We start from the raw sequence: 56360 nt of genomic DNA, 5'->3' as shown, positions 1-56360 counted from the left end.
ACCTGGGTCGCCCAGAACGACGCCACCTACCACCTCGGCGACACCCTGCCGGAGGTCCGGCAGCAGTGGGAGACCCTGCGCGCCGCCGCCAAGAAGGAGCCCCTGGGCGGCAAGGCCGGACCGGCCGAGCTCATCGGCTTCTTCCAGAACGCCCCGTACTACGACTCCATGTGGGCCCCGGTCGCCGAGGCCTGGAGCGCGTACGCCGCGGGTGACCCGCAGCCGCTGATCGAGTCGGCCGCCGCGGACCTCACGGACACCGCCGGCAACATCGCCTCGGAGAACGGCAACGCCGTCTACACCGCGGTCGAGTGCGCCGACGCGCCGTGGCCGACCAGCTGGAAGAAGTGGGACCGGGACAACTCCCGCCTCCACGAGCGGTACCCGTTCATGACCTGGGCCAACGCGTGGATGAACCTGCCCTGCGCGACCTGGTCCGCCCCGCGCCAGCGCCCGACCGACGTGAAGACGAACAAGGGCCTGCCGCCCGTGCTCATCGTCCAGTCCGAGCGCGACGCCGCCACGCCGTACGCCGGCGCGGTCGAACTGCACAAGCGCTTCAAGGACTCGCGCCTGATCACGGAGAAGGGCGCCGGCTCGCACGGCGTCACCGGCCTGCTCAACCCGTGCGTCAACAGCAAGGTCGAGGCCTACCTGCTGACCGGCAAGCTGGACGCCACGGACCAGACGTGCGCACCGCACGCCACCCCGAAGCCGTAACAGCCCGCGCGAAGCGATGAGAAGAGGGGCGGCCGTCCGACGGCCGCCCCTCTTCCCCGTCCGTCAGCTCCGGGCCTTCAGCCAGGCGTCCTCCGCCGCGTAGTCGAACAGGTCCACGCCGTACTTCGCGAGCCCCGTGAAGGCCTCCCGCCACTCCCGGTCGCCCAGGTGCCCCGTCAGCCACTCCACCGTCTCCGGCAGCGTCTCGGCGTACGACACCACCGGCCGGTACCCCAACTCCCGCTCGGCCGCCGACATGTCGTAGACGATCGGATGCGGCCCGCTCCACGGAGTGGCCCCCACCGTGCCGTCCGGCTCCCCGTCCAACAGCACCGTCTCCATCGTCACCCCCATCACCGCGTCGATCGCCGCCCCGATCTCCGCCACCGTCGGCGCCTCCGGGTCGCCGCCGTTGAGCACCCGGCTGCCAGGCTTCGCCGCCGCGAGCCGGACGAGCTCCCCGAGGTTGTCGACGTGGACCGGATGGAACCGCGAGGCGCCGCCGTACGCGAGGACGCGCACCGGCCGCCCGTCGAGCACCCGCTTCACGAACCACAGCTCGCGCGGACCCGGGCTGTACGGACCGTGGATCGCGCCCGCGCGCAGCAGCGTCGTCGGCAGCGCGTCGCCCGCCGCCAGCAGCTCCCGCTCCAGGGCGATCTTCCGCGTGCCGTACGTCGTGTCGCCGGGCGCGACCGTCGGCCACTCCTCCGGCGTCGGCACCGGGAAGGCGGGGAAGCCGTCCGGCCGGTCCTGCGTGTCGAAGCTGCGGCCCCGCGCGTCCTCGTAGACGGCGCCGCTCGACACCACCACCGCCGAACCGATCCGGTCGGCGAGACCGGTCAGCTGCCTGCCGTGCGCGGCGTCGTACGCGACGATGTCGACCAGCACGTCACAGCCGTCGCCGAGCCCCGCGGCGAGCGCCCCCTCCTCGGTCCGGTCGAGCCGCACCGAGCGGACCTCGTCCGGCCACCTCGCGTCCCTGACACCGCCCCGCGAGGCGGCCGTCACCTCCCAGCCGTCCGCGACGAGCGCCCGCACGGCCGCCCGTCCCACCTGTCCCGACCCACCCAGTACGAACGCGTGTCCCTTGGTCATGATCGCGACGCTACGCGTGCCGGAAGCACCGGCCCAGGGGATTGCGCCGTGCGCGGATCCGCCGTCAGCGTTCCCGGCGGCGGAACTTTCGCGCGGGGACGTCGTTCCCCGCCTCCGCCGCCTTCACCACGGCCGCGTACTCGTCCACGTACTCCTGCCCGGACAGCCGCAGGATCTCGTACATGATCTCGTCGGTCACCGCGCGGACCACCGCCCGCTCGCCCGCCGACCCCGCGAAACGGGAGAAGTCCAGCGGCGCCCCGAAACGGATCGTGACCCGGCGGATCCGCGGCACGACCTTCCCCGGCGGCTGGATCTCGAAGGTGCCGACCATCGCACACGGCACCACCGGCACCCCGGCGGTCAGCGCCATCACCGCCACCCCCACCTTGCCTTTGTAGAGCCGCCCGTCGTGCGACCGCGTCCCCTCGGGATAGATGCCCAGCAGCTCGCCCTTGTCCAGGACGCCGAGCCCCTCGCGGATCGCTGCCTGCCCGGCCTCCTTCCCCGACCGGTCCACCGGGATCTGGCCGGCGGCCCGGAAGAAGGCGGCCGTGAGCCGGCCCTTGAGGCCCGGCCCCGTGAAGTACTCCTGTTTCGCGAGGAAGGTGATCCGCCGGTCGAGCACGACCGGCATCAGGAAGTGGTCGGAGAAGGAGAGGTGATTGCCAGCGACGATCGCCGCTCCCTCCGCCGGGACATGCTCAAGGCCCTCGATCCTCGGCCGGAAGAGCAGCCTGAGGAGCGGCCCCAGCAGTACGTGTTTCATCAGGTGGTAGAACACCCGCGACCCCCGTTCGTCGTCCGTCATGCCCGTTGTATCGGCGCGCGGGCCCGTGGTCCACTGGTGGGGGAGCGTCACGATGACGGACGGAAGCGGAACGAGACGTCCCGGCCGTGTCCTCACCGCGCTCCTCTGCGCGCTGACGGCGGCCGGTCTGTACGGCTGCTCCGACCCCGGCCCGCGGGAACCTAGCCCGACCCCCACGCCCGCCACCACGAGCCCCGCACCCACCGGCCGGTCTCCGCTCACAGGACTCCCCGCCCGGCCCGCCCCCGTCCTCGCCGTCAAGATCGACAACGTGGCCGCGGCCCGCCCCCAGACCGGTCTCGGCGCCGCCGACCTCGTCTACGTCGAACAGGTCGAGGGCGGCGTGACCCGGCTCCTCGCCGTGTACTCCTCCGGACTCCCCGAGCTCGCCGGCCCCGTCCGCAGCGCCCGCGAGTCCGACATCACCCTCCTCGCCGCCTTCGGCCGGCCGGTTCTCGCCTACTCGGGCGCGCAGTCCGCCCTGAACCCCCTGCTGGCCGCCGCACCCCTGCACCTCGTCACCGAGACCACCACCCCCGGAGCCTTCCGGCGCTCCCCCGACCGGGCCGCACCGCACAACCTCTACCTTCGCCCGGAACGCGCCCTCGCCACCGACCCGGGCGCCGGGAACGCCCGTGACGTCGGCTTCCGCTTCGGACCCGCCCCGGCCGACGGCGGCACCCGCACCGAGTCCTCGACCGTCCGCTTCCCGGCCGCCCGCTACACCTTCACCTGGTCCGCCGCCGACCGCGCCTGGCGGGTGGCGATGGACGGCCGCGAGACCCGCGCGACGGACACCGGGCCCCTCACCCCCGAGACGGTCGTCGTCCAGCGCGTCACCATCCGCCCGTCCGCCTTCCAGGACCGGTACGGAGCGGTCTCCCCGTACACCGAGACCACCGGCAGCGGCACCGCGCTCGTCCTGCGCGACGGCCGCGCGTACGAGGCCCGCTGGTCCCGGCCCTCGCCGACGGCGGGCACCGCCTTCACCACCCCGGACGGGTCGCCCCTCGCCTTCGCGCCCGGACAGACCTGGATCGTCCTCGCCCCGCGCGGGTAGCGGGCGCGAATCCGGGTAGACGCGAACTCACGCGGACCGCAGGAGGAAGCCGCGGGGGGACGCCGGGAGGAGGCCCGCCATGGGCACCGAGATCTGGGGGTACAGCGAGACCTCCGGCCATGTGCCGGGCACCGCGCTCATCGGCTACAAGGTGGAGGCGAGCGACGGCTCCATCGGCAAGGTGGACGCGCACACGGAGGACGTCGACCGGTCCTACCTCGTCGTCGACACCGGCCCGTGGATCCTCGGCCGCAAGGTGCTGCTCCCCGCGGGGACCGTCGGCCGGATCGACCGCGAGAACGAGACGGTGCACGTCACGTGCACCAAGGAACAGGTCAAGGAGTCCCCCGACTTCGAGAGCGGCCAGGACGACCACGACATCACGTTCATCCGGCTCATCGAGCAGTACTACTCGAACCGCCACATGTAGCGCCCGGAGAGCCGGCTGGGAAGCCGGTAAAGCGCCGCGTCGTGTCAGGGCTGCGTCGCGCCAGGCCTGCCCGGTGGGCGTCGGCGACGCGGAGCGGCGCCCGGCACCGAGCTGTCCGCCGCAGCCATCCCGATCGTGGCCACCACGAGGATCACCAGACCGAACCAGAGCCAGCCGCTGCTGCCGAGCGCCACCGTGTAGGCCGTCGTCAGCACCAGCGCCGCGCCGGTGAGCGCCGCCATCGTCTTCGTGGGACCGGACATCGGTCCGCCTCCTCCCGACCGGGGCCGCGGAAGCCGTCGGGGGCGTCGTGCCCCCTGGTCCCCATCGTGACCCCGGAAGGGGGGCGCGCGCTACTCCCAGGACGCGCCCTTCCTCAGCGGCTCCGGGCCCGGAGCGAGGCCAGGTACGCGTTGTACGCCTCCAGCTCCTTGTCCCCGTTCCGGTCGGCGGCCCGGTCCATGCGGACCGCCTGCCGCTGGTCGGAGTGGTACCACTGGTAGACCAGCGCGATCAGCACGAGCACGGACGGGACCTCGCTGAACGCCCAGGCGATGCCGCCCGCCGCGTTCTGGTCGGCGAGGGCGTCGATCCCCAGCGAGGCGGGCGGGTTCATGTACGTCCCGACCATCGGCTCGCTGGCCATCATCAGCGCGATGCCGAAGAACGCGTGGAACGGCATGCCCGCGAACAGCTCCAGCATCCGCATCACGTACCCCGGCCGGTGCGGACCCGGGTCCACGCCCATGATCGGCCAGAAGAAGACCAGGCCGACCATCAGGAAGTGCACCATCATCCCGAGATGCCCGGGCTTCGAGCCCATCAGGAAGTCGAAGAGCGGCGTGAAGTACAGCGCGTACAGGCTCGCGATGAACATCGGGATCGTGAAGCCCGGGTGCGTGATCACCTTCATGTACCGGCTGTGCAGCAGCTTCAGGAGCAGCTCGCGCGGCCCCGTCGAGCCCCGGCCCGCCACCGGCAGCGCCCGCAGCGCCAGCGTCACCGGCGCGCCGAGCAGCAGCAGGATCGGCGACAGCATGGAGATCACCATGTGCTGCACCATGTGCACGCTGAACATGACCATGCCGTAGTCGTTCAGCTTGGTGCACATCACCAGGGCGATGGACAGGACGCCGACGGTGAAGAACACCGTCCGGCTCACCGGCCACGCGTCTCCGCGCCGCCGCAGCCGCACCACACCCCAGCCGTAGAGACCGAGCCCCGCGAGGCAGCCGACCAGGAAGAAGAGGTCGGGAGAGAACTCCAGGCCCCGCCCCAGCGTGAACGGCGGCAGATCCATGGTCATGCCGTGCCCGCTGTGATCCATCTGAGTACTCCTGGAGCCCGATTCGCGCTTGTTGTCCGCACCAGACTAGAACCGCCCCCGGCCGCGACTGCGACCGGGGGCGGGTGTCACGTCCGGAAGGGGGTCAGAGCACGCACTCGGCCTCGGCGTAGCGGTCCCCGGGGACCGTCTTGAGGGACTCGACGGCCTGCGCCAGCGGCACCATGACGATGTCCGTGCCGCGCAGCGCGGTCAGCATGCCGAACTCGCCGCGGTGTGCCGCCTCCACCGCGTGCCAGCCGAAGCGGGTGGCGAGGACGCGGTCGTACGCGGTCGGGGTGCCGCCGCGCTGGACGTGGCCCAGGATGACCGGTCGGGCCTCCTTGCCGAGGCGCTGCTCCAGTTCCACGGAGAGCTGGTTCGCTATGCCGGTGAACCGCTCGTGGCCGTAGATGTCGGTGCCGGCGGTCTTGAAGTCCATCGAGCCCTCGCGCGGCTTCGCGCCCTCGGCGACGACGACGATCGCGAACCGCTTGCCGGCCTCGAAGCGCGCGCCCACCCGGGCGGTCAGCTCGTCGATGTCGAAGGGGCGCTCGGGGACGACGACGGCGTGCGCGCCGGCGGCCATGCCGGAGTGCAGCGCGATCCAGCCGGTGTGGCGGCCCATGACCTCGACGACGAGGACGCGCTGGTGGGACTCGGCGGTGGTCTTCAGCCGGTCGAGGGCCTCGGTGGCGACGGTGACGGCGGTGTCGAAGCCGAAGGTGACGTCGGTGGAGGCGATGTCGTTGTCGATGGTCTTCGGGACCCCGACGATCGGCAGGCCCGCCTCGGAGAGGAGGTTCGCCGCCTTGAGGGTGCCCTCGCCACCGATCGGGATGATCGCGTCGAGGCCCAGGTCGGCTACGTGGCCGCGGGCGGTCTCGACGCCACCGACCAGGTGCGCGGGCTGGACCCGGGAGGAGCCGAGGATGGTGCCGCCGCGGGCGAGTATGCCGCCCACCGCGTCGAGGTCGAGCTTGCGGTAGTCACACTCCAGCAGGCCCTTCCACCCGTCGTGGAAGCCGATGACCTCGTCACCGTGGTCGACGACGGCGCGGTGTACGACGGAACGGATGACGGCGTTCAGACCGGGGCAGTCTCCGCCGGAGGTGAGCACACCAATGCGCATAGCCCAAAAACCTTTGCAACGTGGGCCGACTCCCGGACCACGTCGTCCGGCTGGATCCCCGCCACCCTATCGGTGCAGGGTGGCGGGGCCGAAACGGATGTCCGCACAGTGGACACCGTACTTTCGTACGAGCCCGTGAGTGTGCGTCAGGGGGCTTGTCAGGCGGGCTGCGTGGCCGACGCGATGCGCTCGGCGCGCAGCGCCTCGTACCACCGGTCGTCGGTCGGCGGCAGGGCGTTCACATCGAGGGCCAGCTTCAGGAGCAGGTCCGCGATCTGCGGGTTCCGCGCCATGACGGGGCCGTGCATGTACGTGCCGAAGACGGTGTCGTTGTACGCGCCCTCGGTGCCGTCGCCGGTGCCGTTGCCGTTGCCGAAGACGGTCCGGGCGAACGGCCGGGCCGTCGGGCCGAGGTGGGTGATGCCCTGGTGGTTCTCGAACCCGGTCAGCTGGGGCAGGCCGAGGCGCGGGTCGATGTCCGCGAGGACGTCGCCGACGCACCGCGCGCCCTCGCCGCGGGTCGAGATCACGTCGATCAGGCCCAGGCCGGCCTCGCGCTCGCCGAGGTCGTTGATGAACTCGTGGCCCAGGATCTGGTAGCCGGCGCAGACCGAGAAGATGATCGCGCCGTTGGACGCGGCCCGGCTGAGGCCGCCGTCCCGCCGCAGCCGCTCGGACGCGAGCCGCTGCGGCCGGTCCTCACCGCCGCCGATCAGGTAGATGTCGCCGGAGGTCGGCACCGGCTGGTCGCTGCGGACGTCGACGCGCTCGACGTGGAGGCCGCGCTGCTCGGCGCGGCGCTGGACGACGAGGACGTTGCCCTGGTCGCCGTAGGTGCTGAGCAGGTCCGGGTAGACCCAGACCAGGCGCAGGCTGCTGTCACTCATGCTGCAAGTCCTCTACGGGTCAGTTGCCGACGCGGCGGCGGACGTCCTGGAAGGCGGTGTAGTTGGCGATCAGCTCGATCTGCCCGGGCGGGGCCATGGTGACGGCCTCGTCGAGCGTCTCGCAGACGCGGAAGTCCACACCCGCGACCTCCAGGCGGACCGCCAGGTCCAGCTTCCGGTCGCCGATCACCATGATCGGGTGGCCCGCGAGCCGCCCGTAGTCCACGTCCCACAGCCAGGAGGTGTCCGTGCCGTCGGCGCCGCGGGCGTTGACGGAGAGGATCACCGGGGTCGGCGGCTGGTCGATGAGCGAGAACGTCTCCAGCCAGCCGGCCGGGTTCTTCGCGAGCAGCAGACGCAGGTCGCGACCCTGGAACGAGACGACGTCGTAACGTCCGGCGACGGCCTGCACCTGGTACATGCGCTCCAGCGCGACCTGCGGCGGCACCCCGAAGACCGCGGCGACCGCGGCGGAGGTCGCGGCGTTCGCCTTGTTGGCGCGGCCGGGCAGCTGGAGGCGGATCGGCCAGGCCGAACCGTGCGGGTCGAGCACGTGGTCGCCGCTGAGCGCCCAGCTCGGTGCGGGGCGGCGGAAGCCGCACTCGCCGCAGAACCAGTCGTCGCCCGGGCGCTGCATCACACCGCCGCAGGCGGGGCACGACCAGGCGTCGTCCTTCCACTCCTGGCCGGCGGCCACCCACACCACGTTGGGGGAGGAGGAGGCGGCCCACACGATGAGCGGGTCGTCGGCGTTGGCGATGACCACGGCCTTGGTGCCGTTGAGGCCCTCGCGCCACTTCTCGGCGAGCATCCGCGTCTCGGCGGCGCGGTCGAGCTGGTCGCGGGAGAGGTTGAGCAGCGCGATCACCTTGGGCGTGGTGTCGCGGGCGACGCCGGCGAGGTACTTCTCGTCGACCTCGATGACGCCGTACTTGGAGTCCGAGCCGCCGGCCAGCGCCGACGTGATGCCCGCGGGCATGTTCGCGCCGAGGGCGTTCGAGACCACGGGGCCGGCGGCGCGGAGCGCCTCGGCGATCAGCCGGGTCGTCGTCGTCTTGCCGTTGGTCGCCGACACCAGGACGACGTCCAGGTGCTGCGCGAGCCGCCCGAGGAGGTCCGGGTCGAGCTTCAGCGCCACCTTGCCGCCGATCACGGATCCGCTGCCGCGACCTGCCGCACGCGACACCGCGGCCGCGGCCTTGCCCGCCGTCACGGCCAGCTTGGCGCGCGGCGAAAGCGGCTCTGGATTACCGGGGTGTCCTGACATCGTTCTTGTTCCTCCTTGCGTCGGTCCGGGCTCAGCCTATCGAGATCCGGCCAGCAGCCCGAACAGCGGCACCGACGTGAGACCGCGGGAAACAGGCTGGTCACGGCGGACCGTACCCTTACGGCCATGCGAAACCGTCCCATCCCCGGCAGTTCCGGCCTGGTCCGAGCGATGACTCTGCTCGGCGAACCCGTACTGCACGCGCCCTGCGTACCCGTCACCGACTTCGGCCCCGAACTGGCCCGGCTCGTCGAGGACATGTTCGCGACGATGTACGCGGCGAACGGCGTGGGCCTGGCGGCGAACCAGGTCGGTGTGGGCCTGCGGGTCTTCGTGTACGACTGCCCCGACGACGAGGACACGCGCCACCTGGGCCATGTGGTGAATCCGACGCTGGTGGAGGCCGACGGCGACGTCGTCCGGGGCCCGGAGGGCTGTCTCTCCCTGCCGGGTCTGGAGGCGCCGACGCCGCGTTTCGACCGCGCCGTCGTGGAGGGCGTCCGGCTGGACGGCACTCCGGTACGGATCGAGGGCACGGGTTTCTTCGCCCGCTGCCTCCAGCACGAGACCGACCACCTGGAGGGCGGGGTCTACGCCGACCATGTGACGGGGTGGCGCAAGTCACGTCTGCTGCGCACCATCCGCAAGCAGCCGTGGGGCGGCGACGCGTCCGTACTGAAGGGCTGAAGCGGTACGGGAGGGCTTCCCGGCCGTTCCTGGAACCGTGCGGCTCCTGCCCTTCGGGCAGACGACGCTACTTTCGAAACACGACCTAGAACCCCGGCCCGCCGGGGAGGTCGTCGGCCATCGCGAGGCGGCCCCAGAGGAGGTCGGCGAGGCTGGTGACCAGGTGGGCGCGGGAGCAGGGGCGTTCGCCGAGCCACCAGTCGCCGGCCGCGTGCATCATGCCGACGATGCCGTGGCCCCAGATGCGGGCCTGGACCTCGGCGGCGGGGCCCAGGTCGACGCGCTCGGCGATGACCTGGCCGAGCTCCTCGCCCATGCGGCGCAGCAGCGGGGCCGAGTGGCGGCCGACGTCGAAGCCCTGCTCGGACTGGTGCGACTCCTCCGCCGGGTGCATGAGGAAGCGGTACACCTGCGGCATGGCCTCGATCGAGGCCAGGTAGGTGTCGAGGGTGGACTCGACGCGGCGGCGCCGGTCGGACGGGGCGTCGAGCGCTGCCCGGAGCGCCGAGAGGAGCGCGTCCGTGTGGCGGATGGCGAGGGCCCGGTAGAGGCCGCCCTTGTCACCGAAGTGCCGGTAGAGGATCGGCTTGGTGATGCCGGCCTCCGCCGCGATGGCGTTCATGGACGCCTTGGGGCCGTCCCGGAGCACCACCCGGTCCGCCGCCTCCAGCAGTTCGCGCCGTCGCTGTTCCGCGGGCTTCTGCTGATCGGTGGTCCGGTGTGTGATGTCCATAAGCGTGTCTCCCCGCCCGTGCGATTCCGTGAAGCTGTCGCAACGTAACACCCGCCCGGCGTCCGGTGCCGGGCGGCCCGAACCGCTCCGCCGCAGGTTGACAGGCCGTACCCGTCGGTAACAGACTGCTGTTACCGCAAGTAACGTACTGCTGGGAGGGAACTATGGCCGAGTTCACGCTCGAACTCAACGACGACCAGAAGCAGGTCCGCGACTGGCTGCACGGTTTCGCCGCCGATGTGATGCGTCCGGCGGCGGCCGAATGGGACGAGCGTGAGGAGACCCCCTGGCCGATCATCCAGGAGGCCGCCAAGCTCGGAATCTACTCCCTCGACTTCTACGCCCAGCAGTTCTTCGACCCGACCGGCCTCGGCGTCCCGATGACCATGGAGGAGCTCTTCTGGGGCGACGCGGGCATCGCCCTCTCCATCGTCGGCACCGGCCTCGCCGCCGTCGGCGTCCTCGCCAATGGCACCGAGGAGCAGATCGGCACCTGGGTCCCGCAGATGTACGGCGACGCGAACGACGTCAAGCTCGCCGCCTTCTGCTCCTCCGAGCCCGACGCCGGCTCCGACGTCGCCGCCATGCGGACCCGGGCCGTGTACGAGGAGGCCAAGGACGAGTGGGTCCTCAACGGCACCAAGACCTGGGCGACCAACGGCGGCATAGCCAACGTGCACGTCGTCGTCGCCGTCGTCGACGCCGAGCTCGGCTCCCGCGGTCACGCCTCCTTCATCGTGCCGCCGAACACCCCCGGCCTCTCGCAGGGGCAGAAGTTCCAGAAGCACGGCATCCGCGCCTCCCACACCGCCGAGGTCGTCCTGGAGGACGTCCGCGTCCCCGGCCACTGCCTCCTCGGCGGCAAGGGCAAGCTCGACGAGCGTCTCGCCCGGGCCCGTGAGAAGGCGAAGGCGGGCGGCGGCCAGAGCGTGAAGAACGCCGCCATGGCGACCTTCGAGGCCTCCCGCCCGGCCGTCGGCGCCATGGCCGTCGGCACCGCCCGCGCCGCGTACGAGGTCGCCCTCGACTACGCGAAGACCCGCGTGCAGTTCGGCCGGCCGATCATCGAGAACCAGGGCGTCGCCTTCCAGCTCGCCGACATGGCCACCCAGATCGACGCGGCCCGGCTCCTCGTCTGGCGCGCCTCCTGGATGGCGACCGCCGGCAAGCCGTTCACGGCGGCCGAGGGTTCCATGTCCAAGCTGTACGCCAGCGAGGTCGCCAAGCAGGTCACCGGCCAGGCCATCCAGATCCTCGGCGGCAACGGCTACACCCGCGAGTACCCGGTGGAGCGGATGCACCGGGACGCGGCCATCTACACCATCTTCGAGGGCACGAGCGAGATCCAGCGCATGGTGATCAGCCGCGCGCTCGCGAAGTAGCGGGCGGCGAGGCGGCGGGGCGGGGTCGCACCGCCCCGCCCCGGCTCACACGAGACAGAACTCGTTGCCCTCCGGGTCCTGGAGCACCACCGCGTAGTAGTCCATGCCGTTCGGCTCGTCCATCGCGTACAGGATCGTGGCGCCCAGGGCCGTCAGGTGGGCGACCTCGCCGTCCACGCGCTCCCGGCGGAGCGCGAGCGGGACGTCGCGGCCGCCGCCGACCTTGAGGTCGAGGTGGACGCGGTTCTTGACGGTCTTGGGCTCCGGGACCTGCTGGAACCAGACGCGGGGGCCCACGCCCTTCGGGTCCACGATGGACTCCGGCAGCTCCCCGGCGTCCTCGCCCAGTTCGTCCTCGGGCACGCCGATCGCCTCCCAGTACTCCCGCCAGGTCGTGTGTCCCGCGGGCGGCGGATCGGGGACGTACCGAAGGGCCTCCAGCCAGAAGGGCACGAGACGCTGGGGGTCGGTGCAGTCGATCGTCAGTTGTAGCGTGAGCTCGGGTCGGTCCATGGAACGAGCCTCGCAGACACCACTGACAGTCGCCCTCCGCCGCCGTCCGGCGGCCGCCGAGACGGGACCAACCGCCCGCATTCGGACGGGTGTTCAGCCCGTCCTACTTGTGGGTTACTTCCTGGGGGAGAATCGCCCCGACGGTGACGACCAAGGGGGAACCGATCATGGCCACCACCACCCGGACCGAAGCGCCCGAACTCCCGGGAATTCCGCTGCTCGGCTCCATGCTCGACCTCAGGAACGACTCCCTGGGCACCTTCCTGCGCGCCCAGCGCGAGCACGGCGACGTCGTCCGGATCAGCGCGGGTCCGCCCGGCATCCGGGCCACCGTCTACGGCGTCTTCTCGGCCGCGGGCGCACAACAGGTCCTCGCCGGCGAATCGGCCAACTTCCGCAAGGACAACGCCTTCTACCAGGAGCTGCGCGAGTCCTTCGGCAACGGACTGCTCACCAGCCAGGACGAGGACTACCTCCGCCAGCGCCGGCTCGTACAGCCGCTCTTCACCAAGCGCCGCGTCGACAGCTACGCCGACGCGATCGCCGCCGAGGTCGCCGCCCTCACGGCGGAGTGGGACCAGGACACGGCCTCCACCGTCGACGTGCTCGAGGAGATGACCCGGCTCGCGCTCCGCGCCGTCGCCCGCATCCTCTTCGGCACCGACGTCGACGCGGCCATCGAGGTCGTCGAGCGCTGCTTCCCCGAGCTCGGCGCCTATGTCCTCCGCCGCGGCTTCTCCCCGCTCAACACGCCCCGCGACTGGCCCACCCCCGCCAACCGCAGGGCCGCCGCCGTCCACACGGCGCTGTACGAGGCCTGCGACCAGATCATCGCCGACCGCCGGGCCTCCGACCGCGCCCCCGGCGACGGACAGGACCTCCTCACGCTCCTCGTCGAGGCCGAGAGCGCCGAGGACGGCAGCTTCAGCGCCACCGAACTGCGCGAGCAGGTCCTCGTCTTCCTCCTCGCGGGCCACGAGACGACCGCGACCTCCCTCGGCTTCGCGCTCCACCTCCTCGCCCGGCACCCGGAGGCCCAGAAGCGGGCGCACGAGGAGGTCGACCGGGTGCTCGCCGGACGCACCCCCGGCGCCGCCGACCTGGACGCCCTGCCGTACGTGACACAGGTCCTCAAGGAGGCCATGCGGCTCTTCCCGGCGGCGGCCGTCATCGGCCGGCGCGCCGTCGCCGCCACCGAGATCGACGGCGTCGTCATCCCGGCGGGCGCGGATGTCATCGTCGCCCCCTGGGTCACCCACCGCCACCCGGGCTACTGGGAGGACCCGGAGCGCTTCGACCCCGACCGCTTCACCCCCGAGGCGGAGGCGGCCCGCCCCCGGTACGCCTGGTTCCCCTTCGGCGGCGGCCCGCGCGCCTGCATAGGCCAGCACTTCTCCATGCTGGAGTCGGTGGTGGCCCTCGCGATGATCCTCCAGCGGCACGAGTTCGAGGCCGTCGACGCCGAGGTCCCGGTCGCGTCCGCGATCACCCTCCAGGCGGCGGGCCCGGCCCGCTGCCTGCTCCGTCCCCGTACCCCCTGAGAACGCCGCCGCCCCCGGACACCGCAGGCGTCCGGGGGCGGCGCACCGCGTCAGACGAGCTGCGCCTCGATCGCGGAGACGACCTCCGCGGCCTCCGGCTCGGTGCGCGGACGGAAACGGGTGACCGCGCCGTCCTTGCCGATGAGGAACTTCTCGAAGTTCCACTGGATGTCGCCGGCCTCGCCCTCCGCGTCCGCGACCTTCGTCAGCTCCGTGTAGAGCGGGTGACGGCCCTCGCCGTTGACGTCGCTCTTCTCCAGCAGCGGGAAGGACACCCCGTACGTCGCCGAGCAGAAGGTCTGGATCTCGTCCGCGCTGCCCGGCTCCTGGCCCGCGAACTGGTTGCAGGGCACGCCGAGCACGGTGAAGCCGCGCTCCCCGTACGCCTTCTGCAGCCGCTCCAGCCCCGCGTACTGCGGAGTGAGACCGCACTTCGAGGCCACGTTCACGACGAGGACCGCGTGGTCCCGGTAGTCGGCGAGGGAGACGGGCTCCCCGGTCAGGGTCTTCAGGGGGATGTCGTACAGGCTCATGCGGGCCGCTCCTCGTCGAAATGGGGTTTGATCTCAACATGGGTGACGAACGACTGGCAATCGCGATCGATTCCGCAGCGGAGGAAGAGCCCCACCGCGTGTGCTGCCGCCTCTGCGGCCGGCCCCTGACCGGCACGGACTCCCGCCGCACGGGCCTCGGGCCGACCTGCGACGCCAAACTCCACCCGCCCGGCCCCGACATCCGCGCCCGCCGCCACGACGTCACCCAGGACACCCTCCCGGGCTTCGACCAGGCCCCGTAGTCCCGCAAGCCCCGTAGCGGCACGATCGGGCCACGCGGGGCCGGGACCGGTGTCAGGCGCCGGGTGCCATGTCGTACGTCACCCACATCGTGCGGGTCGCCAGCTGGTCGTACTTGGCACGGGCCCGGTGGTTGTCGTCGGCGGTGATCCAGCGGACGACGCTCCAGCCGCGCTCGGCGGCGATCCCGCGCAGGGCGCCGAGCAGCAGGTCGGCGGCGCCCGAGCCGCGGCTCTCCGGGCTGACGAACAGGTCGTCGAGGAAGCCGCCGGTGGTGGCCGAGAGCGGGCGGGCGAAGGCGCGGTAGTGGGCGAGGCCGATGAGCCGGCCTTCACCGTCCTCGGCCACCAGGGCCTCGACCTCGTGGGCGGGGTCGCGCACCCACGACCACACGCGCCCGGCGGCCTCCTCGGTCTGCTCGACCTCGTAGAAGTCGGCGTAGCCGCGGTAGAGGGCGCGCCACTGGGGGAAGTCCTCGGCGCGGGCGGCGCGGATGGTGATGCCGGTCGACACGGTGCTCATGCTGTCCTCGGGCGAATCGTGGAAGGGATCGAAGAACTGATCATGATCGACGCGACCGGCGGGGTGTTCCGCCACGGTGGCGAAGCCCGGGACCCCGAAACGCCTGCGTGGACGGTTGACCACCGTCCGACCGGGGCGGCCGACCGTGGCCACCGGCAGACTGCGGCCGACCGTGGCCACCGGCAGACTGCGGCCGACCGGAGCCGGCGGCCGACCGCGGCCGCCGGTCACAGCTTGCGGAACAGGCCCTCCTGGACCACCGAGACGAGGAGCCGGCCCTCGCGGTCGTAGATCCGGCCCCGCGCCAGCCCCCGGCCACCGGTCGCGATCGGCGACTCCTGGTCGTACAGGAACCACTCGTCCGCCCGGAAGGGCCGGTGGAACCACATCGCGTGGTCCAGCGACGCCATGTCGAAGCCGCGCGGACCCCACAGGGGCTCCACGGGGATCCGGACCGCGTCCAGGAGCGTCATGTCCGAGGCGTAGGTGAGCGCGCAGGTGTGGATCAGCGGGTCGTCGCCCAGCGGCCCCACGGCCCGCATCCACACCGCGGAGCGGGGATCGGCGTCCTTGACCTCGTCCTGGGTCCAGCGCAGCCGGTCCACGTACCGGATGTCGAACGGCTGGCGGCGGGCCATCCGCTCCAGGGCCTCCGGCAGCGCGCCCAGGTGCTCGCGGATCTCGTCGGCGAGGTTCGGCAGGCTCTCCGGGTCGGTCAGGTGCCGCGGCGGCAGCTGATGGTCGAAGGCGCCCTCCTCCGGCTTGTGGAAGGAGGCCGTCAGATTGAAGATCGTCCGCCCCTCCTGGACCGCGGTGACCCGGCGCGTCGTGAACGACCGGCCGTCCCGCACCCGCTCCACCTGGTACACGATCGGCACGCCGGGCCGTCCGGGCCGCAGGAAGTAGGCGTGCAGCGAGTGCACCGGCCGGTCGCCCTCGGTGGTCCGCCCGGCCGCCACGAGGGCCTGGCCGGCGACCTGCCCGCCGAAGACCCGTTGCAAGGACTCCTGCGGGCTGCGCCCACGGAAGATGTTCACTTCGATCCGCTCCAGATCGAGCAGATCGACGAGCCTCTCGGCGGGGTTGGTCACCGTCACTTCTCCTTAGAGCGGGCCGATCCTCAGTTCTGTCCCAGCTGTCCCAGCTGTCCCAGCTGTCCCACGGACGTCACGCGCAGGACCGCCCGGCCCTCCTCGTCGGAGGCCGCGAGATCCACCTCCGCGCTGATGCCCCAGTCATGGTCGCCGTTCGGGTCGGCGAAGGTCTGCCGAACGCGCCACAGACCATGGGCCGCGTCCTCCTCGATGGCGAGGAGCTTCGGGCCACGCGCGTCCGGTCCCGTACCGAGGTCGTCGTACTCGTCCCAGTAGGCGTCCATCGCCTCGCCCCACGCGTCCGCGTCCCAGCCGGCCCCCGCGTCGAGCTCGCCCAGCGCGTCCACGTGGTCCAGGGCCGCCAGCTCCACGCGGCGGAACATCGCGTTGCGCACGAGGACCCGGAAGGCGCGGGCGTTCGCCGTGACCGGCTTGACCTGGTCGGCCTTCTCCTGGGCCTCCTCGGCGGTCTGGATCTCCGGGTTCGCCAGCTGCTCCCACTCGTCGAGGAGCGAGGAGTCCACCTGGCGCACCATCTCGCCCAGCCAGGCGATCAGGTCCTCCAGGTCCTCGGTCTTCAGGTCGTCCGGGATGGTGTGGTCGAGCGCCTTGTACGCGCTCGCGAGGTAGCGCAGCACGATGCCCTCGGTCCGCGCCAGCTCGTACCAGGACGTGAACTCGGTGAACGTCATGGCGCGTTCGTACATGTCACGGATGACCGACTTCGGCGACACCGGGTGGTCGCCGACCCACGGGTGCGACTTCCGGTAGACGTCGTACGCGTGCCAGAGGAGCTCCTCCAGCGGCTTCGGGTACGAGATCTCCTGGAGCCGCTCCATCCGCTCCTCGTACTCGACGCCGTCGCGCTTCATCTGCCCGACGGCCTCGCCGCGCGCCTTGTTCTGCATCGCGGCGAGGATCTGGCGCGGGTCGTCGAGCGTCGACTCGAGGACCGACACCATGTCGAGGGCGTACGACGGGGACTCGGGGTCCAGCAGGTCGAAGGCGGCGAGCGCGAACGTCGACAGCGGCTGGTTGAGCGCGAAGTCCTGCTGGAGGTCGACCGTCAGCCGGATCGTGCGGCCCTCGGCGTCCGGCGTGTCCAGCTGCTCCACGACACCGCCGTCGAGCAGCGAGCGGTAGATCGCGATGGCCCGGCGGATGTGCCGCAGCTGCGCCTTGCGCGGCTCGTGGTTGTCCTCCAGGAGCTTGCGCATCGCGTCGAAGGCGTTGCCCGGCCGCGCGATCACCGAGAGCAGCATGATGTTCGTGACCTTGAAACGGGAGGTCAGCGGCTCGGGCTCGGCGGCGATCAGCCTCTCGAAGGTGGTGTCGCTCCACGCGACGAAGCCCTCAGGGGCCTTCTTCCGGACCACCTTGCGGCGCTTCTTCGGGTCGTCGCCCGCCTTCGCGAGCGCCTTCTCGTTCTCGATGACGTGCTCGGGAGCCTGCGCGACCACGTAACCGGCGGTGTCGAAGCCGGCCCGGCCGGCCCGGCCCGCGATCTGGTGGAACTCCCGGGCCCGCAGCGTGCGGACCCGGGTGCCGTCGTACTTCGTCAGCGCCGTGAACAGCACCGTACGGATCGGCACGTTGACGCCGACGCCGAGCGTGTCCGTCCCGCAGATCACCTTCAGCAGACCGGCCTGGGCCAGCTTCTCGACGAGCCGGCGGTACTTCGGCAGCATGCCCGCGTGGTGGACGCCGATGCCGTGGCGGACGTACCGCGAGAGGTTCTGCCCGAACTTGGTGGTGAAGCGGAAGTTGCCGATCAGCTCGGCGATCCGGTCCTTCTCCTCGCGCGTGCACATGTTGATGCTCATGAGCGACTGCGCGCGCTCGACGGCCTGCGCCTGCGTGAAGTGGACGATGTAGACGGGCGCCTGCTTGGTCTCCAGGAGCTCCGTCAGGGTGTCCGTGATGGGCGTGAGCTCGTACGTGTACGAGAGCGGCACCGGCCGCGTCGCCGAGCGGACCACCGAGGTCGGACGCCCGGTCCGCCGGGTCAGGTCCTTCTCGAACATCGACACGTCGCCGAGCGTCGCCGACATGAGGACGAACTGCGCCTGCGGCAGTTCGAGGATCGGGATCTGCCAGGCCCAGCCGCGGTCCGCCTCCGCGTAGAAGTGGAACTCGTCCATGACGACCTGGCCGATGTCGGCGTACTTGCCGTCCCGCAGCGCGATCGAGGCGAGGACCTCGGCCGTGCAGCAGATGACCGGCGCGTCCGCGTTCACGGAGGCGTCGCCGGTGAGCATGCCGACGTTCTCCGTGCCGAAGAGCTTGCACAGGTCGAAGAACTTCTCCGACACCAGCGCCTTGATCGGCGCCGTGTAGAAGGTGACCTGATCGTTCGCGAGCGCTGTGAAGTGCGCCCCCGCCGCGACCAGCGACTTCCCCGAACCGGTCGGGGTGGACAGGATGACGTTCGCCCCGGACACCACCTCGATCAGCGCCTCCTCCTGGGCCGGGTAGAGCGTGATGCCCTGGTCCTCGGCCCATGTCGAGAAGGCCTCGAAGAGGGCGTCGGGGTCGGCGTTCGGCGGCAGCTGATCGATAAGGGTCACGCCCCCATCTTGCCTGGCTTCCGCTCGGATGAGGGAACCGGCCGCGGAGGTCCTTGATCACGGACGATAGGCTCGTCCGTCGACCGGTCGTCAACTGAGCGCCGGCACACGAGAAACGGGGCGGCAGCCAACCATGATGGGACCGGCGCACTCACTGTCCGGAGCGGCGGCCTGGCTGGGTGTGGGAGCGGCCGCCGCCGCCTTCGACCGCCCGATGCCGTGGCCGGTCCTCCTCGTCGGCGCTCTCATCTGTGCCGGCGCCGCCCTCGCCCCCGACCTCGACCACAAGTCGGCGACGATCTCCCGCGCCTTCGGGCCGGTCTCCAAGGGCCTCTGCGAGATCGTCGACAAGCTCTCGTACGCCGTCTACAAGGCCACCCGCTCCTCGGCCGACCCCCGCAGGTCCGGCGGGCACCGGACGCTCACCCACACCTGGCTCTGGGCGGTCCTGATCGGCGCCGGCGCGTCCGCCGCGGCCGTCACCGGCGGCCGGTGGGCGGTCCTGGCCATCCTCTTCGTCCACCTGGTCCTCGCCGTGGAGGGTCTGCTGTGGCGGGCCGCCCGGATGTCCAGCGACGTGCTGGTCTGGCTGCTCGGCGCGACGAGCGCCTGGATCCTGGCGGGCGTCCTCGACAAGCCCGGCAACGGCGCGGAATGGTTCTTCACCGCTCCCGGCCAGGAGTACCTGTGGCTCGGGCTGCCGATCGTCCTCGGCGCCCTCGTCCACGACATCGGGGACGCCCTGACGGTCTCCGGCTGCCCGGTCCTGTGGCCCATCCCGGTGGGCCGCAAGCGCTGGTACCCGATCGGCCCGCCCAAGGGGATGCGCTTCCGGGCCGGCAGCTGGGTCGAGCTGAAGGTCCTCATGCCCGCCTTCATGCTGCTCGGCGGGGTCGGCGGAGCCTCGGCGCTCGGCTTCTTCTAGGGGCCGGTCCGGGGCGCGGGGACGCCCACCGACACCGCAGCCGCGTCTCGGCCGAGGACGCCGCCGTCGCTCTGGTCGACGAGGCGGAGCTGCCCCGCTTCGTCCAGTGCCGCTTCACCATCGGCTATTGAGGGGGGGTGCGCGCCGGCCGGCGCGCACCCCCCGCCGGTCAGCCGTGCCAGGACCGCCACAGGGCCGCGTACGCGCCGTCCGCCGCCACCAGCTCGTCGTGGCTGCCGAGCTCGCTGATCCGGCCGGCCTCGACCACCGCGATCAGATCGGCGTCGTGCGCGGTGTGCAGCCGGTGCGCGATGGCCACGACCGTACGACCGTCCAGGACGCGGGCGAGGGACCGCTCCAGGTGCCGGGCCGCCCTCGGGTCGAGCAGCGACGTCGCCTCGTCCAGGACCAGCGTGTGCGGGTCCGCGAGGACGAGCCGGGCCAGCGCCACCTGCTGGGCCTGCGCCGGTGTCAGCGAACGGCCGCCCGAGCCGACCTCCGTGTCCAGACCCTCGTCGAGGCCCCGGGCCCAGCCCTCGGCGTCCACCGCCGCCAGCGCCTCCCACAGTTCGGCGTCGGCGGCACCGGTCCTGGCCAGCAGCAGATTGTCCCGGAGCGAGCCGACGAAGACGTGGTGCTCCTGATTGACCAGGGCCACGTGCTCACGGACCCGCTCGGCGGGCATCCGCGCCAGCTCGGCGGCGCCGAGGGTGACCGAGCCGGTCCTCGGGGCGTAGATGCCCGCGAGCAGCCGGCCGAGCGTGGACTTGCCCGCGCCCGACGGCCCGACCAGGGCGATCCGGGTGCCCGGCGCCACCTTCAGGGACACGTCGTGCAGCACGTCGACCCCCTCGCGGTAGCCGAACCGGACCTCGTCCGCCCGGACGGCCCGCCCGTCCGGCCGTACCTCGTGGTCACCCGCGGCCGGCTCGATGTCCCGGACGCCGACGAGCCGGCCCAGCGAGACCTGCGCGACCTGCAGCTCGTCGTACCAGCGCAGCACGATCCCGATCGGGTCGACCAGCATCTGCGCGAGCAGCGCGCCCGTCGTCAGCTGGCCCACGTCGATCCAGCCCTGGAAGACGAAGACCCCGCCCAGGATGAGGACACCGCACAGCACGGTCGTGTGCGTGAGCGTGATGACGGGGAAGAGCACCGAGCGCAGGAAGAGCGTGTACCTCTCCCACGCCACCCACTCGGTGATGCGCCGGTCGGAGAGCGCGATGCGCCGCGCCCCGAGGCGGTGCGCCTCGACCGTGCGGCCCGCGTCGACCGTCTCGGCCAGCGCGCCGGCCACCGCCGCGTACCCCGCTGACTCCGAGCGGTACGCCGACGGCGCCCGCTTGAAGTACCACCGGCAGCCCACGATGAGCACCGGGGCCGCGAGCAGGGCGGCGAGCGCGAGCGGCGGCGCGGTGACCGCGAGCCCGCCGAGCAGCAAGCCGATCCAGACGACACCGATGGCCAACTGGGGGACGGCCTCGCGCATCGCGTTGGCCAGCCGGTCGATGTCCGTGGTGATGCGGGAGAGCAGATCGCCCGTCCCGGCCCGTTCGAGGACGCCGGGCGGCAGCCCGACGGACCGGACGAGGAAGTCCTCGCGCAGATCGGCGAGCATCTCCTCGCCGAGCATCGCCCCGCGCAGCCGGACGAGCCGCACGAACACCGTCTGGACGAGCAGGGCGACCGCGAACAGCGCGACCGTCCGCTCCAGATGGAGGTCACGGGCCCCGGTGCTCAGCCCGTCCACCACCGAACCGAGGACGTAAGGGCCGGTCATCGAGGCGATCACGGCGACCGTGTTCACCCCGATGAGCAGCGCGAACGCCCTGCGGTGGCGGCGCAGCAGCTCCCGTACGTAGATCCGTACGGTCGCGCCGCCCGCGACCGGCAGCGTCGTCGCCGTCGTGGGGGCCGCCGGGTCGTACTCCGGTGGCGCCAGGCCGATCATGCCGTTTCCCCTTCCAGGGCTTCGAGTTCGTCCGCGTCGATGGCGGGGAGAGGGATGCTCGTCGCGGCGAGCTCCTCGTCCGTCTCGCGTGTGACGACCGCGCGGTAGCGGGGTTCCTTGGCGAGCAGTTCACGGTGGGTGCCGACGGCGACCGCCTGTCCCTCGTGGACCAGGACCACCCGGTCGGCGCGGTCCAGGAGCAGCGGAGAGGAGGCGAGGACCACGGTGGTCCCGCCCTCGCGCAGCCGGGCGATCCCGTCGGCCACCCGGGACTCGGTGTGCGAGTCGACCGCCGAGGTCGGCTCGTCCAGGACGAGCACCTCCGGGTCGGTCACCAGCGAGCGGGCCAGGGCGAGGCGCTGGCGCTGGCCGCCGGAGAGCGACCGGCCCCGCTCGGTGATCCGGGTCCGCATCGGGTCCCCGTTGGTGTCGACGGAGGCCTGGGCGAGCGCGTCGAGGACGTCGCCGCACTGGGCGGCGGCGAGCGCGTCCTCGGGGAGGACCGCGCCCGAGGACGGCACGTCGAGGAGTTCCCGGAGGGAGCCCGAGAGCAGGACGGGGTCCTTGTCCTGGACGAGGACGGCCGTACGGGCGGCCGCGAGCGGCAGCTCGTCCAGAGGGACCCCGCCGAGCAGGACCGAGGTGTGCTCCTCGTCGGGTTCGGTCGGGTGGCCGCCGAGCCGGTCCGCGAGCCGTCCGGCCAGGTCCGGGTCGCCGCAGACGACGGCGGTGAACCGGCCGGCGGGGGCGAGCAGCCCGGTCAGCGGGTCGTACAGGTCGCCGGTCGCCTCGCGCTCCTCGCCCGAGTCGTCGGTGGTGGTCGCCGTGCGGGTCAGCCCGAGGACCCGGGCGGCCCGTTTCGCCGACGGCCGGGAGAAGGAGAAGGCCATCGCGATCTCCTCGAAGTTCCGCATCGGATGATGGGTGAGGGCCACGGTGCCGTAGACGGTGACGAGTTCGCCGACCGTGATCCGCCCGTCGAGCGCGAGCCGTGCCCCGTACGCCACCACGGCGATGAGCAGGACGCCGGGCAGGAGGACCTGGACCGCGGCGATCAGCGCCCACATGCGCGCGCTGTGCACGGCCGCCCCGCGGACCTCCTGGGAGGCGGCGCGGTAGCGGCCGAGGAACAGCTCCTCGCCGCCGATGCCGCGCAGGACGCGCAGCCCGGCGACGGTGTCGGAGGCCAGCTCCGTGGCCTTGCCCGCCTTCTCGCGCTGGACGTCCGCCCGGCGCGTCGCGCGGGGGAGGAGCGGCAGCACGGCGAGGGCGAGGACGGGCACGCCGATGGCGACGACGACGCCGAGGTCGGGCTGGTAGAGGACGAGGGCCACGCAGATGATCAGCAGGGAGACGGCGGCCGCGGCGAACCGGGACAGCGCCTCGACGAACCATCCGATCTTCTCGACGTCACCCGTCGAAACGGATACGACTTCACCCGCGGCGACCCGCCGGGTCAGGACCGAACCCAGTTCGGCGGTCTTGCGGGAGAGCAGCTGCTGGACCCGGGCGGCGGCGGTGATCCAGTTGGTGACGGCGACCCGGTGCAGCATCGTGTCACCGGTCGCGATCGCGAGCCCGCAGGCCACGAGCAGGCCCCCGGCGAGGGCGAGCCGCCCGCCGTCACGTTCCACGACCGCTTGCACGGCGACGCCGACGCCGAGCGGCAGTCCGGCGATGCCCAGCTGGAGGAGCAGCCCCCACAGGAGGGCCTTCACCTGCCCGCCGAGCTGGTTGCGGCCGAGCCAGAGGAGGAACCGGGTGCCCGAGCGGACATCGGGGACCCCTGGGTCGGCGTAGGGAAGATCTCGAATCTGCATGGCGTCCCAGGGTCTTCGGGTCTGTCCGGGGGATCGAACACGGGGGTGCGCTCGCGGTGTCCCGGCGGCGGAGTGGAAACCGTGCAAGGTTCGCTTTTTCCCCTGGGCACGGCAATCGATTTTCCCCATCAGGGAACAGAACGCGCCATGTCCGCTCATCGTCCTCTGGACCGCGCCATGGTGACCGCGCTTCACTTCCGCCCCATGAGATCACTCAAGATCATGAGCATGCTCAGCGGTCTGGTCCTGGCCGCCGGAGCGGTGCTCACCGCCCAGCCGGCCGCCGCCGCCGAGGGTCCGAACGGCCCGACGCCGCCCGCCGAGTTCACCTCCGACTGGCACGACCCGGTCACCGCCGCCCCGCCCGTCGAGGCCCCCGGCACCCGCAGCTGCAAGGTCACCCTCGCCGCAGCGCAGTTCCGCGACTTCACCCCGTACCAGGGCGGATACACCCCGCCCAAGGAGTGCGGCACCCGCTGGAACAAGGTCGTCCTCCGCCTCGAAGGAAGCGTCAAGGGCCGCCAGTACGACCGCCTCGGCTACGTCGCCGTCGGCGGCGTGGAGATCCTCCGCACCTCCACGCCGCAGCCCTCGCCCGACGGCATCACCTGGGCCGTCGAGAAGGACGTCACCCGCTACCGCGACACCCTCAGCCGCCCGCAGCCCGTCGAGATGCTCATCGGCAATGTCGTGAACGAGACGTACACCGGCGTCCTCGACGTCCGGGTCACCCTCACCTTCCACACCGCGGAGGGCCGCGTGAAGCCCGCCGCCGGCACCCCCGACCGGGTCATCCCGCTCACCGACTCCATCCTCACCACACCGCGCAACACCGAACGGCTGCTCGCCGAGGTGTACGCCACCGGCTCCGGCGGCGGCTGCGAGGAGTACTGGTACCTCTCCGTCCCCGACGCGGCCCCCTACTCCTGCCGGGCGACCCACGGCCCCCACCGTGAGGTCCGCGTCTCCGTGGACGGCCGGCTCGCGGGCATCGCCGCCCCCTTTGCCACGGTCTGGACCGGCGGCTGGTCCAACCCCTTCCTCTGGTACGTCACCCCCGCGCCCCGCGCCTTCGACGTCCAGCCGATCGTCTACGACCTGACCCCCTTCGCCGCCCTCCTCAACGACGGCCGCGCCCACCGCGTCGAGGTCTCGGTCGCCGGCGTCCCGGCGGGTCAGAGCGGCTGGTCCGTCCCCACCAACGTGCTGCTCTGGCAGGACGAGGGCAGCCGGGTCGTCACCGGCGGGCTCGACCGCCACGAGGAGAGCACCCCGCGCAACTCCTCCGTGTACACGGCGGGATCGGCGGACACCCTCCACCGCCTGGACACCGAGGCGGGGCACCGGCTCACCGTCGGCGGCCATCTGAACACCTCGCACGGCCGGGTCGACACCACCGTCGCCCGGACCGTCGGCCACACCTCCGCCCACCGCTGGGGCGAGGGCGAGAACCCCGACGCGTTCACCGGGCGCTGGACGGACGACGAGACCGTGACCACCGGCCGGACCGTCACGCGCACCCACCGCGCGTACACCATGGACAGTGAGACGACGGTCGGCGCGGGCGACCGGCTGCGGACCGTCCTCACCCTCGGGGACCGTGCCGACACCGTCGTCCTGCGCGACGGGCGGCGCCTCTCCTGGTCGGCCCTCGACGACACGTACAGCGGGGACGCGACCTACACCACCGGTGTGCCGCGCGACCAGCGGCACGCGGTCGCCACCACGACCGAGCGGTACCGGCTGTACGGCTCCGACGGCTGCTGGGACCGGAGCCTGACGACGGTTCAGGGAACGCTCACCGAGGACCGGCGGCGCTGCTGAACAGCACGGTGCCCGGCCCCCGACGTGCGGGGACCGGGCACCGTACGCCTCAGGCCGGCTTGACCGAGTCCACGCCCGAGCGGGCCTTGCGCCACTCGCCGCGCGTGAAGTCGGGGATCTCCTGCGGCGCGCCGTTCGCCTTGACCGAGGCGTGGCTCAGCGGCACCGGAGCCGTCCAGGTGGCGGCGTCGTACACGTCGAAGTCAGGGACGAGTCCCCGCTGCACGCACTGCATCAGCCGGTAGATCATGATGTAGTCCATGCCGCCGTGCCCGCCGGGCGGATTGGCGTGCTCCTTCCAGAGCCAGTGGTCGAACTCGCCCGCGTAGGCCGAGAAGTCGGCCCACTGGTCGTTCGTGTGGTCCGGCTCCAGGTAGATCCGGGCCGGGTAGTCCTCGAAGACGCCCTTCGTGCCGCCCAGACTGTTGATCCGGCTGTACGGGTGCGGGGTGGAGACGTCGTGCTCCAGCCGGATGATCCGGCCCTTGGCCGTCCGGACCATGCTGATCGTCCGGTCGCTCTCGATGTACGTCTCCTTCCAGCTCGGGTCGCCGGCCGGCATGTGCTCCGCGCGGTACTCGGCCAGGCCGAGCGCCTGCGTGCCGAAGCTGCTGATGCTCACCACCCGGTCGCCGCGGTTGACGTCCATGTAGTTGGCGACGGGGCCGAAGCCGTGGTTCGGGTAGAGGTCGCCGCGCAGCCGCGTGTGCCACAGCCGGCGCCAGGGCCCCTCGTAGTAGGTCGGCGAGAACATCAGGCCCCGCAGGTCGTGGTTGTACGCCCCCGCGCCGTGGAGCAGCTGGCCGAACTTGCCGGCGTGCGCCATCCGCAGGACCCGCATCTCGTTCCGCCCGTAGCAGCAGTTCTCCAGCTGCATGCAGTGGCGACGGGTCTGCTCGGACAGGTCGACCAGCTCCCAGAGCTCGTCGATCCGCATCGCGATCGGACACTCCACGCCGACGTGCTTGCCGTTCAGCATCGCCGTCCGGGCCATCTCGAAATGGAAGTCCCAGGGGGTGGCCACGTACACGAAGTCGAGGTCGGAGCGGGCGCAGAGGTTCTCGTAGTCGTCCTCGCCGTGGGTGTACACGGCGGGGGCGGGCTGACCGGCGGCGACGACCTTCGCGGCGGCCCGCTCGGCCTTCTCCCGCACCGGGTCGCAGACGGCCACCACCCGCACCCAGGGAAGCGCGAGGAAGAGGCCGATCATGCCGTTGCCCCGGTTGCCGAGGCCGATGATGCCGACGCGGACGGTCGAACGGCCCTCGAAGGGGACCCCGGCCATGGTCGCTCCGCGACGCTTCGGCGCGACGGGCGTGGTCTCCGGAGACGCCGGCGCGGTCTCCGCGGAAGCCGTGGTGGCGGCCTGGGCGGCCGGCGCGCCCGCGGCGGCGATGCCGAGACCCGCTCCGGCCGCTCCGGCGGTCGTCTTGAGGACTTTGCGGCGGCTCGGGGTGTGCGGTACGTGCTCGTTCATGGAACCTCCAGGAGCTGTGTGCACGGCTGTTTCATGAATCCCGCACAGGACCCTGGCCCCCGTGACCAACGGTGCGCAAGGGCGCGGATAGGACTCTTGCGACGGGTAGTTGGACTTTACTGTTCCGGATATCTCGGGGAGTCGTACCGTGCAGCGGCCGTCACCCGAACGTACGAAGGACCCCTCACCGGCCGGGGTGAGGAGTCTCTTCGGAGGGGCTCGTCGCAGGCTGACGGACGGTCAGGGGCGGGTCGCGCGCTCCAGGGAGAGCAGCACCGACTGGTAGCTCCGGCCCGTCGCCCGCTCCATCCCGATCTCGCACATCCGGTTGGCCGAGAGATGCGCGTCGAAGGAGCGGGAGGTGACCTCCGCCGCCTCCCGAGCCGTCGCCGAGGCCGTCAGCTCCGGATGGAGCATGCCCCGGTCGCCCGCGAAGGCGCAGCAGCCCGAGTCGACGGGGACGACGACCTCCTCGGCGCACGCCCCGGCGAGCCGGGTGAGCTGCTCCTCGTCCCCCAGGTGCTTCATGGAACAGGTCGGATGGACCACGGCGGAGGCGACCCGGCGGCGTACGTCGAGCCGGGGGAGCAGCTCGTCCGCCGCCCAGACGAGCGAGTCGAGGACGGTCATCTCGGCGTGCAGCTCGCGGTTGTCGTCCGTGAGGTACGGGACGACCTCGTGCGCGATACCGAGCGTGCAGGAGGAGGCGTCGACGACGAGGGGGAGCTTCCCGCCGGCGGTCCAGCCCCAGGCCGCCTCGACGACGCGGTTGGCCATGATCTCGTTACCCCGCTGGTACCCCTTGGAGTGCCAGATCGTCGCGCAGCACGTTCCGGCCACGTCGTCGGGGATCCACACCGGCTTCCCGGCCCGCGCGGAGACGGCGACGACGGCTTCGGGGAGGGAGGGGCCGGTGTGGCCGTCGGGTCCGCCGAAGATCCGGTTGACGCAGGCGGGGTAGTAGACGGCGGTGGCGGCGGGGCGGTGGGTGCGGGGCAGCCGGCGGGCGGCGGCGCCGGGGATCTCGGGCAGCCATTCCGGTACGAGATCGGGGCGGACCGCCTTGCGGGCCAGGCCCGTCACCCGCTCCAGGACCCGGTCGCCGATCCGGTCCGCGGCGGCGACGGCGAGCCGCGCCGAGGCCTCGACCGCCCGGAAGTTCCTCGCGGCCAGGGCGGCGATCCGCTCCTCGCGCGACGAGTGCCGCTCGTGGCGGAACTCCTTCATCAGCGCGCCGGTGTCGATCCCCACCGGGCAGGCCAGCTTGCAGGTGGAGTCGCCGGCGCAGGTGTCGACGGCGTCGTAGCCGTAGGCCTCCAGGAGCCGGGCCTCGACGGGGGAGCCGTCGGGCTGCCGCATCATCTCCCGGCGCAGCACGATCCGCTGGCGCGGAGTGGTCGTCAGGTCGTGGCTGGGACAGGTCGGTTCGCAGAAGCCGCACTCGATGCAGGGGTCGGCGATCAGTTCGACCTTGGGGATCGTCTTCAGGCCACGCAGATGGGCCTGCGGGTCGCGGTCGAGGACGATCCTGGGGGCGAGGATCCCGTCGGGGTCGATGACCTCCTTCACCCGCCACATCAGCTCGGTCGCCTTCGTCCCCCACTCCAGCTCCAGGAAGGGCGCGATGTTGCGGCCGGTGGCGTGCTCGGCCTTGAGCGAGCCGTCGAACCGCTCCACGGTCAGCTTGCAGAACTCGTCCATGAAGGCCGCGTACCGCTCGACGTCGGCGTGCTCGGCCGAGTCGAAGGCGAGGAGGAAGTGGAGGTTGCCATGGGCCGCGTGGCCCGCGACGGCCGCGTCGAAGCCGTGCCGGGACTGGAGGTCGAGCAGTTCGGCGCAGGCCTCCGAGAGCCGGCCCGGCGGCACCGCGAAGTCCTCGGTGATGAGGGTCGTCCCCGAGGGGCGCGAGCCGCCGACGGCCGTCACGAACGCCTTGCGGGCCTTCCAGTAGCCGTTGATCGTCCTCGGGTCGCGGGTGAAGGCGTTCTCCACGGACGGCACCGGGGCGACCAGGTCGAGCCCGGCCAGGACCGCGTCAGCCGCCCTCTCGTACGCCTCCCGCGCCGCCGCGTCCGGGGCCCGGAACTCGACCAGGAGCGCCGCCGTCTCCTTCGGCAGCTCCGCCCAGTCCGCCGGCACCCCCGAGACGCTGACCGAGGCGCGGAGCGTGTTGCCGTCCATCAGCTCCACGGCGAGCGCCCCGGCCTCGTTGAACAGCGGCACGGCCGCCGCGGCGGCCGGGAGCGAGGGGAAGAAGAGCAGCGCCGTGGAGATCTCCCGGTCCAGCGGCAGGGTGTCGAAGACCGTCTCGGCGATGAAGCCGAAGGTGCCCTCGGAGCCGACCATCAGGCCCCGCAGGATCTCCACCGGCGTGGAGCCGTCGAGGAAGGCGTCGAGCCGGTAGCCGTTGGTGTTCTTGATGGCGTACTTGGCCCGGATCCTGGCGGTGAGCTCGGCGTCCGCCTCGATCTCCGCCTTGAGCGCGAGGAGACCGGCGCACAGCCTCGGTTCGGCGCGCCCGAGTTCCTCGTCGGCGGCGGGATCGGCGGTGTCGACCACGGTCCCCGACGGCAGGACGAAGGTCAGCGAGGCCAGTGTCCGGTACGAGTTCCGGGTGGTCCCGGCGGTCATTCCGGAGGCGTTGTTGGCGACGACCCCGCCGAGCGTGCAGGCGATGGCGCTGGCCGGGTCGGGCCCGAGGACCCGACCGTGCGGGGCGAGCGCGGCGTTGGCCCGGACGACGGTGGTGCCGGGGCGGATCCGGGCACGGGCGCCCCCGTCCAGGACCTCGACGCCCGCCCAGTGGCGGCGTACGTCGACGAGGATGTCCTCGCCCTGCGCCTGGCCGTTCAGACTGGTCCCGGCGGCCCGGAAGACCACCTCGCGGCCCTTGCCGTGGGCGTACGACAGGACGGCGGAGATGTCGTCGATGTCCTCGGCGACCACGACGACCTGCGGGACGAAGCGGTACGGGCTGGCGTCGGAGGCGTAGCGGACCAGGTCGGAGAGGCCCGAGAGGACCTTCTCGGGGCCGAGGAGCTCCGCCAGCTCCTCCCGCAGCCGCCGAGGCGTGCCCCGTGACTGGAGCTCGGGAACCCGGTCCGGGGCCGGACTCCGCTTCGTGCCGGGGCGGAGGGCCTGCGGGTTCGGCTCAAGCAGCGGCATGTCACGGCTCCCCTTCGGCGCGTCCCCGTGCCCGGCGGGTCAGCAGCCGCTCTCCGGGACGCGGTCGACCAGAGCGGACAGCAGACCTCCGAGCACCTCGCGCTGATCGACGGTCAATGGAGCAAGGATGTCCTCTGCGGCCGCCCTTCGCGCGCTGCGCAGCTCCCGCAGCGTGGCGCGCCCCGCGTCGGTGAGCTCGATCCGGACCACCCGGCGGTTGCTCGGGTCGGGGACCCTGCGCACCCGGCCGACCGCCTCCAGGCCGTCGACGAGGCTGGTCACGGCCCTCGGGACGACTTCGAGCCGGGTCGCGAGATCGGCCATCCGGGGCGGCTCCCCGAAGTGCGCGACCGTGCGCAGGAGCCGAGACTGCGCGGGGGTGATGCCGACCGGCTCCAGGTGGTGCTTCTGGATCCGGTGCAGACGCCGGGTGAGACGCAGCAGCTGCTCGGCGAGGAGCCCGTCGGCGTCGGACCCGCTCAGGCCGGCCGATCCGCCGGGCCGGTCGGAGGTGGTCGGCCGGTCGGACCCGCTCAGGCGGTCGGAGGTGCTCATGCCGGAACAATATCAGGACCTTGTTCATTGTGAGTATAGGTAACAATGAGCTATGGTCTCTATCGACCATCGCACTGCCCACTCCCGAAGGAGCCCATGCGCCCCCACGGCCAGTCCGACTGGACGCCCCCGCCCCGCGACTCCGCCCAGCCCAAGGAGCCCGCGCAGCTGCGGCGCATCCTGCGGCTCTTCCGTCCCTACCGCGCCCGCCTCGCGCTCGTCGGCCTCCTGGTCGGCGCCGCCTCGCTGGTCTCGGTCGCCTCGCCGTTCCTGCTCAAGGAGATCCTGGACACCGCGATCCCGCAGGGCCGTACGGGGCTGCTCAGCCTCCTCGCCCTCGGCATGATCGCGACCGCCGTCCTGACCAGCGTCTTCGGCGTGCTTCAGACCCTCATCTCCACCACCGTCGGCCAGCGGGTCATGCACGACCTGCGCACCGGGGTGTACGAGCAGCTCCAGCGGATGCCGCTCGCCTTCTTCACGCGCACCCGCACGGGCGAGGTCCAGTCCCGCATCGCCAACGACATCGGCGGCATGCAGGCGACGGTGACCTCCACGGCCACCTCGCTCGTCTCCAACCTCACCGCCGTCGTCGCGACCGTCGTCGCCATGCTCGCCCTGGACTGGCGGCTCACCGTCGTCTCCCTGCTCCTGCTGCCCGTCTTCGTCTGGATCAGCCGCCGCGTCGGCCGCGAGCGCAAGGCGATCACCACCCAGCGCCAGAAGCAGATGGCCGCGATGGCCGCGACCGTGACCGAGTCCCTCTCGGTCAGCGGCATCCTCCTGGGCCGCACGATGGGCCGCGCCGACTCCCTGACCAAGTCCTTCGCCGAGGAGTCCGAGCGCCTCGTCGACCTCGAAGTGCGCTCCTCCATGGCCGGACGGTGGCGCATGTCCACCATCGGCATCGTCATGGCCGCCATGCCCGCCCTGATCTACTGGGCCGCCGGCATCGCGCTCCAGTCGGGCGGCCCCGGGATATCGCTCGGCACGCTCGTCGCCTTCGTCTCGCTCCAGCAGGGCCTCTTCCGGCCCGCCGTGAGCCTGCTCTCCACTGGCGTGCAGATGCAGACCTCGCTCGCCCTCTTCCAGCGCATCTTCGAATACCTGGACCTGCCCGTCGACATCACCGAGCCCGCCGAGCCCGTCCGGCTCGCGAAGGTCCGGGGCGAGGTGAGCTTCGAGAGGGTGGAGTTCCACTACGACCCCGAGGGGCAGAAGCGCGCGACCCTCGACGGGATCGACGTCACCGTCCCCGCCGGCGGCAGCCTGGCCGTCGTCGGCCCCACCGGCTCGGGGAAGTCCACCCTCAGCTATCTCGTGCCCCGGCTGTACGACGTCACCGGTGGCCGCGTCGCCCTCGACGGCGTCGACGTCCGGGACCTCGACTTCGACACCCTGGCCCGTGCCGTCGGTGTCGTCTCCCAGGAGACCTACCTCTTCCACGCCTCGGTCGCCGACAACCTGCGCTTCGCCAAGCCGGACGCCACCGACGAGGAGATCGAGGCCGCCGCGCGCGCCGCGCAGATCCACGACCACATCGCCTCGCTGCCCGAGGGCTACGACACCCTCGTCGGGGAGCGCGGCTACCGCTTCTCCGGCGGCGAGAAGCAGCGCCTCGCCATCGCGCGCACGATCCTGCGCGACCCGCCGGTGCTCATCCTCGACGAGGCGACCAGCGCCCTGGACACGCGGACGGAGCACGCCGTGCAGCAGGCCATCGACGCGCTCTCGGCCGGCCGCACCACCATCACCATCGCCCACCGGCTCTCCACCGTCCGCGACGCCGACCAGATCGTCGTCCTGGAGGCGGGGCGGATCGCGGAGCGCGGGACGCACGAGGAGCTGCTCGCGCGGGACGGGCGATACGCGGCCCTGGTCCGCAGGGGCGCGCGGGCTGCCGTGACGGGCGCGACGGAGGTCACGGCGGAAAGCACGGCGGAAAGCACGGCGGAGGGCACGGCGGAGGGCACGGCGGAGGGCACGGCGGAGGTCACGGCGGAGGTCACGGCGGAGGTCACGGCGACAGGCGAACAAGCGAACGTGGGATCGGTTGTTCCCCAGAACGTGTGATCGTGCCGGGAATCGTTGCCCAACTCCCGTACGGCATCGGAAGATTACGGAGTGCGAGCGACGGGCTGCAGACCGCGACCGCACCGTCCCACTGATGTACCTGTACGAGGAGAAGCACCACCATGAACGTCATCACCGATCTGCTCGCCGGCGTCTTCCACTTCCTGGGTTGGCTCGTCTGACGATCGCAGTGCCCGGCGCCGTCGGTTCCCCGTCCCAGGGGACCGGCGGCGCCGCCGCGTGCGCGGGGCTCCCCGGAATCCCGTACGACGCGGGTTAGCGTGCGGCCATGACGTACCGGCAGTCGTCACCGTACGCACCCCCACGCCACCCCCGCCGCCCCTCACTTCCCCGCCCTCCCCGTCGCTCCCGCCTCACCCGGCGCGGCCGGCTGGCGCTGCTGCTCGGCGCGGTCGTCGCCGTGGCGGCGGCGATCACCGTCCCGCTCCTGCTCCCCGGCGACGAACCGGCCGTCGAACAGCCCCGTAGCCTCGTCGTCCCGGAAGGGTGGCGGGCGGGGCAGATCTACACGGCCGTCGACCGGGCGCTCGGACTGCCCGAGGGAACGGCGCGAAAGGCCGCGACCGTACCGGGCGCGGTCCTCCCGCTCCCCGCCGCGGCGGGCGGCAATCCGGAGGGCTATCTGTTCCCCGCCACGTACCCGGTCGTGGCCGCCACCACCCCGGAGGGACTCCTCCGCTACATGGCGGAGACCGCGGGCAAACGGTTCGGCACCGAGCGGATCGCCGAGGGCGCGCGGGCGTACGGCATGAGCGTCTACCAGGCGGTGATCACGGCCAGCATCGTGCAGGCGGAGGCCGACAGCCCCGAGGACATGGCCAAGGTCGCCCGGGTCGTGCACAACCGGCTCGCCCGGGGCATGGCCCTGCAGATGGACTCGACCCTGAACTACGCGCTGGGCCGCAGCACCGTCGACACGACCTTCGACGACACGAAGATCGCGAGCCCGTACAACACGTACGAGCGGAAGGGCCTGCCGCCGACGCCCATCGGGAACCCGGGGGAGCAGGCGCTGGACGCGGTGATCCGCCCGGCGGACGGCGACTGGCTGTACTTCGTCACGGTGGCCCCGGGGGACACCCGCTTCACCGCCGACTACGCGCTCCACCAGGAGAACGTGGCGGAGTTCAACGCCAACAGGCGGGCCGCGACGTCCTGAGACCTTCAGACGGCGGCGACGGCGGTGGCGGGCTCGCGGTCCAGCAGGCGGCGGATGTCCGAGACGGCCGCGCGGCCGGCGCGGTTGGCGCCGATCGTCGAGGCCGAGGGGCCGTAGCCGACGAGATGGACGCGCTCGTCCCGGGCCGCCCGCGTCCCCTCCACCCGGATGCCGCCGCCCGGCTCCCGCAGGCGCAGCGGCGTGAGGTGGTCGATGGCGGCCCGGAAGCCGGTCGCCCAGAGGATCACGTCCGCGTCGACGGTCCGGCCGTCGTCCCAGGCCACCCCGGTCGGGGTGATCCGGTCGAACATCGGCAGCCGGTCCAGGACGCCGCGCTCGCGGGCCTCGCGGATCGCGTCGTTGAGCGGGAGGCCCGTGACCGAGACGACGCTCTGCGGCGGCAGTCCGCGGCGTACCCGCTCCTCGACGAGCGCCACTGCGGCGCGGCCTTCCGCCTCGCCGAAGGGTCCCTCGCGGAAGACGGGCTCGCGCCGGGTCACCCAGGTCGTCGCGGCGGCGGCCTCGGCGATCTCCATGAGGTGCTGGGTCCCGGAGGCCCCGCCGCCGACGACGATCACCCGCTTCCCGGCGAACTCCTCGGGGCCGGGGTAGTCGGCGGTGTGCAGCTGGCGGCCCCGGAAGGTCTCCTGCCCCTGGTAGCGCGGCCAGAAGGGGCGGTCCCAGGTGCCGGTCGCGTTGATCAGGGCGCGCGTGGCGTACCGGCCCTCGGAGGTCTCGACGAGCAGCCGCCCGGCGCCGCCCTCCCGCACGGCGGTGACGTCGACTGGCCGGTGGACGCGCAGGTCGAAGGTCCGCTCGTACGTGTCGAAGTACGCGCCGATCACCTCCGAGGAGGGGCGCATGGGGTCGGCGCCGGTCAGCTCCATGCCGGGCAGCGCGTGCATCCCGTGCACCTTGCCGTACGTGAGGGAGGGCCACCGGAACTGCCAGGCGCCGCCCGCGCGCGGGGCGTGGTCGAGGACGACGAAGTCCCGGTCCGGCTCCAGGCCGGCCCGTCGCAGGTGGAAGGCGGCCGAGAGCCCCGCCTGCCCGGCGCCGATGACGACGACGTCCACCGCGCTGACATCCGCGACCGCTGCTACCCCAAAATCGTTCACGGTTCTACCAACCGCCCGGGGGTCGCGGTTCTTCCCTTTCCGGTCAGCCGGTCAGCCGGTCAGCCGGTCAGTCGGTCAGTCGGTCGGTCGGTCGGCCGGTCAGCAGCCCGCGGGCCGCGAGCTCCGGTGTCACGCCCTCGCCGAACCAGCACGCCTCCTCCAGGTGCGGGTGGCCCGACAGGACGAAGTGCTCCGCGTGCCGAGTCGCGCGAGACTGTGTGCAGCCGGACTCCGAAGCGGACCTTCCGTCCGCGTTCCTCCGCGAGGCGGCGGATCCAGTCGATCTTCTCCTTCACCTGCCACGGCGGCTCGCCCCAGGTCAGATAGACGTCCGTGTGCTCCGCCGCGACCGGGCCCGCCGCCGCGGACGAACCGCCGAGGAAGACCTCCGGCAGCGGGTCCGGCGGCAGGGCGGTCAGCCCCTCTCGATCCGGAAGTGCTCGCCGTCGAAGTCGTACGGCCGCCCGCTCCGGACGCCCCGTACGACCGACAGGAACTCGGCCGTGCGCGCGTCCGCCGGTCGTGGTCCAGGCGGTCGCCGAAGCGGCGCCGCTCGGCGGAGTCCCCGCCGGTCACCACGTTGAGGAGCAGCCGGCCCCGGGTGATCCGCTGGTACGTGGCGGCCATCTGCGCCGCCAGTACGGGTGAGATGACGCCGGGCCCGAACGCGACGAGGAACGTGAGGCGCTCGGTGTGCTGGGCGAGCGCGACCGTGGTGAGCCAGGCGTCCTCGCACCAGGAACCAGTGCAGGTGGACGGTCGTGAGGGGGCCTTTCCGTCAGCGCGTCGAAGGTGCGCCGCGGCGGTCGTGGGCTCGGAGCGGGCACGCGCGCACGACGTCAGGGCGTCACGAAGGGAGACGAGGGGGAGGGTGAGAGGGCGTCAGCGGCCGCGGCGACACGCGGCGGAGGCCACCCGCAGCAGGTCGATGTGACCGCGCGTGGTGAGCAGGGCTGAACGCAACATGGCGCGGACGTAGCGGCCTCCGGGGGTCGGGTCAACGACCGTCCCGGGGCGTGGACTCGCGGGGATAGCCACGGGCAGGCCTCGGGCCGCGTCCGGAAAGTCCCGCCGGGCGGACCGCGCTGCTTTCCGGACACGGCCCAGGGGTGTCCCGCCGATCAAGCCGGGCCCGACCGGCGGGACACCCCCTAAGCTGCGATCCGGCACAGGCCCCGACCCAGGAGCGCACCTCATGTTCGACCGCGACCGGAAGCACCCGTACCCCGACGCCCTCCGCACGGACCAGGCACCCGCGCCGCACGCGCTCCTCGCGCCGGTGACCGGTCTCCTGGGCACCTGGGTCGGCCGGGGCCGCGGCGCGTACCCGACGCTGGCCGAGGAGTTCGCGTACGAGCAGGAGGTCACCTTCAGCCACGACGGGCGCCCCTTCCTCCACTACGACGCCCGCGCCTGGATCGTCGACGCCGACGGCACCCCGCAGCGGCCCGCCGCCCGCGAGACCGGCTGGTGGCGTCTGCAGCCCGACGGGCGCGTCGAGGCGCTGATCACCCAGCCCACCGGAATCGCGGAGATCCTCGTCGGCGGCGCGGCGGACGACGGGGTCGACCTCACCACCCATCAGGTGGCACTCACCCCGACGGCCAAGGAGGTGACCGCGACCCGCCGCCGCTACACGCTGACCGGCGAGGACACGCTCGACTTCCGCCACGACCTCGCGGCGGTCGGGCAGCCGCTGCAGTACCACCTCTCGGCACACCTCCGACGCGAGAACGGGAACTGAGTCCATGCAGCAGCGTGTGAGCGACGCCGATCCGTACCTGTGGCTGGAAGACGTGTCGGGCGAGGCGGCCCTGGCCTGGGTGGCCGAGCGGAACGCGGAGACGGCCGGCGTCCTCGTCGCCGACCCCGCCTTCGCGCCGCTCAAGGAGCGCGTCCGCGAGGTGATGGACGCCGCGGACCGCATCCCGTACACCGTCCGGCGCGGCGCGTACCTCTACAACTTCTGGCGCGACGCCGAGCACGTGCGAGGCGTGTGGCGGCGCACCACCCTGGAGCAGTACCGCAAGGACGCCCCCGAATGGGAGGTCCTCCTCGACGTCGACGCGCTCGCCGCGGCCGAGGACGAGAAGTGGGTCTGGGGCGGGGCCCGCGTGCGCCGCCCCGCGTGCGACCGGGCCCTCGTACAGCTCTCGCGCGACGGCGGGGACGCCGTCGTGGTCCGGGAGTTCGACCTCTCCACCCGGCGGTTCACCGAGGACGGCTTCCGGGTGGAAGAGGCGAAGACCCGAGCCGGCTGGATCGACGCCGACACCCTCTTCGTCGGTACGGACACGGGCCCCGGCTCCATGACCGACTCCGGCTACCCGCGCCAGGTCCGCAGGTGGCGGCGGGGCACCCCGGTGGAGGAGGCCGAGCTCGTCTTCGAGGCCGGGCAGGGGGACGTGTCGGCCTGGGGGTATCACGACAGCACCCCCGGCTTCGAGCGGGACTTCGTCGGCCGCGCCCTCGACTTCTTCCGCAGCGAGACGTATCTCCTGCGGCCCGACGCGACGCTCGTCAGGATCGACGTCCCCGAGGACGCCGTCGCGTACGCCCACCGCCGGCACCTGATCGTCACCCTGAAGTCCGCGTGGCTCGGGCAGCCGACGGGCTCCCTCCTCGCGTTCGACTTCGACGCCTTCCTCGCGGGGGACCGTACCCCCGAGGTGCTGTTCACCCCGGACGAGCGGACGGCGCTCGCCGGGCACGCGTGGACCCGTCACCACCTGATCCTGGAGACGATGCACGACGTCAGCACCCGCATCGAGGTCCTCACCCCCGCCCCCGACGGCGGCTGGACCCGCGAGCCGCTCGTCGGCGTCCCGGAACTGTCCGCCGTCAGCGTCGTCGACACCGACCCCGACGTCTCCGACGAGTACTTCCTCGACGTGTCGGGATTCCTCCAGCCCTCCACCCTGTACCGCGGGACGATCGGCGCCGACACGGAACTCCTCAAGCAGGCCCCGGACCGCTTCTCCGCCGCCGGACTCACCGTGGAGCAGTACTTCGCGACCTCCCGCGACGGCACGAGCGTCCCGTACTTCGTCATCGGCCCCGACCACGCCACCACCGGTCCCGGCCCCACGCTGCTCTACGGCTACGGCGGCTTCGAGGTCTCCCTCACGCCCTCCTACGGCTCCGTCACCGGCCGGGCGTGGCTGGAGCGCGGCGGCACGTACGTGATCGCGAACATCCGGGGCGGCGGCGAGTACGGACCGGACTGGCACCAGGCCGCGCTGGGCGCCGACCGGCCCCGGGCCTTCGAGGACTTCGCGGCCGTCGCCGAGGACCTCGTCGCGCGCGGCGTCACCACCCCGGCCATGCTCGGCGCCTCCGGCGGCAGCAACGGCGGCCTGCTCATGGGCGCGATGCTCACCCGCCACCCCGGACTCTTCGGCGCGATCGTCGCCCAGGTGCCGCTGCTCGACATGACCCGCTTCCACAAGCTCCTCGCGGGCGCGTCCTGGATCGCCGAGTACGGCGACCCCGACGACGAGGCCGACCTGCCGCACCTCCGCGACATCTCCCCGTACCACCGACTCGCGGCGGACGCGGCCTACCCGCCGGTGCTCCTGATGACCTCCACCCGCGACGACCGCGTCCACCCCGGCCACGCCCGCAAGACGGCGGCGCGGCTGCGGGAGTTCGGCCATGAGGTGCTCTTCCACGAGAACACCGGCGGCGGACACGCGGGCGCCGGCGACAACGAACAGGCCGCGCACAACAGCGCCCTCGTCCACACCTTCCTGTGGCAGCGTCTCGCGGGGTCGGTCGCGGGCTGATCTCCACGGGTCCGGGCGCGTTGACGCGGGCCCGGCGTCACAGCCAGCCGGAGCGCTGGGCCTGCAGGGCCATCTGGAACCGGCTCGTGGCGCCGAGCCGGGCCATCAGGATCTGGATCCGGCGGAACAGCGTGCGACGGCTGACGCCGAGCTCCCGGGCGATCACGTCGTCGCTCGCGCCGCCCGCGAGCAGCCACAGCAGGCGGCGGTCGGCGGGCGGCAGGCCACCCGGGCGGGCGGTGTGGCCGTGGAAGGGCAGGGCCTGCTGCCAGGCCTGCTCGAACAGCGCGACGAGCGCCGAGAGCAGGCCGCAGGGCTGCACGACCAGCATCGTGTTGTGGACGTCGGCCTCCTTGATCGACAGCGACACCAGCGCGTACGCGTCGTCGATGATCACCAGCTTGACCGGCACCGACGGCAGCACCCGCGCCTGCTCGCCGGCCTCGACGCAGGGCTCGATGGCCGATTCCAGATTGCCCGGCAGCTCCAGCGACTCCCGCGAGTACACGACGCGCTGCGTCACCCCGCGGGCGAGGGTGGCCAGCGCGTCCTCGGTGGCGCCGGGCAGCGGGAAGTACGGCGGGGAGTCGAGCTGGCGGATCTGGTGGCGGGCACTCGCCCAGGCCTGGCGCATCCGCAGGCCGATCGCGTCGCCGCTGACGACCTCCACGAGGTGGTCGGTCTCACCCGCGAGCCGCTGCCGCCGGAACGCCTCGAACGCGCTCCCGACGGTGATGCGGGACTCGTCGAGCTCCGCGGCCCGGTGCCGGCCGAGGATCTCCAGGCCCGCCGCGGGCGGCACGGGCGCCACGACGTCCTCGCCCTCCACGGCGGCGTTCGCGAGCCCCGCGTCGACCAGGGCGCCGTACGCCGCCGAGAGCGCGTCCCCCTCGAGGCCGGCCGCCGAACCGATCGCGCTCAGCCGGGCCGGCGCCCGCTGGAGCAGTTCGAGGTAGACCCGGACCGCGTCCTGATCGATCCCGAGGAGCCGGAGGGCCTCACCGAGTTTCGCGTTCGCCATGAGCCGCATTATCGACGGCCGGCGCCCCTTCCGCACCCATGCACGAGGCCCGCGATGGCCGATCTGTGCCACTGGCGGTCCTGGGCACCCAGCGGCCGCCGAGCGCAGTACTGTCCGTGAGGCGCCGATGACCGGCTGCCGAGGACCCCACCGAGAAGAAGGTGCATCGCATGGCGAAGCGTCGCAAGAACGGGCTCTACGACGGCGTCTCCGCGGAGCTCTCCGCCCTGATGCGGACCGGCTGGGCCGACACCGAGCGCCACGGCCTGGAGGCCGAAGAGCAGGCCCCGTACGCGGCCGCCCGCCGCGCCGCCCTCTCGGCCCTCTTCCCCGGCGAGCGCCTGGTCATACCTTCCGGCAACCTCAAGACCCGCTCGAACGACGACACCTACCCGTTCCGCCCGTACACGGGTTACGTGCACATGACCGGCGACCAGGCCCGCGACGGCGCCCTCGTCCTCGAACCCCGCGCGGACGGCGGCCACGACGCCTACTGCTACCAGCTGGCCCGCGACAGCCGGGACAACGACGAGTTCTGGATCGGTTACACGGCCGAACTGTGGATGGGCCGGCGCCGTTCGCTCGCCGAGTCGGAGATCGTCCTCGGCCTGCCCTGCCGCGACGTCCGCACCATCGCCGCGGACCTCGCCGCCGCCTCCACCGACGTTCCCACCCGGATCGTCCGCGGCCACGACCCGGCCCTGGAGGCCGCCGTCACCACCGACGAGGACCGCGACTACGAGCTGGAGGAGGCGCTCAGCGACCTCCGCCTCGTCAAGGACGACTGGGAGATCGGCGAGATGCGCAAGGCGGTGGACTCCACCGTCCGCGGATTCACCGACTGCGTCGCCGAGCTGTCCCGGGCGATCGCGACGTCCGAGCGCTGGATCGAGGGCACCTTCTTCCGCCGCGCCCGCCTGGAGGGCAATGCCCTCGGCTACGGCTCGATCTGCGCCGCCGGCGAGCACGCCACGATCATGCACTGGACGGACAACGACGGACCGGTCCGCCCCGGCGAGCTCCTCCTCCTCGACGCCGGCGTGGAGACGAACTCCCTCTACACCGCCGACGTCACCCGCACCCTCCCGATCAGCGGCACCTTCAACGACGTCCAGCGCAAGGTGTACGACGCGGTGTACGAGGCCCAGGAGGCCGGCTTCGCCGCGGTGAAGCCGGGCGCCCGGTACCGCGACTTCCACGAGGCGTCGCAGCGCAGCATGACGGCGAAGCTGGTCGAGTGGGGCTTCATCGAGGGCCCCGTCGACCGGGCGTACGAGCTCGGCCTGCAGCGCCGCTTCACGATGGCGGGCACCGGCCACATGCTGGGCCTCGACGTCCACGACTGCGCCCACGCGCGCAACGAGGAGTACGTCGACGGTCTCCTGGAGCCGGGCATGGTGCTCACCGTCGAGCCCGGCCTGTACTTCCAGCCGGACGACCTGACCGTCCCCGAGGAGTGGCGCGGCATCGGCGTCCGGATCGAGGACGACCTGGTCGTCACCGAGAACGGCAACGAGAACCTGTCCGCCGGACTGCCGCGCTCCTCGGGCGAGGTCGAGGCGTGGATGGCCGAGTTCGCGGGCTGATCCACATACTGCCCAGGGGCCTGTCCGGCGGATGAGGGCCGGACAGGCCGCCTGAGGGGCGCGTTCGTTCGCTCGCGCGTTCGGAATTGTGGGCGTCAGGGGCTCCGAGCGGCCCGCGTATTCACCGGTTCAGGTGACAGTGGTCGAGGCGAAACGTCCCTCCCGGCGCTGACGCGGCCACGCTCGACGGGACACATGGACCCACCCTGTGGAGCGTCCGATGCAGTTGATTCCCCGTCACGACCCGCACCTCCTCGTCCGCTCGACCGGCGGACACACCGTCGCCGCGCTCCGCGGTGAGCTCGATCTCGTCCTGGTGCGACACCTGCGGCCCGAGCTCGACGCCCTCGTCCGGGAGTCCGACGCCCTGTCGGTCGACATCCGCAGGATCACCTTCTGCGACGCCACGGGTCTGGGCCTGCTCGCCCACTGTGCCGGACGGGTCCAGGCGCGGGGCGCCCGCTGGCGGCTGATCTGCGACCAGCCGTGGATCCTCCGGCTCATCCGCCTGACGGCGCTCGGCGAGCTGCTCCGCCCCGAGGCGGCAGCACCCGGGGACCAGCCGCCGGCCCACGGGGCCCCGGGCGCCCGGCCCTCCGAGCCCGGGGTGACGAGCCCGGTCTCGTAGGCCGCGATGACCGCCTGGGCGCGGTCGCGCAGTCGGAGCTTCGACAGGATGCGGGCGACGTGCGTCTTCACCGTCGCCTCGCTCAGCCGGAACCGTGCGGCCAGTTCGTCGGCCGCCGACATCGACGTCTACGGTGCTCCGCTGCTCGCGCTCCTCGCAGCAGCGGGAGTCGTGATCGCGACGGCCGGCGCGCTGCTCCCGGCGGGCTGGGCGGCCCGCACGAGCACGGCGCGGGCCCTGCGGGCGGAGTGGCGGGAGGACGGCCCTGCCGTCGCCCCCGCTCGTCGGACGAGACCTCCGCGATACCGTCGCGGCATGTCTGAAGTCCGGTTGACGACGCCCTCCTACCTCGTGCTCGGCCTCATCGACCAGTTGGGCGAGGCCAGTCCGTACGACGTGAAGGTCGAGGCCGCGCGGACCGTCGCGCCCTTCTGGTCGATGCCGCACGCGCAGGTGTACGCCCAGTGCGACCGGCTCCTGGAGGCGGGACTGCTGTCGGAGGTCCGTCAGACCGGTGGCCGGAACAGGCGTCTGATGAAGCTGACGGAGGAGGGGGCGGCGGCCCTGCGCGGCTGGCTCGCCGACTCCTCCTTCGTCCCGGTCGAGGCCCGTGAGCGGGGCATCCTCAAGCTGTGGTTCGGCGCGAGCCCGCGCGTCCACGCCCCGGTGCAGGCCGAGGAGCACCGGCGGACCCTCGGTGAGTATGAGGAACTGGCGGACGGGGTAGGGGAGTTGCTCACGCGCGGGCAGCGGGAGGCACTGGAGTTCGGCATCCGGTACGAGCGGATGATGGTCGATTTCTGGCAGTGGGTCGAGACCCGCGAGCCCTGACGGGGGAGAGGTGACGTTCCACGGGCGTCACCAGCGCGGCAACGAGCGGCGTCGCCAGCCGTGTTACCGCCGGTGTTACCGATGGGTTGACCCCAGCCGCCTCCCGCCCTACCTTCCTCCATAGTCCAAACAGGACTATCGCGCGTTCGGAGGGGGAACCGCCGTGGGACGTCCGACAAGCACGAGACGGGGGAGGGCCGCCGCCCTCGCGATCACGGTGGTCTGCGTGGCGTACGCGCCGATCGCGGCGACCGAGCTCTGGCCGTACGCGAGCCCCGGGGCGCCCGCCCTCGGCGAGTGGCTCCTCGGCCGGTCCGTCTCACCGGAGTTCGTGGCCGAAGCCGTGCGCGACCGGATGGGACCGTACGGCCGCAGTCTGGCGCCGCTGATCGTGCACTCCGTCCTCGGCGGCCTGCTGATGCTCCTCGGCCCCGTCCAACTGCTCTCGGCGGTACGGCGGCGCGTCCGGCTGCACCGGATCACCGGGACCGTCTTCGCCGTCACCGTGTACGTGTCGATGGCCGGTGCCGCCCTCTACCTCGTCCGCACCCCGCCGGAGCAGGCGTTCAGCGGGGCTGCGTTCTGGATCGTCCTCGCCACGATCCTCGTCGGCACCGTCGGCAGCGTGACCCTCGGCGTCCTCGCCGCCGTCCGCGGCCTCCCGGACCTGCACCAGCGCTGGATGCTGCTCTGCTACGGCTTCCTGATGACCGCTCCGCTGCTGCGCCTCGAATGGGGCTTCCTGCCCTCGCTCTACCCCGGGCTCTCGATCCAGGAGATCAACCGCGTCGCGATCATGCACCTCGGTTCCCTCGTCTCCTTCGGCGCCCTGCTCGCCTCCCGCGCGCTCGACCGGCGCACCACCGTCCCCGGCCTGACCGGTACGTGGTGTCCAGGGCCGGTCCTGGCCGCCGCCCACCTCGCGGGCGCCGCCGGACTGACCTGGATCACGGTCGCCTTCCTCGACCGGGGGACCGGCGGACGCCGGCTGCTCCTCGCCTACGTCGTCCCGTACGCCGTCACCTACGCCGTCATCGCGGTGCGGGCGGCACGCGCGCGCGTGCGCGGTGCGGACTGGGCGCGCGAGGAGTGGCGCCTGCACCTGGCTGCACTGTGCCTGGCCCCCGCGTTCTCGGCGGTGTCCGTGCCCGTACTGGAGCGGACCATGGGCCTCGACCGGCTCACGGCCCTGATCGCGGGCGTCGGCATCGGCTGCGGCATGCTCGCCTACGCGGCCGTCACGGTGGTCAGCCTGCGCGTACTGCACGGTCGCGAACTCCTCAAGCGGCAACGGACGTCGGCCGCGCCGGACATGGCCCCCGTAGCCGCCGCGACCCGGGGAGGCGACCTCTGATGAGCACCTCGAACGAGTACACGGCGTCGACAACGCCCCCGCCCCCGCCTTCGGCCCCGGTCTCGGGTGATGCGGACGCTCTCCACGGCAGGGAACTCTCACCCGCCGTGGTGCTCCTGAGCGGAGTCGTGGGCGGTATCAGCCTCACCGTGGGCACCCTGCTCGCGGTCACGAGCGTGGCCGGCCGCGCGGCGGGCGCCTGGGTGTCCCCGGAGGCGCTCACCCCCGGTGTCGTCGGCGCCGCCATGGCCGGCGTGGCACCCGCGCTGTTCACCCTCGGCAGGGCCCGCGTCTGGGAGGAGGCGCGGAGCCTCGTCCTGCCGCTCGTGATCGTCCTCGTCGGCCTCTTCACGGTGAGCCTGCTGAACGGCGGCGCCCTCCAGGCCGTCCACGGCGGCCCGCTGTTCCTGGCCCTCTTCAGCCTCGGCTGGGTCGCCACCCTCGGGCTGCTCGGGCTCGCGGCCGCCGCGTGCCTGGTCGCGCAGTACCGCAGGCCCGCCCCGTCGTCCGGGGCCGGACGCCCGCGCGTCGCGCCGCTGCCCGGCTGGTCGAAGCCGCTGCTCGCGGTCCTCGGCTCCGGATGGCTCGGCATCGGCGCGGGCCTGCTCGCCTTCCCCGCCTTCTGGGGTCCGCTCGTGCCGTGGACGGTGAACCGCGCCGACGCGCAGGGCCTCGGCGTATGGGCGCTGGCCCTGGGTGTCGGCGTCCTCGGCTCCCTGGCCGAGGACGACCTGACCCGTATCCGCCCCGCCCTCACGGCCGTCCCCGCGGTGGCACTCGCGACCGCCGTCATCCTCGCGGTCCACGCCAGGGCCGTCGACTGGACGTCGGGCCCGGGCGCGTCCCTCCTCGCCCTCGTCACCGGCCTGTTCGCCACCGGCGTCTCGGGCCGCCGACTCCTGTCGAGGGCGAGAACCGCCGCCGGCGGCGAGCTGCGGCAGAGCCCGTCATCAGAGTGATCGGGCTGTAACGCCGGACTGACGGAGGTGGAGGCGCCGAGACGCGCGCCGACGTCCAGCGACAGCCGGGTGTCGGTGTCGATGTCGGCCCGGTGTGCTCAGCCGGTCGTGGGCCAGGTCTCCCAGACCAGGTCGGGGCGTCGGTACGCGTCGTCGAACCAGGCATCGACCAGGGCGAGCGTGATCGTCACCGTCGTCAGGGACATGGAGGGGGCCTCGATCGTGACCCCGCACCGGTCATTGTCGGCCATCCCCGGCGATAGTGGCTTAGCGGGCGCCGGACGAGGCCCAGCCTTCGTTGTCACGGTGGCGGTCCAGCCCCACTGCCTCGAACTCGTCCTCACCCAGGCTCCTTCGCGCGCCAAGCCGCCCCAGGGCCTGGGAGATCGGGCTGACTGTTCGGGAGAACCGCTTCTTCGTGGGCTCATCCAGCGGCCCCAGGACCAGCGCCCCGTCAGCCCAGACGGCGGCTCGTTGCTCGCCGACGCCACCGAAGTACTCGGCCTCCACATAGGCAACCGGCCCTGAGGCCGACCACTGAGCGAGCAGCCTGTCGAAGCCACCCGGCAGCCGCCAGAATCCGAGAGCCCCTGTGGAGCTGCCGTCCGTGACGCCGTCGTAGACCTCATCCGTCATCGGCATCAGCGACAGGCCCTGTCGAAGGGGCGCCACTCGTGCTCCCTGAACGTTCTGTGCTGCGGCACGCAGCAGCTCGTCCCCTGCGATCACCGCCTGCAGTACGTAACCCACCCCAGGCCCCTCCCCAACCGATTGGAGCCCTCATCTTGCCTGAAGCGTCGCGCACGAACCGGAGCACCTGTCACTACAGAACCCACTACCCGCCGGCCGAAATCCTCTGGAGCCGCGGGGCCGTGGGGGTGATCATGGTGGGATGACCCAGTGCGCGCAGCCCGTCGACGACGTGACCGTGAACGGCCTCACCGTGGACGCCCTGATCGTCGTGGACGTGCAGTCGGCCTTCGTCGTCGGTGACGGGGCCGTGCCCGCGGCCGGGCGGCTCGTCGACCGGACGGCGGACCTGATCGCCCGGGCGCGGAGGGACGGGGCGCTCGTCGTCCACCTCCAGAACGACGGGCCGCCCGGCGCGGAGGACGAGCCCCACACGCCGGGCTGGGAACTCCACCACCCGGTCCGGCCGGGCCCCCGGGAGCTGGTGATCCGCAAGCCCCGGGACGACGGCTTCCACGAGACCCCGCTGGGCGGCGTCCTCACCGGCGCGGGAGTCACGGCGGTGGCCGTCTGCGGCGTGATGTCCGAGATGTGCGTGCAGGCGACGGCTCGTACGGCCCTGGCGCGCGGCTACCGCGTCGTCGTGCCGTACGACGCCCACGCGACCCAGGACTGCCCGGCGGTGCCGGGGGTCTGCGAGGCCGTACCGGCCGCGACGGTCTCCCGCGTCGCCGCGTACGCTCTCGGGAGCGACGCGGAGGTCACCGTGCCCGCCGCCGACGTCACCTTCAGGTCGCCCGTCTCCTAGGGAGCGGGGCGAGGATCGGTGGCCCGGGGCCGGGACGTCCGCCGTCCTATCCGGTCCGTGAGACGGTCGATTGCATAATCCTGCAATTCATTACATCCTGGTCCGGCCCCCACACCCCAGGACCGCTCCGGACCCGTCACCACCGCCGTACGACAGGGAAGACGACGCGCATGACCATCGAATGGCGTTACACGGTCCAGCAGGAGCTGGGCGTGTTGTCCCTGGCCGGGTTCCTCGGTGCCGATGCCCTCGGGCGGTTCACCGGGGCCGTGGGCTGGGCGGTGGCGCGCGGCACGGGGCCCGTCGTCCTCGATCTGAGCCGGCTGCGCGGCTGGTCCACGGGCGGGCAGCTCGCCGTCACGGAGGCCGCCCACCGACTCCGGGCCGCCGGGCGGAGCCTCGAGCTCGCCGCGATCCCCGCCGACGGCCCCCTCGTCCCCGTGGGCGAAGGCCCGGCGATCCCGGTCCACTGCGACCTCGACGCGGCGTTCGCCGCCCACCTCGACGCGGGTGCAGAGCAGCGCGCCTGGCGCAGCGACGCGTGGCCGAGCGAGTGAGCCGAGCCCGGCACTTCACGCGGCCCGACTCCGCCGATCGGTAGATCGCGCGTCCCGGAAAGCGCGAGGATGGGGCCATGGTGCAGAGAGTTGGTTCGACGCGAGGCGCGGGGTGGGTGCGATGAGCGGGCCGCTCTATCAGTTGAAGGCGGAGTTCTTCAAAAGCCTGGGACACCCCGTCCGGATCCGCGTCCTGGAGCTGCTGAGCGAACGCGAGCGCGCGGTCGCCGAGATGCTGCGTGACATCGGAGTCGAAGCGGCTTACCTCTCCCAGCAGTTGGCCGTGCTGCGCCGCGCGAACCTGGTCGTCGCCCGGCGCGAGGGCGTGACCGTGTACTACACCCTGACCAGCCCGCGGGTGGCGGAACTCCTGATGGTGGCGCGCTCGATCCTCTCCGGTGTCCACGCGGATCGGGCCGAACTGCTCGCCGACCTCAGGGCGGGCTCGTCCCCCGCGTCCTAGGAGGTGCGCCGGCCCCTTCCTCGTCATCTCTGGGGATCACCGTCCGGCTGGATCCCCGCCAGGAGGTTGAAGGCCCCGGTCAGCAGGTTGAGCGTGACCACCCCGACCACCTCGGCGATCACCCGGTCGCTCCAGCCGTGCGCCCGTACCTCGGCGACGTCCTCGTCCGCCAGGGAGCCCGGCTCGGCGAGGACCTTGAGTGCGAGGCCGATGAGCGCGGCCTCGCGCTGATCGGTCGACGTGCCCTGACGGGCCAGTTCGATGTCGGTCTCGCTCAGCCCCGTCGCCCGCCCGGCCGAGACGTGCGCCTCACGGCACGTTCCGCAGCCGATCCACTCCTGCACGGCGAGCGACAGCTTCTCGCTGAGGGAGCGGGGGATCTTCACCCGCTTCATCGCCCGGGACAGGCTCAGATAGCCGTCGAGCAGTGCCGGCGAGTGCGCCATCGTCGACACCATCTCGCCGACGGAGCCGTGCCGTTCGGCGATGTCGGTCAGCACCTCCCGCGCCCGGCCCGGCGCCTGCTCGGGGGTGAGTGCGGTCAGTCTTCTCGTGGTCACAGAGCCTCCTCGTTATACCCGTGGGGGGTATAACGCGGGGTGGGGTCGGGGAGTTCCCGGGGTGCGGGGGTTCTTGCTGTGTCGGGGGAAGCAGGGGGCGGCAGAGGTCAGGACAATGTCAGGGGTCAGGGGTCAGGGGTCAGGGGTCAGGGGTCAGGACAGTGTCAGGCGGGACGGGCTGTGGAACACCCAGTCGGGCGCGTACTCCACCTCCACCCCCGGCCGGGCGCCGGGCGCGAGCGCCGGAAGGCGGTCGAGCAGGACACCGAGACCGATCTCGGCCTCCGCGCGCGCCAGCGCCGCCCCCGCGCAGTAGTGGATGCCCAGACCGAAGGCGCAGTGCCGGCCGCTGTCCCGGTGGATGTCGAGGACATCGGGGTCCGGGAAGCGGTCCGGATCCCGGTGGGCCGACCCCAGGACCAGCTGGAGGCGGTCGCCCCGGCGGACGGTCCGGCCCGCCAGCTCCGTGTCCCGGTGCGCCCACCGCGACACCATCTGCACCGGCGGGTCGTGGCGCAGGAACTCGTCCACCGCGTTCGGCAACAGACCGGGATCGGCCCGGAGTTCGGCCCCGACCTCCGGGCGGGCCAGCAGCGCGAGCACCGCCTTCCCCATCAGCCCCGTCGTCGTCTCGTGCCCGGCGGTCAGCAGATGCGTACAGGTCGCCGCCAGCTCCGACGCGCTCAGGGACGGATCCTCCACCCCGGCCCGCGCCAGCGCCGACAGGAGGTCCCCTCGGTCCTCGGTACGCCGCGCCGCCAGCTCCCGGCGGAAGTAGCCGTCCAGCTCCGCCGCCGCCCGCTCCGCCGCTTCCAGCGCGGCCGGAGTCCGGTCGCCCCGCGTCCCGCCTGCCTGCTGCAGGGCCAGCGCCCGCGCACGGAACCACGGCCACCGCTCGGCCTCCACCCCGAGCAGCCCACCGATGACCAGCAGCGGATACGGGGCGGCGAACCCTTCGGCGAGCTCCACCACGGGCCGCCGCGCGAGCGGCGCTACGAGCTCCTCCGCGATCTCCCGTACGCGCGGCCGCAGCGCCGCCACGGCGGCCGCCCCGAGCGGCGGCGTCACCCGTGCCCGCAACCTCGTGTGCCGGGGCGGGTCGAGGAAGACGAGCCAGTTCTCGACGACCCGCCGCAGCGTGACGCAGCCGTCCGGGACCGGCGCCGCGCGCGCCGTCAGCGGGGACGTACGACGGAAGTCCCGCCCCGCCAGGACGTGCGCCACCTCCGCGTGGCCGAAGAGGTACCAGGTCGTGGGCGCCACCCCGCCGTGCTCGTCACGCCCGCCCCGCACGGCGTGCACGGGGTCCGTCTCCCGGTAGCGCCGGCAGACGGGGTACGGGTCGGCCAGGTCGAGCCGCGCCGGGTCGAAGGGCTGCGGTGGTTCCAGGGGCTCCAGGGGTTCCGGGGGTTCCGGGGGCTTCGGCGGCCCGCCCGAGCCAGTCCCGCGCGAGCCAGTCCCGCCCGCGCCCGGTCGGGACCCGCCGGCACGGGACCCGACCGTCCGCCCGCTCACCCGCCCGCGCCCCGTACGAGATCCGCGATCCGCAGCGGATCGGATGGCGGGGCCGTCCCGCGCCACGCCACGTGCCCGTCCGGGCGCACCAGGACGAACCCCGTGCCGGGCCTACCGAACGACACCCCACACCGAGGAGTCACCACCGTGAACACCGGATCCACCGTCAGCCGCCAGGACGTCCTCGCCCGGTTGCGCGCCCAGGTCGCCGCCGGCCGGCCGATCGTCGGCGGGGGCGGGAACGGGACTCTCCGCCAAGTGCGCCGAGGCCGGCGGGGTCGACCTGCTGATCATCTACAACTCCGGCCGCTAACGGATGGCGGGTCGCGGCTCGCTCGCCGGACTCCTGCCGTACGGAGACGCCAACGCGATCGTGCAGGACATGGCCCGCGAGGTGCTGCCCGTGGTCCGCGACACCCCCGTCCTCGCCGGGGTCTGCGGGACGGACCCGTTCCGCCGCATGGACCTCTTCCTGGACGAACTGAAGGCCATGGGCTTCGCGGGCGTCCAGAACTTCCCGACGGTCGGTCTGTACGACGGCACCTTCCGCGTCAACCTGGAGGAGACCGGCATGGGGTACGGGCTGGAGGTCGACATGGTCAGGGCCGCCCACGAGCGGGACCTGCTGACCGCCCCGTACGTCTTCGACGCGGAGCAGGCGGCCGACATGGCCGCCGCGGGTGCCGACGTCCTCGTACCCCACGTGGGGCTCACCACCAAGGGCGCCATCGGCGCGGGCACGGCGATGACGCTCGACCAGGCGGCCGCGGCGGTCCAGGAGATGCACGACGCGGCCAAGCGCGTGAACCCCGACGTCCTGGTCCTCTGCCACGGCGGGCCCATCGCGGAGCCGGAGGACGCGCGCTATGTCCTGGAGCACACCACCGGCGTCGTCGGCTTCTTCGGCGCCTCGTCGATCGAACGGCTGCCCACGGAGCGGGCCGTCACGGAGCAGACCCGCGCCTTCAAGGCCCTCGCTCTCGGCTGACGGACGGGTGAGGCCGGCCGGGGTGGCGATGTCCGGGTGATGTCGTCCGGCCGACGGTTGTTGTCGGTGGCGTGCCGTACAACTGAGAGCGGGGAAAGAGCACGACCGCGCGGCCGATGTGCCGCAGCGGGAGGGGGGCTGTACGTGGACGACTTCACGGACCAAGGGTGCGCCGACCGCGCGCCGCTCGCCGGGCGAGCCCGGGAACTGGACCGGCTGGACGGGCTGCTGGGCTGCCGCACGGAGGGTACGGGACCGGTGGCCGTGGACGTCACGGGCGAGCCAGGCATCGGCAAGACCCGGGTCCTGACCGAGTTCGCGGTACGGTCCAGGGGGCGGGGAGCGACCGTCCTGCGCGGCTGCGCGGGAACGCCCGAAGGGGACGGCGGCACCCCTTTCCAGGCCTTCCTGGACGCGTTCGCCGACCTCGACCACCAGAAGCGCGCCACCGCCCCGGCCCTGGCCGAACTCGCCGGGCTCGTCGAGCACGACGACCGTGAGGACCGTCATGGGGTGCAGGGCGGACAGGGGCCTCTCGCGCGCGTGCGGCGGATCGGTGCCGCGCTGGGCCGCGTACCGGCGCCCGGGCTCGTCCTCCTCCTCGACGACCTCCACCGGGCCGACCCGGCCACCGTCGCCCTCGTCGACCACATCCTGCGGCACCCGCCGCGCGCACCCGTCCTGGTCGTCGTGGCCCGCCGGGAGCGGCAGACCGCGCCGGCTCTCGCCTCCTCCCTCGCCCGGGCCGCCGACTCCGGCGCCCTCGCCCGGCTGCCCCTCGGCCCGCTGACGGCGGACGAATGCGCCGAGGGCCTCGCCCCCGGGGCGGCGCAGGACACGGTCCGGGAGCTCCACGCGGCCAGCGGCGGAAACCCCCTCTACTTCCGCGCCCTCGCCCACACCCGTGGCCGCCCCGGCGGTGCCCCCGGCACCGGACCGGTGGCGGTCCTCCTCGACGAACTGACGGCGCTCGGCCCGGTGGAGCGGGCGGTCGTCGAGGCGATCGCCGTGCTCGACGGCCGGGCCACCACCGAACTGGTCACGGCCATGGCGGTCCCCGCCAAAGCCGCCGACGGGACCGAGGGGGGACGGAGCGGAGAGAGGGAGTGCGAGGAGGGCGCGGGCGGTCGGGAGGCGATCGGCGTGGCCCTGCGGGCGCTGGCCCGCCGCGACCTGGTCCGGCCCGACGGGGACGGCCGTAGCCTCGGCCCCCGCCATCCGGCTCTCCCGGAACTGGTCAGGGGCGCCCTCGACCCGTGGCGCCGCCGCGAGCTCCACCGGCGGGCGGCGGCCGCACTCGCCCGGGCCGACGCACCCGCGACCGAGCGCGCCCCGCACCTCGTGGGCGCGTCGACAGGACCGGACGCCGAGACCGCGGCCGTACTCGTCGAAGCCGCCGAGCGGACAGGGACCGTCGACCCCGCGCGCGCTGCCCACTGGCTCGCGGCCGCCCTCGACCACCTCCCCGACACCCCCGAACACCTCGCGGGCCGACACGAACTGACGCTCCGCCGAGCCCAGGCCCTCGGCGCGGCCGGACGCGTCGCGGAGAGCCGGGACCTCCTCCACCGACTGATCGACACCTGCGGCCCGGACTCCGGCCCGGGCTCAGGCCCGGACTCCAGTCCCGATCGCGCAGCCGGTGCCGCCCCTGGTGCTGTCCCCGACGCCGACGCCGACGCCGACGCCGACGCCGACGCCGACTCCGACTCCGACTCCGACTCCGACCCTGGTGCAATCCCGGGCGCCGACCCCGGCGGCGGCGCCCCTGACACGGCCGCGGTCCGGACCTCCGCCGTCCTCCTCTGCGCGTTCATGGAGCGTCACCTCGGCCGCTACTCCGAGGCGGACGCGCTGCTCCGCCGCGAGCTGGAGCGCACCCCCGGCCCCCGGGCCGGGCTGCGGACCGGACTCGTCGTCGAGTGGGGCGCCCGGGCCCTCTTCTCCACCCGCTACCCCGAGGTCCGCGCGGAGGTCGCCCGGACGCTCGACGGGGCGCGGCTCCGCCGCGACGAGGCGGGCACGGTGGAGGCCCTGACGCTCGCCGCCCTCGGCGAGGCCTACGAGGGCGAGACCGCCACGGCCCGCGCCCGCGCGACGGAGGCCGCGGCGCTCACCGACGCCCTCACGGACGGCGAACTGGCCGGCCACGTCGAGTCGCTGGTCCGCCTGAGCTGGACCGAGGCCTTCCTGGAGGAGTACGGAACGGCCGAGCGTCACACCGCGCGGGGCATCGCGGTGGCCCGCCGCGCGGGACGGCCCTTCGCGCTCTCGCAGCTCCTCCTCTGCTCGGCGTACGTCCACTTCGTCACCGGCAGGGCCGGCGCCGCGCTCGACCTGGCGGAGGAGTCCCTCGGCGTCGCCGAGCCCCTGGGCGGCGCCGAACTCCTCGGCTTCAGCCGGGCGATCCGCGCCACCGTCCTCCTCCACACCCGGCCCCTCGGCGACCCCGAGGGGCTTACCGCCGCGGAGGAGGCCGCGGCCACCGTGGGCACCGCCCAGGGCTGGTGGGCCACGCAGGCCCGCTGCATGCTCGCCCACAGCGTCCCGCTCCACCAGGACCCGCACCGGGTGCGGGGGGCGCTCCTGCGGGCGGGCGGCGACCAGGACCTGTCCCGGCTCCAGCCCTCCCTGCGCCCGGGCTATCTCGAGCTCCTCGCCGGGGCGGCCCTCGCGGCCGGAGACCCGGCGGAGGCCGAGCGCGTGGCCCGGCGCGCCCTCGCGGAGGCGGCACGGCTCGGTCTGCCCGTCCAGCGCGGGGCCGCCCAGCGCGCGTGGGGGCAGGTGCTGGCCCACCGGGGCGAAGCGGCGGCCGCCGCCGAGGCGTTCACCGAGGCCGCGACGGAGAGTGCCCGCTCCGGGGCCGGGCTGCGCGAGGCCCACAGCCTGCTCCTCGCCGCCCCGCAGGTACAGGCCGCGGGCGACGGACTCCGGGCCGCCGCGCTGTGGCGCAGGGGCCGCCGCCTGGCCGCCGACGGCGGCGCCCGCATGCTGGTCGACCTGGCCGACCGGACGAGACCGGCCCCGCCGGTCGGCGGCGCCGTCGGCGGACGCCTCTCCGTACTCACTCCGCGCGAGCGCGAGATATCGGTCCTCGTCGCCGAAGGGCTGACGAACCAGGCGGTGGCCGACCGGCTCTGTCTGAGCCCCCGCACGGTCGAGAGCCATGTCGCCCGGGTCTACCGCAAGACGGGTGTGGAGACCCGGGCGGGCCTCGCCTCGCTGGTCGTCAGGACCGGGGTGGGCGGCGGTCAGTTCTCGCGGGGATGAGTGGCGGTCACCCGGCCCTTCGTGTCGGCGCTGAGGTACGCCACGCCGTACGTGTCGGACAGGTAGAGGCTCAGGCCTGGGCCGCTCCCCAGGAGCGTCGAGCCGGGGGTGACGACGAGGTACCGGCTGGTGGGCCGGTCGATGCCCAGGTCCTCGTCGGCCCGCTTCAGGAGCGCGGGCAGGGCGTCCCACGCGAAGGCGTCCAGGTCGGTCGGGACCGAGCCGGGGAACGCGGTGCCGCCGGGGCCCTCACGGACGGCCACGTCCTCGCCCCGGTACACGTACCGGTCGTAGCGCTTCGTACTGCCCTCGACCAGTGACTGGGCCACCGCGTACTCCGGGTACACGACGAAACCGGTGACCTTCGCACCGTCCGTGGCGGCGTGGACCGCGGCGACGGCGGCCCTGATCCCGGCGGGTGTGAGCAGATCGCGCTCCTTCGGCGTCGACGCCTTCCCCGGCGTAGGTGTCGGTGTCGGCGTCGGAATCGACGCCGTCGTCGTGCCGGGGCGCTGGGCGCCCGGGCCCTGCTGCGAGGGCGGCGCGGTGGTCGGGCCGTCGCCCGCCTCGCCTGGCCGCCAGTCCCAGGTCATGGCGCCGACGGGGATGCCGACGGCGAGCACCACGACGACGGCGCCGCCGAGGAACCGGCCGACACGCCCCCTCCGCCGCCCGCCGCCGGACTGCCCCGCCGAGGGCGGCTCCGCCGCACCCACGGACGCGGACACAGGTACGGGTACGGCGACGGGTACGGAAGGCGCTGTTTCGGGATGCCCGGACACGGGAGGCGCGAGCCGGAACGAGGTCGTCCCGCCACCGGGCGTCTGCTCGACTCCGTCGGCCTCGGCGTCCGTCTCGGCCTGGGCCTCGGCGTCCGCCGGTGCCGAGCCGGTCGCGGCGGCGGCCAGGGCGCGGTCGAGTTCCGCGGTGTCCGGGCGGGCGGCCGGGTCCCGCACCAGCAGCCGGGTCAGGATGTCGGCGAGCGCGCCCGCCCGCCGGGGCGGTGGCACGTTGTCGGAGAGCACGGCCGCCAGGGTCGCGAGGGTGGTCGCCCGGCGCAGCGGGTGGTGGCCCTCCACCGCCACGTACAGCAGCATGCCCAGGGACCACAGGTCGGCGGCGGGGCCGCTCGAAGCGGCGCGGATCCGCTCGGGCGCCATGTAGTCGGGCGAGCCGATGATCGAACCCGAGGCCGTGAGGACGGTGGACTCGCGGATCGCCGCGATGCCGAAGTCGGTGAGGACGGGCCGCCCGTCCGGACGCAGCAGGACGTTGGCGGGCTTCACGTCACGGTGCTCGATGTCCCGGTCGTGGGCGGCCGTCAGCGCGGCGAGCAGGCGGTGTCCGAGCACGGCGGCCTCGGTGGGCGTCATCGGGCCCCGGTCGAGGCGGTCCTGGAGCGAGCCGCCGGTGACCAGCTCCATCACGAGCCACGGGTACGTTCCCTCGCCCGCGTCCACGATGTGGTGGATCGTCACCACGCCCGGATGATCGATCCGGGCCAGCGCCCGCGCCTCACGGAGCACCCGTGCCCGCAGTGTCCGGGCGCCCTCGGCGTCGTACTCGGCCAGCGCGGGATCCGGCGGACGCACCTCCTTGAGGGCCACGTCGCGGTGGAGGGCCAGGTCGCGGGCGCGCCAGACCGTTCCCATGCCGCCGCCGCCCAGTCGCTCCACCAGCTCGAAGCGGCCGTCGATCACTCTGCTCACACGCACCCCTGTACTCGGGTCCTCGGAGCGGTGGCGGCCGACGGGCCGACCCCGCCCACGTCGCCGTACACGCTCACCTGGTAGCGCCCTGACACCTCGTACGGGTCCGGCGGCAGCCACAGTCCGCAACCGGTGTCGTCGTCCGTGCCGGGGACGTCGAGGCGGACGCCGGCAGCGGGGTCGAGGAGGTCGGTCAGCTCCGCGCGGATCGCCACGAGTTCGGCGCGCAGTCGGTCGCGTTCCGCCGCCCCCGGAATTCCGCGCAGGCCGCGCCGGGCCTCCCGGAGGGCCTCCTCCAGGACCACTCCTGCCCGGGCGGTTCCCCAGACCGTCCGTACCTGCCGGGCCCGTGCGCGCAGGGAACGCGCGGCGGCGCCGTGGTCGCCGACCGAGCGCCACAGGTCGGCGGCGCGTTCGTAGGCCCGGGCCGCCTTCTCCGGCGCCCCGGCCGTACCGAGGGCCTGCGCGGCACGGTGGCTCAGGGCCGCGCCGTGGTGGCGGTCGGCCCGGAGCCGGGCCTCGGCCGCCGCGAGCGCGTACTGCCGGGCTGCCCGATCGGGCTCGCCGAGCCGCAGCGCGCAGAAGGCGAGCCAGGCGCTTGCCCGTGCGCGAGCCGCCTCGTCCCCGTCCTGCGGGGGCCCGGCCAGGACCTCCTCCAGGACGGTGGCGGCCTCCTGCCACCGGCCGCGGGCGGCGTGGGCGGAGCCGAGGCGGAGCCGGGCGAGGACGCCGAGTCGGGGGTCCTCACCGGAGCGGTCGGACAACTGGACGGCCTCGGTGAGGAGCGACACCGTCTCGTCGTCGCCGGGACGACAGCGCCGACCACGCTCGCCCCGCGGGTCGAGCCCGTGGCGCACGGCCGGCAGCCCGTCGCTCACCATCGCCCCGCCAGCCCCGCCAGCCCCGCCAGCCCCGCCAGCCCCGCCAGCCCCGCCAGCCCCGCCAGCCCCGCCAGCCCCGCCAGCCCCGCCAGCCCCGCCAGCCCC

General features: G+C 73.0%; 49 protein-coding genes and 3 pseudogenes (1 of these 52 only partly in view). 23 read left to right on the top strand and 29 right to left on the bottom strand.

Annotated elements, in window-relative coordinates:
* Positions 1–720, top strand: partial view of an alpha/beta hydrolase gene (locus tag ACWFR1_RS07555; protein WP_453547624.1) — the end only. It extends 846 nt beyond the left edge of the window; 720 of the gene's 1566 nt are visible here — the last part of the coding sequence; its start codon lies beyond the left edge, outside the window; the stop codon is at positions 718–720.
* A 63-nt stretch (positions 721–783) separates the two neighbouring features.
* Here ACWFR1_RS07555 and ACWFR1_RS07550 read toward each other — a convergent pair whose 3' ends face one another.
* On the bottom strand, positions 784–1818 hold the full coding sequence (locus ACWFR1_RS07550) for an NAD-dependent epimerase/dehydratase family protein (protein ID WP_453547581.1): 1035 nt from the start codon (positions 1816–1818) through the stop codon (positions 784–786).
* Positions 1819–1882: 64 nt separating this feature from the next.
* A complete protein-coding gene (locus ACWFR1_RS07545; RefSeq protein ID WP_024755725.1) occupies positions 1883–2602 on the bottom strand; it encodes a lysophospholipid acyltransferase family protein in 720 nt (239 codons plus the stop codon).
* 79 nt (positions 2603–2681) lie between these two features.
* Between ACWFR1_RS07545 and ACWFR1_RS07540 the strand changes: the two genes are divergently transcribed.
* Together ACWFR1_RS07540 and ACWFR1_RS07535 are read left to right on the top strand one after the other, a co-directional pair.
* Positions 2682–3689, top strand: coding sequence for a DUF3048 domain-containing protein (locus tag ACWFR1_RS07540; RefSeq protein ID WP_453547578.1), 1008 nt, complete (start codon positions 2682–2684; stop codon positions 3687–3689).
* Positions 3690–3768: 79 nt separating this feature from the next.
* Positions 3769–4119: a PRC-barrel domain containing protein gene (locus ACWFR1_RS07535; protein ID WP_453547576.1), complete on the top strand. Its 351-nt coding sequence runs from the start codon at positions 3769–3771 to the stop codon at positions 4117–4119.
* Between the two features lie 44 nt (positions 4120–4163).
* On the opposite strand, the gene ACWFR1_RS07530 is transcribed toward ACWFR1_RS07535, so the two are convergent.
* The 5 genes from ACWFR1_RS07530 to ACWFR1_RS07510 form a co-directional block, all read right to left on the bottom strand.
* Positions 4164–4382 (bottom strand): hypothetical protein, encoded by a 219-nt coding sequence (locus tag ACWFR1_RS07530; RefSeq protein ID WP_453547627.1) that lies wholly within the window; start codon positions 4380–4382, stop codon positions 4164–4166.
* Between the two features lie 113 nt (positions 4383–4495).
* Positions 4496–5446 (bottom strand): cytochrome c oxidase assembly protein, encoded by a 951-nt coding sequence (locus ACWFR1_RS07525; protein WP_453547574.1) that lies wholly within the window; start codon positions 5444–5446, stop codon positions 4496–4498.
* A 103-nt stretch (positions 5447–5549) separates the two neighbouring features.
* Positions 5550–6575: a 6-phosphofructokinase gene (locus ACWFR1_RS07520; RefSeq protein ID WP_453547572.1), complete on the bottom strand. Its 1026-nt coding sequence runs from the start codon at positions 6573–6575 to the stop codon at positions 5550–5552.
* A 158-nt stretch (positions 6576–6733) separates the two neighbouring features.
* The gene (locus tag ACWFR1_RS07515) at positions 6734–7462 is read right to left on the bottom strand and encodes a type 1 glutamine amidotransferase (RefSeq protein WP_453547570.1); all 729 of its coding nucleotides are present in this window, start codon (positions 7460–7462) and stop codon (positions 6734–6736) included.
* A gap of 19 nt (positions 7463–7481) precedes the next feature.
* A complete protein-coding gene (locus ACWFR1_RS07510) occupies positions 7482–8729 on the bottom strand; it encodes a MurT ligase domain-containing protein (RefSeq protein WP_453547567.1) in 1248 nt (415 codons plus the stop codon).
* Positions 8730–8855: 126 nt separating this feature from the next.
* Between ACWFR1_RS07510 and def the strand changes: the two genes are divergently transcribed.
* Positions 8856–9416: a peptide deformylase gene (def, locus tag ACWFR1_RS07505; RefSeq protein WP_453547565.1), complete on the top strand. Its 561-nt coding sequence runs from the start codon at positions 8856–8858 to the stop codon at positions 9414–9416.
* An 85-nt stretch (positions 9417–9501) separates the two neighbouring features.
* Here def and ACWFR1_RS07500 read toward each other — a convergent pair whose 3' ends face one another.
* Positions 9502–10149: a TetR family transcriptional regulator gene (locus tag ACWFR1_RS07500; RefSeq protein ID WP_453547563.1), complete on the bottom strand. Its 648-nt coding sequence runs from the start codon at positions 10147–10149 to the stop codon at positions 9502–9504.
* A 164-nt stretch (positions 10150–10313) separates the two neighbouring features.
* Between ACWFR1_RS07500 and ACWFR1_RS07495 the strand changes: the two genes are divergently transcribed.
* Positions 10314–11531, top strand: coding sequence for an acyl-CoA dehydrogenase family protein (locus tag ACWFR1_RS07495; RefSeq protein ID WP_453547561.1), 1218 nt, complete (start codon positions 10314–10316; stop codon positions 11529–11531).
* Positions 11532–11576: 45 nt separating this feature from the next.
* Here the strand turns inward: ACWFR1_RS07495 and ACWFR1_RS07490 are convergent, their stop codons facing one another.
* Positions 11577–12044 (bottom strand): VOC family protein, encoded by a 468-nt coding sequence (locus ACWFR1_RS07490; protein WP_453547558.1) that lies wholly within the window; start codon positions 12042–12044, stop codon positions 11577–11579.
* A 167-nt stretch (positions 12045–12211) separates the two neighbouring features.
* Between ACWFR1_RS07490 and ACWFR1_RS07485 the strand changes: the two genes are divergently transcribed.
* Entirely contained in the window at positions 12212–13585 is a 1374-nt protein-coding gene (locus tag ACWFR1_RS07485; protein WP_453547555.1) for a cytochrome P450, read from the top strand.
* Positions 13586–13635: 50 nt separating this feature from the next.
* Here the strand turns inward: ACWFR1_RS07485 and ACWFR1_RS07480 are convergent, their stop codons facing one another.
* Positions 13636–14118: a glutathione peroxidase gene (locus tag ACWFR1_RS07480; RefSeq protein WP_453547553.1), complete on the bottom strand. Its 483-nt coding sequence runs from the start codon at positions 14116–14118 to the stop codon at positions 13636–13638.
* Between the two features lie 38 nt (positions 14119–14156).
* Here ACWFR1_RS07480 and ACWFR1_RS07475 point away from each other — a divergent pair, with 38 nt between their 5' ends.
* Positions 14157–14381 (top strand): DUF6011 domain-containing protein, encoded by a 225-nt coding sequence (locus ACWFR1_RS07475; protein WP_453547551.1) that lies wholly within the window; start codon positions 14157–14159, stop codon positions 14379–14381.
* Positions 14382–14433: 52 nt separating this feature from the next.
* On the opposite strand, the gene ACWFR1_RS07470 is transcribed toward ACWFR1_RS07475, so the two are convergent.
* The 3 genes from ACWFR1_RS07470 to ACWFR1_RS07460 form a co-directional block, all read right to left on the bottom strand.
* Positions 14434–14901, bottom strand: a complete 468-nt coding sequence (locus tag ACWFR1_RS07470; RefSeq protein ID WP_453547549.1) for an N-acetyltransferase family protein — start codon at positions 14899–14901, stop codon at positions 14434–14436.
* 227 nt (positions 14902–15128) lie between these two features.
* Complete coding sequence (locus ACWFR1_RS07465) at positions 15129–15992, bottom strand: acyl-CoA thioesterase (protein ID WP_453547547.1); 864 nt, start codon at positions 15990–15992, stop codon at positions 15129–15131.
* Positions 15993–16021: 29 nt separating this feature from the next.
* Positions 16022–18562, bottom strand: coding sequence for a DEAD/DEAH box helicase (locus ACWFR1_RS07460; RefSeq protein ID WP_453547544.1), 2541 nt, complete (start codon positions 18560–18562; stop codon positions 16022–16024).
* 133 nt (positions 18563–18695) lie between these two features.
* Here ACWFR1_RS07460 and ACWFR1_RS07455 point away from each other — a divergent pair, with 133 nt between their 5' ends.
* Positions 18696–19487, top strand: coding sequence for a metal-dependent hydrolase (locus tag ACWFR1_RS07455; RefSeq protein ID WP_453547542.1), 792 nt, complete (start codon positions 18696–18698; stop codon positions 19485–19487).
* A gap of 169 nt (positions 19488–19656) precedes the next feature.
* On the opposite strand, the gene ACWFR1_RS07450 is transcribed toward ACWFR1_RS07455, so the two are convergent.
* Both ACWFR1_RS07450 and ACWFR1_RS07445 read right to left on the bottom strand, forming a co-directional pair.
* Entirely contained in the window at positions 19657–21438 is a 1782-nt protein-coding gene (locus tag ACWFR1_RS07450) for an ABC transporter ATP-binding protein (RefSeq protein WP_453547540.1), read from the bottom strand.
* A complete protein-coding gene (locus ACWFR1_RS07445; RefSeq protein WP_453547538.1) occupies positions 21435–23258 on the bottom strand; it encodes an ABC transporter transmembrane domain-containing protein in 1824 nt (607 codons plus the stop codon). The genes ACWFR1_RS07450 and ACWFR1_RS07445 overlap by 4 nt, the downstream gene beginning before the upstream one ends.
* Before the next feature lie 204 nt (positions 23259–23462).
* Here ACWFR1_RS07445 and ACWFR1_RS07440 point away from each other — a divergent pair, with 204 nt between their 5' ends.
* Positions 23463–25082, top strand: a complete 1620-nt coding sequence (locus ACWFR1_RS07440; protein WP_453547536.1) for a peptide-N4-asparagine amidase — start codon at positions 23463–23465, stop codon at positions 25080–25082.
* 49 nt (positions 25083–25131) lie between these two features.
* Here ACWFR1_RS07440 and ACWFR1_RS07435 read toward each other — a convergent pair whose 3' ends face one another.
* The 3 genes from ACWFR1_RS07435 to ACWFR1_RS07425 form a co-directional block, all read right to left on the bottom strand.
* Positions 25132–26559 (bottom strand): Gfo/Idh/MocA family protein, encoded by a 1428-nt coding sequence (locus ACWFR1_RS07435; RefSeq protein ID WP_453547534.1) that lies wholly within the window; start codon positions 26557–26559, stop codon positions 25132–25134.
* A gap of 240 nt (positions 26560–26799) precedes the next feature.
* Positions 26800–29724, bottom strand: a complete 2925-nt coding sequence (locus ACWFR1_RS07430; RefSeq protein WP_453547532.1) for an FAD-binding and (Fe-S)-binding domain-containing protein — start codon at positions 29722–29724, stop codon at positions 26800–26802.
* A gap of 39 nt (positions 29725–29763) precedes the next feature.
* Positions 29764–30279 (bottom strand): MarR family winged helix-turn-helix transcriptional regulator, encoded by a 516-nt coding sequence (locus tag ACWFR1_RS07425; protein WP_453547529.1) that lies wholly within the window; start codon positions 30277–30279, stop codon positions 29764–29766.
* Positions 30280–30375: 96 nt separating this feature from the next.
* Here ACWFR1_RS07425 and ACWFR1_RS07420 point away from each other — a divergent pair, with 96 nt between their 5' ends.
* Positions 30376–32352: an ABC transporter ATP-binding protein gene (locus tag ACWFR1_RS07420; protein WP_453547527.1), complete on the top strand. Its 1977-nt coding sequence runs from the start codon at positions 30376–30378 to the stop codon at positions 32350–32352.
* Between the two features lie 289 nt (positions 32353–32641).
* Complete coding sequence (gene mltG, locus ACWFR1_RS07415; RefSeq protein ID WP_453547525.1) at positions 32642–33532, top strand: endolytic transglycosylase MltG; 891 nt, start codon at positions 32642–32644, stop codon at positions 33530–33532.
* Positions 33533–33537: 5 nt separating this feature from the next.
* Here mltG and ACWFR1_RS07410 read toward each other — a convergent pair whose 3' ends face one another.
* Together ACWFR1_RS07410 and ACWFR1_RS07405 are read right to left on the bottom strand one after the other, a co-directional pair.
* Entirely contained in the window at positions 33538–34650 is a 1113-nt protein-coding gene (locus ACWFR1_RS07410; RefSeq protein ID WP_453547522.1) for an NAD(P)-binding domain-containing protein, read from the bottom strand.
* Between the two features lie 67 nt (positions 34651–34717).
* A pseudogene (locus tag ACWFR1_RS07405) lies at positions 34718–35403 on the bottom strand (LLM class flavin-dependent oxidoreductase); the annotation flags it as partial.
* Between the two features lie 442 nt (positions 35404–35845).
* On the opposite strand from ACWFR1_RS07405, the gene ACWFR1_RS07400 reads away from it, so the two are divergent.
* Positions 35846–36394 (top strand): FABP family protein, encoded by a 549-nt coding sequence (locus ACWFR1_RS07400; protein WP_453547520.1) that lies wholly within the window; start codon positions 35846–35848, stop codon positions 36392–36394.
* Positions 36395–36398: 4 nt separating this feature from the next.
* Complete coding sequence (locus tag ACWFR1_RS07395) at positions 36399–38435, top strand: prolyl oligopeptidase family serine peptidase (protein ID WP_453547518.1); 2037 nt, start codon at positions 36399–36401, stop codon at positions 38433–38435.
* 37 nt (positions 38436–38472) lie between these two features.
* Here ACWFR1_RS07395 and ACWFR1_RS07390 read toward each other — a convergent pair whose 3' ends face one another.
* A complete protein-coding gene (locus ACWFR1_RS07390; RefSeq protein WP_453547516.1) occupies positions 38473–39456 on the bottom strand; it encodes a LuxR family transcriptional regulator in 984 nt (327 codons plus the stop codon).
* Positions 39457–39626: 170 nt separating this feature from the next.
* On the opposite strand from ACWFR1_RS07390, the gene ACWFR1_RS07385 reads away from it, so the two are divergent.
* The gene (locus ACWFR1_RS07385; protein WP_453547513.1) at positions 39627–41042 is read left to right on the top strand and encodes an aminopeptidase P family protein; all 1416 of its coding nucleotides are present in this window, start codon (positions 39627–39629) and stop codon (positions 41040–41042) included.
* Between the two features lie 220 nt (positions 41043–41262).
* Positions 41263–41670 carry an STAS domain-containing protein gene (locus ACWFR1_RS07380; RefSeq protein ID WP_453547511.1) on the top strand — a complete coding sequence of 136 codons (408 nt, stop codon included), beginning with the start codon at positions 41263–41265 and terminating at the stop codon, positions 41668–41670.
* On the opposite strand, the pseudogene ACWFR1_RS07375 reads toward ACWFR1_RS07380, so the two are convergent.
* Positions 41637–41777 (bottom strand): annotated as a pseudogene (locus ACWFR1_RS07375) (response regulator transcription factor); the annotation flags it as partial. The gene ACWFR1_RS07380 and the pseudogene ACWFR1_RS07375 overlap by 34 nt on opposite strands.
* Here ACWFR1_RS07375 and ACWFR1_RS07370 point away from each other — a divergent pair.
* The 3 genes from ACWFR1_RS07370 (at position 41719) to ACWFR1_RS07360 (ending at position 44814) form a co-directional block, all read left to right on the top strand.
* Entirely contained in the window at positions 41719–42501 is a 783-nt protein-coding gene (locus tag ACWFR1_RS07370) for a helix-turn-helix transcriptional regulator (RefSeq protein WP_453547509.1), read from the top strand. The pseudogene ACWFR1_RS07375 and the gene ACWFR1_RS07370 overlap by 59 nt on opposite strands.
* 163 nt (positions 42502–42664) lie before the next feature.
* Positions 42665–43855: a DUF2306 domain-containing protein gene (locus ACWFR1_RS07365; protein WP_453547507.1), complete on the top strand. Its 1191-nt coding sequence runs from the start codon at positions 42665–42667 to the stop codon at positions 43853–43855.
* On the top strand, positions 43855–44814 hold the full coding sequence (locus ACWFR1_RS07360; protein WP_453547505.1) for a hypothetical protein: 960 nt from the start codon (positions 43855–43857) through the stop codon (positions 44812–44814). The genes ACWFR1_RS07365 and ACWFR1_RS07360 overlap by 1 nt, the downstream gene beginning before the upstream one ends.
* Positions 44815–44912: 98 nt before the next feature.
* Here ACWFR1_RS07360 and ACWFR1_RS07355 read toward each other — a convergent pair whose 3' ends face one another.
* The gene (locus tag ACWFR1_RS07355; protein WP_453547503.1) at positions 44913–45065 is read right to left on the bottom strand and encodes a DUF5959 family protein; all 153 of its coding nucleotides are present in this window, start codon (positions 45063–45065) and stop codon (positions 44913–44915) included.
* Positions 45066–45081: 16 nt separating this feature from the next.
* Positions 45082–45564, bottom strand: coding sequence for a hypothetical protein (locus ACWFR1_RS07350; RefSeq protein WP_453547501.1), 483 nt, complete (start codon positions 45562–45564; stop codon positions 45082–45084).
* Positions 45565–45706: 142 nt separating this feature from the next.
* On the opposite strand from ACWFR1_RS07350, the gene ACWFR1_RS07345 reads away from it, so the two are divergent.
* The 3 genes from ACWFR1_RS07345 to ACWFR1_RS07335 all read left to right on the top strand — a co-directional run bounded on the left by ACWFR1_RS07345 (position 45707) and on the right by ACWFR1_RS07335 (position 47332).
* The gene (locus ACWFR1_RS07345) at positions 45707–46312 is read left to right on the top strand and encodes an isochorismatase family protein (RefSeq protein ID WP_453547499.1); all 606 of its coding nucleotides are present in this window, start codon (positions 45707–45709) and stop codon (positions 46310–46312) included.
* A gap of 170 nt (positions 46313–46482) precedes the next feature.
* Positions 46483–46869: an STAS domain-containing protein gene (locus tag ACWFR1_RS07340; RefSeq protein ID WP_453547497.1), complete on the top strand. Its 387-nt coding sequence runs from the start codon at positions 46483–46485 to the stop codon at positions 46867–46869.
* A 121-nt stretch (positions 46870–46990) separates the two neighbouring features.
* Positions 46991–47332: an ArsR/SmtB family transcription factor gene (locus ACWFR1_RS07335; protein ID WP_453547496.1), complete on the top strand. Its 342-nt coding sequence runs from the start codon at positions 46991–46993 to the stop codon at positions 47330–47332.
* Positions 47333–47355: 23 nt separating this feature from the next.
* On the opposite strand, the gene ACWFR1_RS07330 is transcribed toward ACWFR1_RS07335, so the two are convergent.
* The 3 genes from ACWFR1_RS07330 to ACWFR1_RS07320 all read right to left on the bottom strand — a co-directional run bounded on the left by ACWFR1_RS07330 (position 47356) and on the right by ACWFR1_RS07320 (position 49550).
* Positions 47356–47892: a carboxymuconolactone decarboxylase family protein gene (locus ACWFR1_RS07330; RefSeq protein ID WP_453547494.1), complete on the bottom strand. Its 537-nt coding sequence runs from the start codon at positions 47890–47892 to the stop codon at positions 47356–47358.
* A 153-nt stretch (positions 47893–48045) separates the two neighbouring features.
* Complete coding sequence (locus ACWFR1_RS07325; RefSeq protein ID WP_453547492.1) at positions 48046–49407, bottom strand: cytochrome P450; 1362 nt, start codon at positions 49405–49407, stop codon at positions 48046–48048.
* Positions 49404–49550, bottom strand: a complete 147-nt coding sequence (locus tag ACWFR1_RS07320; RefSeq protein ID WP_453547622.1) for an aromatic-ring hydroxylase C-terminal domain-containing protein — start codon at positions 49548–49550, stop codon at positions 49404–49406. Before ACWFR1_RS07320 ends, ACWFR1_RS07325 begins: the two co-directional genes overlap by 4 nt.
* Before the next feature lie 140 nt (positions 49551–49690).
* On the opposite strand from ACWFR1_RS07320, the pseudogene ACWFR1_RS07315 reads away from it, so the two are divergent.
* Positions 49691–50395: pseudogene (locus tag ACWFR1_RS07315) on the top strand (phosphoenolpyruvate hydrolase family protein).
* 144 nt (positions 50396–50539) lie between these two features.
* Complete coding sequence (locus ACWFR1_RS07310) at positions 50540–53665, top strand: AAA family ATPase (protein ID WP_453547489.1); 3126 nt, start codon at positions 50540–50542, stop codon at positions 53663–53665.
* Here ACWFR1_RS07310 and ACWFR1_RS07305 read toward each other — a convergent pair.
* A complete protein-coding gene (locus ACWFR1_RS07305; protein ID WP_453547620.1) occupies positions 53647–55317 on the bottom strand; it encodes a serine/threonine-protein kinase in 1671 nt (556 codons plus the stop codon). The two genes, ACWFR1_RS07310 and ACWFR1_RS07305, sit on opposite strands and share 19 nt — an antisense overlap.
* Before the next feature lie 53 nt (positions 55318–55370).
* Complete coding sequence (locus tag ACWFR1_RS07300) at positions 55371–56255, bottom strand: tetratricopeptide repeat protein (protein ID WP_453547487.1); 885 nt, start codon at positions 56253–56255, stop codon at positions 55371–55373.
* Between the last annotated feature and the right edge of the window lie 105 nt (positions 56256–56360).

It is taken from the genome of Streptomyces sp. NPDC055103 (assembly GCF_053607625.1).
This window is presented reverse-complemented; position numbering and strand designations above follow the sequence as displayed.

Excerpts from the sequence above, each read along its gene's own strand:
- ACWFR1_RS07390 (WP_453547516.1), bottom strand. The coding sequence starts at position 39,456 with ATGGCGAACGCGAAACTCGGTGAGGCCCTCCGGCTCCTCGGGATCGAT.
- ACWFR1_RS07495 (WP_453547561.1), top strand. The coding sequence starts at position 10,314 with ATGGCCGAGTTCACGCTCGAACTCAACGACGACCAGAAGCAGGTCCGC.
- ACWFR1_RS07430 (WP_453547532.1), bottom strand. The coding sequence starts at position 29,724 with ATGCCGCTGCTTGAGCCGAACCCGCAGGCCCTCCGCCCCGGCACGAAG.
- ACWFR1_RS07385 (WP_453547513.1), top strand. The coding sequence starts at position 39,627 with ATGGCGAAGCGTCGCAAGAACGGGCTCTACGACGGCGTCTCCGCGGAG.
- ACWFR1_RS07450 (WP_453547540.1), bottom strand. The coding sequence starts at position 21,438 with ATGATCGGCCTGGCGCCACCGGAGTACGACCCGGCGGCCCCCACGACG.
- ACWFR1_RS07485 (WP_453547555.1), top strand. The coding sequence starts at position 12,212 with ATGGCCACCACCACCCGGACCGAAGCGCCCGAACTCCCGGGAATTCCG.
- ACWFR1_RS07400 (WP_453547520.1), top strand. The coding sequence starts at position 35,846 with ATGTTCGACCGCGACCGGAAGCACCCGTACCCCGACGCCCTCCGCACG.
- ACWFR1_RS07300 (WP_453547487.1), bottom strand. The coding sequence starts at position 56,255 with ATGGTGAGCGACGGGCTGCCGGCCGTGCGCCACGGGCTCGACCCGCGG.
- ACWFR1_RS07440 (WP_453547536.1), top strand. The coding sequence starts at position 23,463 with ATGAGATCACTCAAGATCATGAGCATGCTCAGCGGTCTGGTCCTGGCC.
- ACWFR1_RS07500 (WP_453547563.1), bottom strand. The coding sequence starts at position 10,149 with ATGGACATCACACACCGGACCACCGATCAGCAGAAGCCCGCGGAACAG.
- mltG (WP_453547525.1), top strand. The coding sequence starts at position 32,642 with ATGACGTACCGGCAGTCGTCACCGTACGCACCCCCACGCCACCCCCGC.
- ACWFR1_RS07420 (WP_453547527.1), top strand. The coding sequence starts at position 30,376 with ATGCGCCCCCACGGCCAGTCCGACTGGACGCCCCCGCCCCGCGACTCC.
- ACWFR1_RS07510 (WP_453547567.1), bottom strand. The coding sequence starts at position 8,729 with ATGTCAGGACACCCCGGTAATCCAGAGCCGCTTTCGCCGCGCGCCAAG.
- ACWFR1_RS07470 (WP_453547549.1), bottom strand. The coding sequence starts at position 14,901 with ATGAGCACCGTGTCGACCGGCATCACCATCCGCGCCGCCCGCGCCGAG.
- ACWFR1_RS07490 (WP_453547558.1), bottom strand. The coding sequence starts at position 12,044 with ATGGACCGACCCGAGCTCACGCTACAACTGACGATCGACTGCACCGAC.
- ACWFR1_RS07335 (WP_453547496.1), top strand. The coding sequence starts at position 46,991 with ATGAGCGGGCCGCTCTATCAGTTGAAGGCGGAGTTCTTCAAAAGCCTG.
- ACWFR1_RS07515 (WP_453547570.1), bottom strand. The coding sequence starts at position 7,462 with ATGAGTGACAGCAGCCTGCGCCTGGTCTGGGTCTACCCGGACCTGCTC.
- ACWFR1_RS07480 (WP_453547553.1), bottom strand. The coding sequence starts at position 14,118 with ATGAGCCTGTACGACATCCCCCTGAAGACCCTGACCGGGGAGCCCGTC.
- ACWFR1_RS07550 (WP_453547581.1), bottom strand. The coding sequence starts at position 1,818 with ATGACCAAGGGACACGCGTTCGTACTGGGTGGGTCGGGACAGGTGGGA.
- ACWFR1_RS07425 (WP_453547529.1), bottom strand. The coding sequence starts at position 30,279 with ATGAGCACCTCCGACCGCCTGAGCGGGTCCGACCGGCCGACCACCTCC.
- ACWFR1_RS07340 (WP_453547497.1), top strand. The coding sequence starts at position 46,483 with ATGACCATCGAATGGCGTTACACGGTCCAGCAGGAGCTGGGCGTGTTG.
- ACWFR1_RS07435 (WP_453547534.1), bottom strand. The coding sequence starts at position 26,559 with ATGAACGAGCACGTACCGCACACCCCGAGCCGCCGCAAAGTCCTCAAG.
- ACWFR1_RS07445 (WP_453547538.1), bottom strand. The coding sequence starts at position 23,258 with ATGCAGATTCGAGATCTTCCCTACGCCGACCCAGGGGTCCCCGATGTC.
- def (WP_453547565.1), top strand. The coding sequence starts at position 8,856 with ATGCGAAACCGTCCCATCCCCGGCAGTTCCGGCCTGGTCCGAGCGATG.
- ACWFR1_RS07475 (WP_453547551.1), top strand. The coding sequence starts at position 14,157 with ATGGGTGACGAACGACTGGCAATCGCGATCGATTCCGCAGCGGAGGAA.
- ACWFR1_RS07355 (WP_453547503.1), bottom strand. The coding sequence starts at position 45,065 with ATGGCCGACAATGACCGGTGCGGGGTCACGATCGAGGCCCCCTCCATG.
- ACWFR1_RS07455 (WP_453547542.1), top strand. The coding sequence starts at position 18,696 with ATGATGGGACCGGCGCACTCACTGTCCGGAGCGGCGGCCTGGCTGGGT.
- ACWFR1_RS07525 (WP_453547574.1), bottom strand. The coding sequence starts at position 5,446 with ATGGATCACAGCGGGCACGGCATGACCATGGATCTGCCGCCGTTCACG.
- ACWFR1_RS07380 (WP_453547511.1), top strand. The coding sequence starts at position 41,263 with ATGCAGTTGATTCCCCGTCACGACCCGCACCTCCTCGTCCGCTCGACC.
- ACWFR1_RS07345 (WP_453547499.1), top strand. The coding sequence starts at position 45,707 with ATGACCCAGTGCGCGCAGCCCGTCGACGACGTGACCGTGAACGGCCTC.
- ACWFR1_RS07360 (WP_453547505.1), top strand. The coding sequence starts at position 43,855 with ATGAGCACCTCGAACGAGTACACGGCGTCGACAACGCCCCCGCCCCCG.
- ACWFR1_RS07395 (WP_453547518.1), top strand. The coding sequence starts at position 36,399 with ATGCAGCAGCGTGTGAGCGACGCCGATCCGTACCTGTGGCTGGAAGAC.
- ACWFR1_RS07535 (WP_453547576.1), top strand. The coding sequence starts at position 3,769 with ATGGGCACCGAGATCTGGGGGTACAGCGAGACCTCCGGCCATGTGCCG.
- ACWFR1_RS07305 (WP_453547620.1), bottom strand. The coding sequence starts at position 55,317 with ATGGGAACGGTCTGGCGCGCCCGCGACCTGGCCCTCCACCGCGACGTG.
- ACWFR1_RS07540 (WP_453547578.1), top strand. The coding sequence starts at position 2,682 with ATGACGGACGGAAGCGGAACGAGACGTCCCGGCCGTGTCCTCACCGCG.
- ACWFR1_RS07370 (WP_453547509.1), top strand. The coding sequence starts at position 41,719 with ATGCGGGCGACGTGCGTCTTCACCGTCGCCTCGCTCAGCCGGAACCGT.
- ACWFR1_RS07520 (WP_453547572.1), bottom strand. The coding sequence starts at position 6,575 with ATGCGCATTGGTGTGCTCACCTCCGGCGGAGACTGCCCCGGTCTGAAC.
- ACWFR1_RS07530 (WP_453547627.1), bottom strand. The coding sequence starts at position 4,382 with ATGTCCGGTCCCACGAAGACGATGGCGGCGCTCACCGGCGCGGCGCTG.